The following is a 56,197-nucleotide window of genomic DNA, read 5'->3' on the forward strand; positions in this document are numbered from 1 at the left end:
GAAGAAGAGCGCATTGAACTGCTGACCCTGGCCGCCGGTTCGCCATTGGCCGCAGTGAAATTGCAGGCACAGGGCGTGCGCGAACAGCGGGCTCTGGTGGTTGAGGGTGTGAAAAAGTTGCTCAAGCAACAGCAATCGCCGACGCAACTGGCCGAGGAGTGGAAAACCATTCCCATGCTGCTGCTGTTCGACTGGTTCTGCGATTGGTCGAGCCTGATTCTGCGTTATCAATTGACTCAGGATGAAGCAGGGCTGGGCCTGGCAGACATGCGCAAGGTGATTCAGTACCTGGCGCAGAAATCCGCACAGGACAAAGTCTTGAATATCCAGGACTGGATTCTCGCCCAACGGCAGAAAGTAATGAGCAAGGCCAACCTCAATTCGGCGTTGTTGCTGGAGGCGCTGTTGGTGCAATGGGTATCCTTGCCTACCCAGAAGTGACCGTCTGACACTAGACTCTGATCATCAGACAGTGGAGGTCAACATGAACGAACCCATCAGTCCGGGGCCGCGAAATGGCATTTTGTCCTTGACCATCAAAGACAGGGCCGTGCTCTACGCGGCCTATATGCCGTTCATCAAAAACGGCGGCCTGTTTATCCCGACCAACAAAAGCTACAAGTTGGGTGATGAGGATTTTTTCATGCTGCTGCACCTGATGGACGAACCGGAAAAGATTCCGGTTGCCGGCAAGGTTACCTGGATCACCCCCAAAGGCGCCCAAGGCAACCGCGCCGCCGGGGTTGGCGTGCAATTCAACGAAGGCGACAACACCGCGCGCAGTCGCATCGAAACCCATCTGGCCGGAGCCCTGAAGTCCGACCGTCCCACTCATACGATGTAAGTTGCAGCCCTTTTATGCTCGTAGATTCCCATTGCCACCTTGATCGCCTCGACCTCACCGCCCACGACGGCTCCCTGGATGCTGCACTCGATGCAGCCCGTGAGCGCGGGGTAGGGCACTTTCTGTGTATTGGCGTCAGCGCCGATAATGCCGCCGACGTCAAAGCCCTGGCTGAACACTACGACGACGTTGATTGTTCGGTCGGCGTGCATCCGCTGGATGTACAGCCAGGTGCCGCTCCGGCGCTGGACTGGCTGTTGCGCGAACTCAATCATCCTCGGGTGGTGGCAATCGGTGAAACCGGCCTGGATTACCACTACGAGCCGGAAGCGGCGCAATTGCAGCAGGAATCGTTCTGTCTGCACTTGCAAGCGGCGCAACAGACCGGAAAGCCGGTAATCATCCACACCCGTGGCGCCCGGGCCGACACCCTTGAGCTGCTACGCGAAGCGGCACTGCCTCAAGCGGGCGTGCTGCATTGCTTCACCGAAGACTGGGAGATGGCCAAGGCTGCTCTGGACATGGGGTATTACATTTCCTTGTCCGGTATTGTCACTTTTCGCAATGCCGATGCCCTGCGGGATGTGGCCAGCAAGGTGCCGGCTGACCGGTTACTGGTAGAAACCGACTCGCCGTACCTGGCGCCGATCCCGTATCGCGGTAAACCGAACCTGCCGCAATACGTACGTGAGGTAGCGGAATTTCTGGCAATGTTGCGAGGTGAGTCCTACGAGCGATTTGCCGAGCAGACCACCGAGAATTTCAAGCGCTTGTTCCCGTTGGCGCACGTTGGGGCATCGGTGTAACGTTAGAAAAGATTGCAGTCTTCGGCAGCTCCCAAGGGCTTTGGCCGCTGAATCGCAGGCAAAAAAAACCCGGGTTCTGGGGGGTGAATCCGGGTTAAGACCATTAGGAGTAAAACAAAGGCACGCAATCCTTTGGTACCTTCATCGGCGCGACACTTGGGGGAGATGCCTCGCCGACAGTTGAAGTATTGATCAGTATTGCGCCGAGTCCAGTTTAGCTGGTCGGGTTTTTAAACAAATTTGGAATACGCGCGCTTCGGTTGAGTTCTCATTGACTGGCGAGGTAGCCTGAATTCATCAAGAAACACATATATGGTCGGATGATCCGTGCATTTTTGCGTAAGTTAGGCATAATACGCGGCTTCGAATTTTGACCCCTACAGACCTTTTCTTATGCATAAAGAACCTCGTAAGGTCCGTGAGTTTCGTCGCCGCGAGCAAGAAATTCTCGATACCGCGCTCAAGCTGTTCCTCGAACAAGGTGAAGACAGTGTCACCGTCGAGATGATTGCTGATGCCGTCGGTATCGGCAAAGGCACGATCTACAAGCACTTCAAATCCAAGGCGGAGATCTATCTGCGCCTGATGCTTGATTACGAGCGCGATTTGAACGAGCTGTTGCATTCCGCCGATGTCGATAAGGACAAGGAAGCCCTGTCCCGGGCCTACTTCGAATTCCGCATGCGCGATCCGCAACGCTATCGGTTGTTCGATCGCCTGGAAGAAAAGGTGGTCAAGGGCAACCAGGTGCCGGAGATGGTCGAGGAACTGCACAAGATCCGCGCCTCGAACTTCGAACGCCTGACCCTGTTGATCAAGGGCCGGATCAGCGAAGGCAAGCTCGAAGACGTACCGCCTTACTTCCATTACTGCGCGGCCTGGGCGCTGGTACACGGCGCCGTGGCGCTGTATCACTCGCCGTTCTGGAGCAACGTGCTGGAAGATCAGGAAGGTTTCTTCCAGTTCCTGATGGACATCGGCGTGCGCATGGGCAACAAGCGCAAGCGCGACACCGACACGCCGAGCAGCTGAACCATTCAGTTGTCTTATTGCGCCATGATTTAGCTACATGGCGCAGTACCGCAGGAATATACTCAGGCATAGGGCTTGCTAAAACTTGATTTGTGAGTCAAGTTTTGCGCGTTCGAATCTTCTTTCGCCGGAGTGATCCATGATCGTTGACCGTCAAGGCAGGCGTTTTCGCAATTTGCGGATCAGTCTGACCTCAGCCTGCAACTACGCTTGTACCTACTGCGTGCCCAATGGCAAGCGGCTGGTGGCTGCGCAGGATGAGTTGTCGGCGGAGGCCATGGCACGCGGCGTGGCCTATCTGATCGAGGCCGCGGGCATCGAGCGCTTGCGTATTACCGGTGGTGAGCCACTGGTCAGTCCCAAACTCGAAGCCTTCATGACTGCCGTCGGGCAGATGGGTCTGGCGGATATCAGCCTGACCACCAATGGCCAGTTGCTGGCGAAGAAGCTGCCCCTGCTGATGGATGCCGGCATTCGGCGCATCAACGTTTCCCTCGATACCCTGGATGCCAGCGCTTTCCGCAGCATTGCGCGCGGCGGTGATCTGGCGACCGTCCTCCACGGCATGGACCAGGCCGCCGCGGCTGGCATGAAGATCAAGGTCAATATGGTGCCGCTGCGCGGGCAGAACCTCGATCAAGTGATGCCGTTGCTCGACTACTGCCTGGAGCGCGGCTACGAGTTGCGTTTCATCGAGTTGATGCGCATGGGCCATCTGGCCAGCGACTCCAACGCCTTCCTGCAGCAGTTTGTCAGCCTTCAGCAGTTGCTGAGCCTGATCGGCGAGCGCTACGAGTACCTTCAGGCCGATGCGCCGGTCGATGCCACGGCGGTGCGTTACCAGATTCCAGGGCTGGGCCACTTCGGCGTGATCGCCAACGAAAGCGTTCCGTTTTGCCGCACCTGTTCGCGTCTACGCTTGTCGTCCACTGGTTGGCTGCATGGCTGCCTGTCGTCGAGCAATCGCCACTATGTTGGCGATCTGCTGGACAAACCTCGTCACCAGGCGCTGCCGGCCTTGCAGCGACTGCTGGTCAAAGCCTTGGGGGACAAGCAGGAAGTAGCGTTCTCCGGTGGCGCGACCATCATGAAGATTATTGGCGGCTGATCCGACGTTATCGCGGGCAAGCCACGCTCCCACAGGTACTGTGAAAACCTGTGGGAGCGTGGCTTGCCCGCGATTGCAATCTATCAGGCGACGCTATCTTGAGCTGGCGCGGAAGCTGCATCCCATGGCCATTCGCCGGTTTTCCGTCACCGGCCTCTGGAGGGTAGGATGCGTAGCCTGGTTTTGCTGCTGGCCGTTTTGGCGCTTGGTGGCTGCATGAATGTCAGCGATATGGCCGAAGGGACTCGCTACCATATGAGCGACGCGGGCCTGCTGGACCACAGCGACAGCCGTCGCGTGAATAACTTCCGCATTCAGCCGGACTCGTTCATTTACATTGCCCAGGGTGCCTTCGCGCCGCCGGGCAGTGCCTACCCGCGACCTAACGTGGTGGCCGAAGAGGCCTTCAACGGCTTTATCGAATATTTCCCGATGGTCCGCCGCGCCCGCGCGCCGGAAGGTCTCGACGCTGCCATGGGCGAAGCCCGTGCCGCCGGCGCCCATTACCTGCTTTACACCCGTTTCGCCAAGGCCGACGACCGCATCGGCAACTCGGACGAATGGCTCGACCAGGAACACGTGGATCGCCTCGGAATCGATAACGGCGTGATTCAGATCATGTTGATCGAGACCAGCACCCAGTATTTGATCGATACTGCACGTATCAAGAGTCGTGGCGGTTTACTGACGTTCCATGACAACAAACCAGAAGACTTGCTGGGCCCGCCGCTGGAGCAATACGCTCGTAGCCTGCTGGGGCTCAGCGACCAGTAATTAAAAGGAGAACGCCATGAGTGGCCCGCAAAAAGCCAACGATCTGTTGGGGCAAATCCCCAAAACCAAAGGCTTGCCGCCGGTCCACTTGTGGAACCCCGATTTCTGCGGCGATATCGACATGCGCATCGCCCGCGACGGCACCTGGTATTACCTGGGCACGCCGATCGGGCGCAAGCCGATGGTCAAGCTGTTCTCCACCATCATTCGCCGCGACGGCGATGAGTACTTCCTGATTACCCCGGTCGAAAAGGTTGGCATCAAGGTCGACGACGCACCGTTCGTGGCGATTGCCGTGGAGGTCGAAGGCGAGGGTGAAGCCCAGCTCTTGCGCTTTACCACCAACGTCGATGAAACGGCCGATGCCGGCGCCGAGCACCCTATGCGTGTAGTCATTGATCCGATCACTCAGGAACCCGCGCCGTATGTGCATGTGCGCACCAACCTTGAAGCGCTGATTCACCGCAATGTGTTCTACCAGCTGGTGGAACTGGCGGTGACCCGTGAGATCGAGGGGCAGCGCTGGCTGGGCGTGTGGAGCGGTGGCGAGTTTTTCCCTATCGGGCTTGAGCCTTAATACTGTGTTTCTGTGCTGTAAAAAAACGGCCCGTTGTTTCAACGGGCCGTTTTTTTGGGGCTTACAAACCTTTGCTCTTGAGTCGCGCAGCATGTTCCAGGTAGAGCCCGACCGGACTCACGTTCCAACTGTTGATCCCAGCCATCTGATTGACCGCGTCGAAATGGTCCATGGGGTAATCCGATCGAATCACTTTGCCCAGATGCGAGCTGTATTGACCGACCAGTCCATCGTTGGCGTGCATCTCTTTATAAAATAACTTGGACAGCACTTTACAGTTCAAATGGGTCGGGTCGAGGAGTTGCAGACTTTGGAAGTTCTGCACGATCCCGCTCCAGGAGTAGTAATACACGCCGTTTTCAACTTCGTTGCCTTCACCGCCCCAAACCTTTGGCACTCCTTGCGGGTACTTGCGATTAAAGGCAGCCAAGCCTGCGCTGGTCAGCGATTCGAAAGCCGCTTGAGGATCCACGGCGTTTTCCGGGTGGCCGCTGATCAAAGAAATGAAAGTGCCGACCGCGCTTAACAGGGCCAATACAAACGCTTCGGGCAACTCTCCGGGCGTCAGTGCCTTATGCAATTGGTCGGCAATCTCGGAACCATGATTGGGGCAACTGACCGAGGTGACCGACGCGACCTTTTCCGGGTGCAAGGCTGCTACATAGCGTGCGGCCAGAGGGCCTTGGCTATGGCCGATCAGATTGACCTTGGCAGCTCCGGTCTCCAGCAAAATGCGGTTGACGTGTTCGAGCAGTTTTTCACCGCGTTCCTCATTGCCGTTGACGGCTGGAATATTGACGGCAAACACCTGGGCGCCAGCGCGTTCCAGGGCTTCCTCGATTTCAAAGAAGTAGGGATAACCGGCGATTTTATCGAAGCCGAAAAGACCGTGAACCAACACAATGGGGTATTTCGTAGACGCATCCATGTCCATGTTCATACCTGTCGATAGCGGATTTGAAGGGGAACAGATCACTGACAGCCCGATCTGCTGCGGCTAACCGTAGTTTACAAAGTGGATGGGATCAAAGCGCTTCGGGCAGGATTCGGACGAACAGCCATGTTCGTCTTGGCAGGTCACCTGAAAATCCAATTGACACTCAATCATATGATGATTAGCGTGGACACCCATCGCAAACGGCTTTGCATCGTTTGTTTTTTTATCACCGGTCGATGAGGTGTCCATGTCCAGCAGTTTTCATGCGTCGACGGTCGACTGGCTGGGGTGCTGGATTGCTGCCGGCCAGGTTAAACCCGGCGAAACCATCAAGGTCGAAGCTGATCTGGGCGAGCAACTCGGTGTCAGCCGCACGGTCATCCGCGAAGCCATCAAAACCCTGGTCGCCAAAGGCATGCTCGAAGTTGGGCCGAAGGTCGGCACACGCGTATTGCCGGTGCGGCGCTGGAATCTCTTCGATCCGCAAGTCGTCGGCTGGCTGTCGCGCAGCGGCTTACCGGAAAACTTCGTCGACGACTTGCTCGATCTGCGCCGCACCATCGAACCCATGGCGGTGCGCTGGGCTTGCGAGCGGGCGACGGTGGACCAAGTGCAAGCCGTACGCCAGGCCTATAACGCGCTGGAACGGGCAGTGGACAGCGGCATCGATTACAACCGCGCCGACCAGTTCTTTCACGAGTGCATTCTCGCCGCCAGCCACAATCAGTTCATCGAACAAATGGTCCCGGCCCTCGGCGCGTTGCTGGCAGTGTCTTTCGAAGTGTCTGCCGCCGACCCGGACGAACTGCGCCGAACCTTGCCAATCCACAAAGACATGGCCGACGCCATCGCCGCCCGGGATGCCGCGCGGGGTGTGTGGGCCTGCATGACCCTGATCGATAACGCGGACCTGGCGATCAAACGCTTCTACCCACAAGTCATGGCCGATAAAAAAGCCAGCTAAAGATAAAGACCTGTGGGAGCGTGGCTTGCCCGCGAAGAATGCACCGCGGTTTTTCAGGTATTACGCGTCATCGTTCTTCGCGGGCAAGCCGCGCTCCCACAGGTTTGCGGGGTAAGCCTCCTCCCATACAGGCTCGCTCCCACATAAAAGATAAAGCAGTGAAAAAGGAGGTTTCATGACGTGGACTGCGGTTACCGGACACCGTGCGCAACTCGGCGAAGGCCCGTTTTGGGATGCTCCGACCCAGGCGCTGTATTGGGTAGATATCGCCGGTAAACAAGTGCTCCGACTGATCGGCGCCAATGTGCAAATCTGGCAGATGCCGGAACATGTGTCCGCATTCATCCCCTGCGAAAGCGGCGATGCCCTGGTGACATTGAGCAGTGGGGTTTATCGGCTGGATCTGGATTCTCCAGGCCTGGAACCTCGGCTGACCTTGTTCTGCGTCGCCGATCCGCAACCCGGCAATCGCCCCAACGAAGCCCGTTGCGATGCCCAGGGCCGGCTCTGGCTGGGCACCATGCAAAACAACATCGGTGAGCAGGGCGAAGATTTGCCCGTCGCGCACCGCTCGGGTGGCCTGTTTCGCATCGACCGTGATGCTCGGGTCACGCCGCTGCTTCGAGGATTAGGCATTCCCAACACGTTGCTGTGGAGCGATGACGGGACAACCCTGTATTTCGCCGACAGCCTCGACAGCACGCTTTACCGGCATTTCATCCATGCCGACGGCAACCTGGACACCGCCTATGTCTGGTTCGGCCCCCACGAACGTGGTGGCCCCGACGGCTCGGCGATGGATGCCGAAGGCTATATATGGAACGCCCGCTGGGATGGCAGTTGTCTGCTTAGACTGAACCCAGACGGTTATGTGGATCGGGTAATCGAACTGCCGGTCAGCCGTCCCACCAGTTGCGTGTTCGGTGGTGAAGACCTCAAAACCCTGTACATCACCAGCGCCGCAAGCCCGCTCAATCATCCGTTGGACGGCGCGCTGTTATCGATTCGAATGGATGTGCCCGGAAAACCCTGTCAGCGATTTGCTGGATAAATCCCAAAATATGGGATGCAAAATTATATATTGAGATTATTTGGTGGTCGGGTTTATAGTCGGCCCCATCAGTTACACGCACTCACACTTAAAAAAACAAAACAGGTGAAGTGATGCAGCGATATTCCACCGCACTCCCTTGCGGAGTCAGTGCTTCAGGCCGCCTCCGCGCCCGGGCGTTTTCGCGCCTGGCTGCCTATTCCCAACAGCTTTTTGACCGGACATCGACAGATGCCCGGTTTTCGTCGTGCCTTCGAACAGGAGTGTTGATCCATGGCTGAACCTCTTTCCTTGCCACCGGTGCCCGAACCGCCCAAGGGTGAGCGTCTGAAAAACAAGGTCGTGCTGCTGACCGGCGCCGCTCAGGGGATCGGCGAAGCGATCGTCGCGACCTTCGCCTCTCAGCAGGCCAAGCTGATCATCAGTGATATCCAGGCCGAGAAAGTCGAAAAAGTCGCATCCCACTGGCGTGACCAAGGCGCGGATGTCGTGGCGATCAAGGCCGATGTGTCGCGCCAGCACGACCTGCACGCCATGGCTGAATTGGCTATCGAACTTCACGGCCGGATCGATGTGCTGGTCAACTGCGCCGGGGTCAACGTGTTTCGCGACCCGCTGCAAATGACCGAGGAAGACTGGCGTCGCTGCTTCGCCATCGACCTGGACGGCGCCTGGTATGGCTGTAAAGCCGTGCTGCCGCAAATGATCGAGCAGGGCATCGGCAGCATCATCAACATCGCCTCGACCCACTCCACTCACATCATTCCCGGCTGCTTCCCGTACCCGGTGGCCAAGCATGGCTTGCTCGGGCTGACCCGCGCCTTGGGCATCGAATACGCACCCAAGGGTATTCGGGTCAACGCTATCGCACCGGGCTACATCGAAACCCAACTGAACGTCGATTACTGGAACGGTTTTGCCGACCCCCATGCCGAACGTCAGCGCGCCTTCGACCTGCATCCACCGCGGCGCATCGGCCAGCCGATTGAAGTGGCGATGACCGCTGTGTTCCTGGCCAGTGATGAGGCGCCATTCATCAACGCTTCGTGCATCACCATCGATGGTGGTCGTTCGGTCATGTACCACGACTGAATAACGCGGATTTCAGACGCGAAATTACGTCTGAAATCCAATCATCATACGATATGACTATTGGCTGCATGCTTCGACTGCTGTATTGGCTTTCAAATAACGCTCAAAAAAAATAACAAGGAGTCAGCTTATGAAACGTCGTCGTGGGATCCGTTCCCTGTGCTGTGCCGCTTTGGCGGTCACGGCGGTCAGCCTGAGCAGTACGTTGCTGGCGGCCGAGGAAGTGAAGATCGGTTTTCTGGTCAAGCAAGCGGAAGAGCCCTGGTTCCAGACGGAATGGGCCTTCGCCGAAAAGGCCGGAAAGGACAAGGGCTTCACCGTCATCAAGATCGCCGTGCCTGACGGTGAGAAAACCCTCTCGGCCATCGACAGCCTGGCGGCCAACGGCGCCAAGGGCTTCGTGATTTGCCCGCCGGACGTGTCCCTCGGCCCGGCAATCATGGCCAAGGCCAAGCTCAACGGTTTGAAAGTGATCGCTGTCGATGACCGTTTCGTCGATGCCGGCGGCAAGTTCATGGAGGACGTGCCGTACCTCGGCATGGCGGCCTTCGAAGTCGGCCAGAAGCAAGGCGCCGCCATGGCCACCGAAGCGAAAAAACGCGGCTGGGACTGGAAAGACACCTACGCGGTGATCAACACCTACAACGAACTCGATACCGGTAAGAAACGCACTGATGGTTCTGTCAAAGCGCTGGAAGACGCCGGGATGCCGAAAGACCACATCCTCTTCTCGGCCCTGAAAACCCTCGACGTGCCGGGCAGCATGGACGCCACCAACTCGGCCTTGGTGAAGCTTCCGGGTGCGGCGAAAAACCTGATCATCGGCGGCATGAACGACAACACCGTGCTGGGCGGCGTGCGCGCCACCGAAAGCGCCGGTTTTGCCGCGGCCAACGTGATCGGCATCGGCATCAACGGCACCGATGCCATCGGCGAACTGAAGAAACCCAACAGCGGCTTCTTCGGCTCGATGCTGCCGAGTCCGCACATCGAGGGCTACAACACCGCGAGCATGATGTACGAGTGGGTCACCACCGGCAAAGAGCCGCCGAAATACACCGCGATGGATGACGTTACGCTGATCACGCGCGACAACTTCAAGCAGGAACTGGAAAAAATCGGCCTGTGGAACTGAGGCGCGGTTGATTTCATCGGCGGCCCTGGCGACGGGGCTGCCTGACCGGTGTGATGAGGTGGGTTTATGCACGCGCAAGTACAAACACATGAACAGAGTAGCGGCGGCAGCCTGCGCTTCAACGGGATCGGCAAAACCTTTCCCGGGGTGAAGGCGCTGGACGGCATCAGCTTCGTCGCCCATCCGGGGCAGGTTCACGCCTTGATGGGCGAGAACGGCGCCGGTAAATCCACGCTGCTGAAAATCCTTGGCGGTGCTTACACGCCGAGCAGTGGCGATCTGCAGATCGGCGAGCAGTCGATGGCTTTCAAGTCCACCGCCGACAGCATTGGCAGCGGGGTCGCGGTGATCCATCAGGAGCTGCACCTGGTACCGGAAATGACCGTCGCCGAGAACCTGTTTCTCGGGCATCTGCCGGCGAGTTTCGGTCTGATCAATCGCGGCGTTTTGCGGCAACAGGCATTGGCCTGCCTTAAAGGCCTGGCCGATGAAATCGACCCGCAAGAGAAAGTCGGGCGCTTGTCCCTCGGCCAGCGGCAACTGGTGGAAATTGCCAAGGCGTTGTCCCGTGGCGCGCATGTGATTGCGTTCGACGAACCCACCAGCAGCCTGTCGGCACGGGAAATCGATCGCTTGATGGCGATCATCGGTCGCCTGCGCGACGAAGGCAAAGTAGTGCTTTACGTCTCCCATCGCATGGAAGAAGTGTTCCGTATCTGCAACGCGGTGACAGTGTTCAAGGACGGTCGCTTCGTGCGCACTTTCGAGGACATGAGCGCGCTGACCCATGATCAGTTAGTGACGTGCATGGTCGGTCGCGACATTCAGGATATCTACGATTACCGCAGCCGTCCGCGTGGCGCGGTGGCGCTCAAGGTCGACGGGTTACTGGGGCCGGGCTTGCGCGAGCCGGTGAGTTTCGAGGCGCACAAGGGTGAAATCCTCGGGCTGTTCGGCCTGGTCGGGGCCGGGCGCACCGAGTTGTTCCGAATGCTCAGTGGGCTGACGCGTAACACCGCCGGACGCCTGGAGTTGCGCGGTCGTGAACTGAAACTGCGTTCGCCGCGCGATGCCATTGCGGCGGGGATTCTGCTGTGCCCCGAGGACCGCAAGAAGGAGGGCATCCTGCCGCTCGCAAGCGTCGCCGAGAACATCAACATCAGCGCTCGCGGCGCCCATTCCACCTTCGGCTGCCTGTTGCGCGGCTTGTGGGAAAAGGACAATGCCGACAAGCAGATCAAGGCGCTGAAGGTGAAGACGCCCAACGCGGCGCAGAAAATCATGTACCTGTCCGGCGGCAATCAGCAGAAGGCGATTCTCGGTCGCTGGCTGTCGATGCCGATGAAAGTCCTGCTGCTCGACGAGCCCACCCGGGGAATCGACATCGGTGCCAAAGCCGAGATCTACCAGATCATCCATAACCTGGCGGCCAGTGGCATCGCGGTGATTGTGGTGTCCAGCGACCTGATGGAAGTCATGGGTATTTCCGACCGCATCCTGGTGCTCTGCGAAGGCGCGATGCGCGGCGAACTGACCCGTGAACAAGCCAATGAATCCAACCTGCTGCAACTGGCGTTGCCACGCCAACGCGCTGCCGACGTGGCGAACTGAGAGGTGACTATGACCATCCAAAACAACGCTTTGCCAACCCCGCGCAAACCCTTGGATTTGCGACGCTTTCTCGATGACTGGGTGATGCTGCTGGCGGCCGTCGGGATCTTCGTGCTCTGCACCTTGCTGATCGACAACTTCCTGTCGCCACTGAACATGCGTGGCCTGGGCCTGGCGATTTCCACTACCGGGATTGCCGCCTGCACCATGTTGTATTGCCTGGCGTCCGGGCATTTCGACTTGTCGGTGGGCTCGGTGATCGCCTGTGCCGGCGTAGTCGCGGCGGTGGTGATGCGCGACACCGACAGCGTGTTCCTCGGCGTGAGTGCCGCGCTGGTGATGGGGCTGATTGTCGGGCTGATCAACGGGATCGTGATCGCCAAGCTGCGGGTCAATGCATTGATCACCACGCTGGCGACCATGCAGATCGTTCGCGGCCTGGCTTACATTTTCGCCAACGGTAAAGCGGTAGGCGTGTCCCAGGAGTCGTTCTTCGTCTTCGGTAACGGCCAGTTGTTCGGTGTGCCGGTGCCGATTCTGATCACCATCGTCTGCTTCCTGTTTTTCGGCTGGCTGCTGAATTACACCACCTACGGGCGCAACACCATGGCCATCGGCGGCAATCAGGAAGCGGCGCTGCTGGCCGGGGTCAACGTTGACCGGACCAAGATCATCATCTTCGCCGTGCACGGTGTGATCGGTGCGTTGGCCGGGGTGATCCTGGCGTCGCGCATGACGTCCGGTCAGCCGATGATTGGCCAAGGCTTTGAGCTGACGGTGATCTCGGCCTGCGTGCTCGGCGGGGTGTCGCTGAGTGGCGGGATCGGGATGATTCGGCATGTGATTGCCGGGGTGCTGATTCTGGCGATCATCGAGAATGCGATGAACCTGAAGAATATCGATACGTTTTATCAGTACGTGATTCGCGGTTCGATCTTGCTGCTGGCGGTGGTGATCGATCGACTGAAACAACGCTGATTTTCCCTTGTGGGAGCGGGTTGTCACCGATCGTTCCCACGCGGAGCATGGGAACGATCATTTGGAGGATCCTTCACCCACTTTCACAAAATATCCCTTGCTCGTCCCAACCCCTTTCAGCTATGACGGTACACCCGAGGTGTACATGATTAGACCGCTACGAATTGACAAGAAACAACAGGTACTCGACGAGCTCGTCCGGCGCATCGAAAACGGCCTCATGGAGGACGGCGTTCTATTGCCGGGCGAGCATCGGTTGGCTCAAGAATTCAAGGTCAGCCGTGGCACGCTGCGTGAAGCCCTGGCCGAACTGAAACGGCGCCAGTACATCGCTTCGCAAAGCGGGGTGGGGTCCATCGTCACGTTCGACGGTGTGGTGCTCGATCAGCGCAGCGGCTGGGCCCAGGCGCTGGCCGACAATGGGGCGCTGATCAATACCGAAGTGCTGCGGCTGGAGGCGGTGACCCGTCCTGACCTGCTACCACGTTTCGGCACCGATCAGTTCATCACCCTCGATCGTCGCCGCCGCGGCACCGATGGCACGCTGGTGTCCCTTGAACGCTCATTGATGCCCGCCACCGGAGGCCTTGAAAGCCTGCCGCGAGTCGGGCTGATCGATGACTCCCTGACCATCACGTTGGCCGCCTACGGCTACATTGGCGACCACGGGGATCAGTGGATCGGCGCTGAACCCTTGAATGCCGAAGACGCCGAATTGCTCGGGCGTCCGGTGGGAACAGTATTCCTCAAGGCCCTGCGCACCACTTACGACCGTCAGAACCGCTTCATGGAACAGGTCGAAAGCCTGCTCGATCCGGTGCATTTTCGTCTGCACCTGCAAATTGGAACTTCAAAATGACCGCGCTCGACCGTGCCCTCGGCGCGTTCTACGGACTGGCCCTGGGCGATGCGCTGGGCATGCCCACCCAATCCCTGAGCCGCGCCGAGATCAAGGCGCGCTTTGGCGAAATTACCGATCTGCAAGACGCTGGCCCGGATCAACCGATCGCCGCAAACATGCCCAAAGGCTCGATCACTGACGATACCGAACAGGCGATCCTGATCGGTCAGTTATTGATTGAAGGCGAGGGCCGGATCGAACCGGCGGTGCTGGCCCAACGCTTGATCGACTGGGAAGCCGCGATGCAAGCCAAGGGCTCGCAGGATTTGCTCGGCCCCTCAACCAAACGTGCGATCGAGATGATCCTCGCCGGCCACTCGCTGGAAGAGGCAGGTCGCCACGGCACCACCAATGGCGCGGCGATGCGCATAACGCCGGTGGGGATTGCGGCCGATGTTGCCGATCCCGAGCGTTTCATCCGCGCCGTGGTGCAGGCCTGTCAGGTGACCCACAACACCACGCTGGGAATTGCCAGTGCGGCGGCGGTGGCGGCGGTGGTTTCTGCCGGGATCAACGGCATGGACCTGAGCGAGGCATTGAACCTCGGCCAGCAGATCGCTCAGCAAGCCGAAAGCCATGGCCACTGGGTCGCTGGCGGACGTATCGCCTCGCGCATCAGTTGGGCGCGGAGCATCAGCGTCGACAGCGACAAGGCGCTGCTGGGGGACGTGCTGTACGACGTGATTGGCACTTCGGTGGCCTCGCAGGAATCGGTGGTGGTGTCGTTTGCGCTGGCTCAGCAAGTGGCTATCGGGGAGATGACGGCCTTCGAAGCGTTGTGCATGGCTGCCAGTCTGGGCGGTGACACCGACACCATCGCGGCGATTCTCGGTGCCATGCTTGGGGCCTGTCTGGGGCTTGAGAGTTGGCCGGTGGCGATGATCGAAAAGGTCAAAGCCGTTAATTCGTTGGAGTTGGAACCGTTGGTGCAAGGACTGCTGGCCTTGCGTTGAATGTACTGACGTCATCGCGGGCAAGCCCGCTCCCACAGGAATAGTACAAACCTTGAGATGCACGCCGTACCTGTGGGAGCGGGCTTGCCCGCGATAGGCGCGCCGCATATTTGAATTTTTCACCCGCAATGGAACGCACTGATATGGCAAGGACCGCCGGAACGTTATGTCGACTTCCGAAATTGCCCATAACCACAACAATGGCAACAGGAGTTTTTTTATGAGTTCATCGAACACCGGGCAAAGTGCCGGGCAATTGGAAACCCGTGGCATCGAGCCGGTGCCGGAAGGGGAGTGCAACGGTCACCCACTGCAACTGTTCTGGGTCTGGTTCGCGGCGAACATTTCCATCCTCGGCTTGCCGTTGGGCGCCACGCTGGTGGCCTTCCGCGGCCTGGCGATCTGGCAGGCGATCATCGTCGCCATCCTCGGCGCCGCCGGTTCGTTCGCGGTGGTCGGGATCATCTCCATTGCCGGTCGTCGTGGTCGCGCACCGAGCTTGACGCTGTCGCGAGCAATCTTTGGGGGGCGCGGCAATATCGGTCCGACACTGGTCTCGCTGATGTCGCGACTGGGTTGGGAAACCGTCAACACCACCACCGCCGCATTCGTCTTGCTGTCGCTGTGCTCGATTCTGTTCGGCTCGCCGGTGCAAGCCAAAAGCGCGCCGCTGCTGACCCTGGTGTTCATCGCGGTTTTTGTGCTGCTGACGTTGTCGGTGTCCGGCCTCGGTCACGCCACGTTGCTGGTGATCCAGCGATGGGCGACCTACGTGTTCGGTGCGTTGAACATCCTGGTCGGCGGTTTCCTCTGCGCGACTATCGACTGGAGCGCCGTGTTCAATGCGACGCCCGCGCCACTGAGCGCAATGATCATCGGCATCGGCACCATGGCCGCCGGCACCGGGATCGGTTGGGCCAACGCCGGTGCCGACATGTCGCGCTACCAGCACCGCAGTGTCAAAGCCGTGCGTCTGGTGGCGTCGGCGGCGTTCGGTGCGGGGATTCCGCTGGTACTGCTGATCACCCTCGGTGGTTTGCTGTCGGTGGGCAATAATGATCTGGCCTCGGCCACTGACCCGATCGTCGCGATCCGCGACATGCTGCCGACCTGGATGGCCGTGCCATACCTGATCACCGCGTTCGGCGGCCTGCTGCTGTCGAACAACCTGTCGGTGTACTCCGCCGGTTTGACCACGCTGACCCTCGGCCTTAAGGTCAAGCGCGTGTACGCGGTGGTGCTCGATATCATTGCGATCTTCGCCGGGTCGATCTACTTCATGCTGATCGCAGAGAGCTTCTACGGCCCGTTCATCACCTTCATTTCCTTGCTGGCCGTGCCAATCACGGCGTGGGTCGGGATCTTCGTGGTCGACTTGATCCATCGTCATTACTACAGCCCCAAAGACCTGCTGGACGTCAGCCCGAGCAGCGCCTACTGGTATCGCGGTGGCGTCGAGTGGCGCGCCTTCGGTGCATGGGCGCTGGCGATTGTGCTGGGTTTCAGTTTCACCACCATTGGCACAACCGAACAAGATGTCTGGTTCCGGGGCTTTTTGTCCGACTCCTGGCTGGGGCCATAACGGCCTGGGCTGGATCGTGACGTTCCTGGTGGCCGGCGGGATTTACTGGGTGCTCGGCGGTGCCAAGGACCGCCGTGCCGCGTTGCTCGAGCCTGCGCATGTCTAGATTGCTGCACACCGGCCAGGTCATGATCGACCTGGTCATGGCCGTGGATAAGTTGCCTCAATCGGGTGGTGACGTGCTGGCGCAATCCGCCCGTTTCGAGGCTGGCGGTGGCTTCAATGTGATGGCCGCGGCACGGCGAAACGGCTTGCCGGTGATCTACCTCGGGCGCCATGGAAAGGGCCGTTTCGGCGACCTGGCCCGAGAGGCGATGACGGCTGAAGGCATTCGGATCGGCATCGATCAGAGCACTGAGCGCGACACCGGGCTGTGCGTCGCGCTGACCGAAGCCTCGGCCGAGCGCACGTTCATTTCCTGCATCGGTGCCGAAGGCGAATTGACTGCCGAAGACCTGGCGAGTGTGCCGGCCGAGGCGGGGGACTTTGTCTATGTCAGCGGCTATAGCCTGTTGCATGGCGGCAAGGCTCAGGCGCTGGTGGATTGGGTGCTGGATTTACCGGACGGGGTCAAGGTGGTGTTTGATCCGGGGCCATTGGTGGATTCGCCGGATGCGCCGCTGATGAAAGCCTTGTTGCCGCGCATCGATCTGTGGACCAGCAACCGTGTCGAGGCGCTACGGTTTACCGGGGCGACGGATATCGGCGAGGCATTGCATCGATTGGCGGATCATCTGCCGACCGAGGTGTTGACGGTGGTACGCGATGGGCCGCAAGGGTGCTGGATCAGCCAGCGCGGCGATCACCAGCCTGTGCCGGGATTCAAGGTCGAGGCGGTGGACAGCAACGGCGCGGGGGATGCTCACGCCGGCGTTTTTATCGCCGGGTTGGCGCACGGATTATCGGCAGTCGAAGCGGCGCGGCGGGCGAATGCGGCTGCGGCGTTGGCGGTTACTCGTTGGGGGCCGGCGACTTCGCCGGGGACGGCTGAGGTGGATGCGTTGATTCACGAGACTTTCGGCGCTTGAGCCACCGCTTTCGCGAGCAAGCCCGCTCCCACATGGGTTTGTGTCGTTAACAAATCCCCTGTGGGAGCGGGCTTGCCCGCGATGAGGCCCTCAAATTCACCCTCAATCCAGATCTTTAACCCGCCTTGCGCAACGCCTCGATCAACGCTTGCTTGCGCATGCTCGAGCGCCCTGGAATCTTCTTCGCCCGGGCTTCTTTCATCAGGCTGTCCACCGTCTGCGTATCGCGCGAAGCCTTGCTGTTGCGCGGCTTGCCTTCACGGGTGGCCACTGCGCGACGGGCTGATTCCTTGCGATCTGCAGACTTGGCGCTGGCCGGCTTCTTGCGCCCGGAACCGCCGGCGCGTTCACCTCCACCCGACTGCTTGTTCACCGTGGCCCAGGCGCGAGCTTCGGCTTCATCTTTCGACACGCCTTTGTGCTCGTAGCTTTCTTCGATGTGTTCGGCCTTGCGTTTCTGCTCGGCGGTGTATTTGTCTTTGCTTCCACGAGGCATGGGATTTCTCCTGGTTGTAGGAGCCTGCGACCTTTGCTTTTCAAACCTTCACAGGCAAAAGATCGCAACCTGTTGCAGCGCCTACTCGGTTAGACATCCAGCTTGCGCGCCGCCTCAACTCCAGCGGCGCTGAGTTTGATCGGCAGGTTCAGCGAGTGCTCGCCGGCTTCGTTGCAGATCACATGACCGTGCTGGATCAGCCCGCGTTCCTGCAGAGTGGCGAGGGTGCTGGCCACGACTCTCTCCCCCCGGTAATTGTCCAGAACCTCCTTGCCCAAACCATTTGGGTGGGCGTGCAGCAGGCGGGTCAGGACTTCTTTTTCCAGGTTTTTATCGACGTTCATGGTTACCTCTTTGTCAGGATGGGTAGGTATTGCATGTTCCCTCGCATCGGCGAACTTATTGACTGACGCTACGGCCTTCGGAGCCCGAGCCACCGGTGGTGGTTTTTGAGCCGACGCCGGTTCCGGCGTTGTCAGGCGTCTGGGTCATGCCGCCCTGACGGCTCGCGTCGTCGTGATAAATCCGTGGGTCTGTGGCCGTCGGAGAAGGCGACCGGCCGCTGTCGATGCCTTGGGTGGCCGCAGATTTTGGCCTTTCGACTGGATCGGTCGAGTCGGTTCCGGAAGAGGTGGTCGCGGCAAACGCGACAGAGGTGAGCAATGTGGTGAGGGCTAGGGCGGTCAGTCGGGACGTGATCATGGTGTGGTCTCCGTTGATTAGAGTCCTTACCCAATATTGGTCCTTCCCGACTTGAATTGGTGCCTGATGAACGACGAGTGGTCTAGGCCTGCTGTAACGATTTGATCCTGCTGACATGACGCCCGATCAACCGACCTACGGTGATCAGCCAGTTCAGCAGGGCGACCGTCAGTAACGTGAGCAACAGTGTCACCATCCCGTGTTCGACGATGATTTTCCCGGCCAGCAACGGAAAGCCAAACACGCCGATGAAGTAGGACAGGCTGAACAACAGCAAGGACTGCGAGGTAGTGCCGGACGGCGCTTCGTTCGCCGCCAGGCCATTGATCACCGAATACGTCAGCCCATAACCCACCCCGAGCATCATCGCCGCCAGTACGTAGCTGAACCCGTCGTCGACGACAAAACCGAACATCAGGATCGAAACCATCATCAGGCCCGACAACAGACAGGAGGCACGCAATGGATCGCGTTTGACCACGAACCCGGCAATCAACATTCGGCTGCTGATCGCCGCGCCCATGAAGCCGAAAAAGAATAGTGAATAATCAAGTGAACGGGACGCCGCGTAACTGGTTTGAAAACTCGACAGACCACCGAACACACAGCCGCCGAGGCCGACCATGATGATCGGAAACACGGCTCTGGAGGACAACACCCGAGCCGTTGCGTGCCAGGATATTCGGGCGACTGCCGCTGATGCCGAGGGCGTTTTCTTGAGCTGGGCATCCAGCCGCCAGAACAGCAAGGCACCGATCAGGCTGGCCAGCGCCGCGAGATAAAACGCTGCCGTCACCGGATACCCGAGAGCACTGGCAGCACGGCCCAACAATGGACCGCTGCCGATCCCGGTCATCATGCTTCCCGACAGCAGCGCAAAGTATTTGGCCCGTTGCGCAGGCGTCACCAGACTCGCGACGATGATCGGTCCGAGCGTGTAGAAAACGCCCCAGCCCAACCCTAGCATCAGTCCAAAAAACAGCAGCAGATTGCCATAGCCAGGCGTCAAGGCAAATCCCAGGCTGGCGACCACCAGTAAGAGGCTGAACAGTGCAATGGAGCGCGCCGCGCCGAGCAGGTCGGACAAGTGACCGGAGACAATCACTGCCGCAAAGGTACTGAGCATCGCCGCCGAAATCACGCTGCCGGCATCGTGTTCGTTGCCACCACGAGAGCCGATCAGCAGCGACAGTAGAAAAGTCGAGCCATAGGACAACGACAACCAAATAGCTGGCGAGGCAGAACAGGCTGAACAACCTGCTTGAGACGGGTGGGGCGGCGGTAGACATGAGTCGTTCCTTGACCTGATAGACGTGAATGTCATCTATCTATCACGCAAGGTACCGATGATAGGTCTGTGGTTACCGATTTCAGGGTTAGTGGAGGCCGGAGTAATGCTTTCAGCAGACGCCGATTTCTTCCTTGAACAGCTCCATGAAACCCTTCAGGCGTTCGTGGCGAAGCTGTGCCAGACGTTGGCCGGTGGTCGTTTGGAAACCGTCCGCAAGATGCAGCAGCTTGGTCTGGAAATGATCGAGGCAAAAGCGCTTGTCGTCGTAGTTCCGTTCTTTGGCCTCTGGGTCCAAAGGGTCGTACAACGCACTGCCCATGCGCCCGGCAATGTAGAAAGTTCGCGCCACGCCGAGCATGCCAAGGGAGTCGAGGCGGTCGGCATCCTGGATGATTTTCGCTTCGAGGGTGATGGGCATGATGTTGGCGCTGAAGCTATGGGCTTCGATGGCGTGGACGACCGCTGTGATTTTTGCGCCAGGCCAATCCATGGCTATCAGTACTGTTGAAGCTTTCTGTGCCGCCAGCCGTGAGGCCTGTGAGCGCAGCGGCGAGTTTTTCTCCACCGCCACGCAATCGTGCAACAGCACGGCGGCCAGCAGCACCTCAAGATCACCGCCTTCTTCGGCATGAAGCGTGCGCACGTTGTGCCACACCCGCTGTAAGTGCGACAGATCATGGGCGCCGTCCTCGCCAGGTTCCAGTGCATGAGGCAGCAGTTCAGAAGCCAGATTGTGCAGCGGAGCGAAAGCAATGGCGGTCATAAAAGTCCTTTTGTGTGGAAACGCTTTTGTGGCGAGGGAGCTTGCTCCCGCTGGGCTGCGCAGCAGTCCCAATCCCGGATGACACGGTATTTCAGTTAGATCAGCGTCGCCAGTTTTGCGATTGCTTTGCAGCCGAACGGGAGCAAGCTCCCTCGCCACATTGCTATCAAATGTGACGAGCGCCGCGCGCGGACTTAGTATGGCGTTTTCCAACTTTTCACAAGGCACGTTCATGACGATCGAAATCCGCCCGGCAACCCCCAGCGATGCTCCGCAAATCCTCGCGTTCATCACTGAACTGGCGGACTTTGAACGGGCCCGCCACGAAGTCATCGCCAGCGTCGCCGACATCGAGCGCAGCCTGTTCAGCGAAGGCGCCACCGCCCATGGCCTGATCTGCCTGCGCGATGGCCTGCCGATCGGCTTTGCGGTGTTCTTTTTCAGCTATTCCACCTGGCTGGGCAGCAACTGCCTGTACCTCGAAGACCTCTACATCACGCCTGAACAACGGGGCGGCGGCGCCGGTAAAACCTTGCTGCGCCATTTGGCGAAAATCGCCTGCGCCAATGACTGCGGCCGTTTCGAATGGAGCGTGCTGGACTGGAACAAACCGGCGATCGAATTCTACAAATCCCTCGGCGCACAACCGCAGGAAGAGTGGGTGCGGTATCGGATGGATGGGGTGGTGTTAAGGGATTTTGCCGCGGGTAATTGATCCCCTAAAAAGATCGCAGCCTTCGGCAGCTCCTACGGATTCGATGTACGACGCAATATTGCGGTCGAACACCATCCGGGTAGGCGCTGGCGAAGGCTGCGATCTTTTTTGGGGTTGTCTCAATATATGGGATCGATATTTATATATTGAGATTTGTCCGCGTCCAGGTTTATAGTCCAGCTCACTCACTGCCAAAAAACAAAACAGGTGAAGCGATGCTGGCGCAATTGATCGCGCTCGATTGGGGGACAACCTCATTACGTGCTTACAAACTCGGCTTCGGTGGCCAGGTGCTGGAACAGCGCTCGCTGTCGTCCGGGATCATGCAGCTGCCCAAGACGCCGCGAATGATCGCCGGCCAGGAATGCGCCGACGGTTTTGAATTGGCCTTCGATGAGGCGTGCGGTGACTGGCTCGACGCGCAGCCCGATTTGCCGGTGATTGCTTGCGGCATGGTCGGCAGTGCTCAGGGCTGGCGCGAAGCGGCCTACTGCGACACGCCGGCGAACGTCGCCAATCTCGGAACTTCCCTACAAACCGTTCGCAGTCTTCGCGGTGTCGATGTGCACATCGTGCCGGGCGTGATTCAGCGTTCGCGTTTGCCGAACGTGATGCGCGGCGAGGAAACCCAAGTCCTCGGCGTGTTGCAGAATCTGCCGAGCGGGGCGGGCAACGATCTGTTGATCGGCCTGCCGGGCAGTCATTCGAAATGGGTGGAAGTGGCCGACGGCTGCATCGAGCACTTCGATACTTTCATGACTGGCGAAGTCTTCGCCGTCCTCAGTGAACACAGCATTCTGGGGCGTACTCAGCAGCGCGGCGCGTCCTTTGATGGTGAAGCGTTTGATCGTGGCGTGCGGGTGGCCCTGTCGTCGGACGCTGAGATCGGGCCGCTGTCGACATTATTCAGTGCCCGCAGTCTGGGGCTGACCGGCGAACTCAGCGCCGTCGCTCAGCCGGACTATCTGTCCGGCCTGTTGATCGGCCATGAACTGTCGGCCCTGGCCAACGTTCAGCGGCGTCGGCGCAACAGCGTGCACCTGCCCTCGATCATCCTCATCGGCAACGCCCAACTCTGCGCCCGCTACAGCCGGGCGCTCGACGCCTGCGGTTTTGCCCGGGTGACCCTGGCCGAGCAGGCCACCGAACGCGGGTTGTGGCAGTTGGCGGTTGCCGCCGGACTGATCGCGACACCCCCATCCCGTTAAACCTGACTGGAGGTCTGACATGCTCAAGCAAGCACTGGCACAAAACGGTCTGATCGCGATCCTGCGTGGCCTGCGTCCGCAAGAGGCGGCAGCCGTCGGTGAAGTCCTGTACGCGGTGGGATTTCGCGTCATCGAAGTGCCGCTTAATTCCCCCGAACCGTATGAAAGTATCCGCATCCTGCGCAGTACCTTGCCCGCCGATTGCCTGATCGGCGCGGGCACGGTGTTGACGCCGGAACAGGTCGAGCAAGTGAAAGCGGCGGGCGGCCAAGTGATTGTCATGCCCCACAGCGATGCCAAGGTGTTGCGCGCGGCGAAAGCAGCGGGGCTGTTCCTGTCGCCGGGCGTGGCGACGCCGACCGAAGCCTTTGCGGCGCTGGCCGAAGGGGCGGATGTGCTGAAGATGTTCCCGGCCGAACAGATGGGCCCCGCCGTTGTGAAAGCCTGGCTGGCGGTGTTGCCGGCAGGGACGGTGCTGGTGCCGGTGGGCGGGATTACGCCGGACAACATGCAGGTGTTTGTCGAGGCCGGCGTCAAAGGTTTCGGCCTCGGTTCCGGGTTGTTCAAACCGGGCATGACACCTGAGGAAGTGGCAGTAAACGCCAAGGCGTATGTCGCTGCCTGGAATGCTTTGCGTTAAGACTTTTGGCGCTGTGAGCGCTGCATCTACAAGAGAGACAATAGAGATGAAAATCACCAAACTCACTACCTTCATCGTTCCGCCGCGCTGGTGCTTCCTCAAAATCGAAACCGACGAGGGCGTGACCGGTTGGGGTGAGCCCGTGGTCGAAGGCCGCGCGCACACCGTCGCCGCTGCGGTTGAGGAATTGTCCGATTACCTGATTGGCAAAGACCCACGCAACATCGAAGACATCTGGACCGTGCTCTACCGTGGTGGCTTCTACCGGGGTGGCGCGATCCACATGAGCGCCCTGGCCGGCATCGATCAGGCGTTGTGGGACATCAAGGGCAAGGCGCTGGGTGTGTCGGTCAGCGATCTGTTGGGTGGTCAGGTGCGCGACAAGATTCGCGTTTATTCGTGGATCGGTGGTGATCGCCCGGCGGACACCGCTCGCGCCGCGAAAGAAGCGGTCAGCCGTGGTTTCACGGCGGTGAAAATGAACGGCACCGAAGAACTGCAATTCCTCGATTCCTTCGAGAAGGTCGACCTGGCCCTGGCCAACGTCGCCGCCGTGCGCGATGCGGTCGGCCCGAATGTCGGCATCGGCGTGGACTTCCATGGTCGGGTGCACAAGCCCATGGCCAAGGTGCTGATGAAGGAACTCGACCCGTACAAACTGATGTTCATCGAAGAGCCGGTGCTCAGCGAAAACTACGAAGCGCTGAAGGAGCTGGCGCCGCTGACCAGCACGCCGATTGCCCTTGGCGAGCGGTTGTTTTCGCGCTGGGACTTCAAGCGGGTGCTCAGCGAAGGCTACGTCGACATCATCCAGCCCGATGCCTCTCACGCGGGCGGCATCACCGAAACCCGTAAGATCGCCAACATGGCCGAAGCCTACGACGTGGCATTGGCGCTGCATTGCCCGTTGGGCCCGATTGCCCTCGCCGCGTGCCTGCAACTGGACGCTGTTTGCTACAACGCGTTCATCCAGGAACAGAGCCTGGGCATTCATTACAACGAGAGCAATGACCTGCTCGATTATGTGAAAGATCCGCGGGTGTTCGACTACGACAAGGGCTTCGTGAAAATCCCCAACGGCCCGGGCCTGGGCATCGAGATCAACGAGGAATACGTCATCGAACGCGCTGCCGTCGGCCACCGCTGGCGCAACCCGATCTGGCGCCATGCCGATGGCAGCTTTGCCGAGTGGTGAGTCCCTCCTGACTCAACACAAATCCCTGTGGGAGCGGGCTTGCCCGCGATAGCGTCCTGTCAGTCACATCAATGCTGAATGTGCCGCCGCCATCGCGGGCAAGTCGGATCGCCGCACCGCCGCTCCCACAGGGGGCAGCGCAAGTCTTCAAATTGACCTCAATAAACATAAGAAGAGGCACCCCCATGCAACCGCAAACCCTCACCGGGGCAGGCGTCGTTGGTGACGCCGAGCCGCAAGCGGTTTTTCATCATGGTCCTGTTGTTCATCACCGTGGTGATCAACTACCTGGACCGCAGCAACCTGTCCATTGCCGCTCCGGCGCTGACCAGCGACCTGGGCATCGATCCGATCCATGTCGGGTTGATCTTTTCCGCCTTCGGCTGGACCTACGCTGCCATGCAAATCCCCGGCGGCTGGCTGGTGGACCGGGTGCCGCCGCGCATTCTGTATAGCGTCGCATTGCTGCTATGGTCGATTGCCACGGTGATGCTCGGCTTCGCCGCCAGCTTCATCGCGCTGTTCGTGCTACGCATGGCCGTTGGTGCCCTGGAAGCACCGGCGTATCCGATCAACAGCCGCGTGGTGACGACCTGGTTCCCCGAGCGCGAACGCGCCACGGCCATTGGTTTCTACACCTCCGGGCAGTTCGTTGGCCTGGCGTTTCTCACGCCGGTACTCGCGTGGTTGCAACACCAATATGGCTGGCACATGGTGTTTGTCAGCACCGGCGCGGTGGGCATCATTTGGGCGGTGATCTGGTACGCGGTGTATCGCGAACCACGGGATTTCAAGGGCGCCAACGACGCTGAAATCGAGCTGATCCGCGAGGGCGGCGGGCTGGTGGATATCCAGGCTGAACAAGCCAAAGTGAAAGCCAAATTCAGCTGGACTGATCTCGGCATCGTTCTGACCAAACGCAAGTTGTGGGGCATCTACCTCGGCCAGTTCTGCCTCAATTCGACGTTGTGGTTTTTTCTGACGTGGTTCCCGACCTATCTGGTGAAATATCGCGGTATGGACTTCATCAAGTCTGGCTTGCTGGCGTCGCTACCGTTTCTGGCGGCCTTCGTCGGCGTGCTGTGTTCGGGGTTCTTCTCGGACTTTCTGATCCGTCGCGGCTACACCGTGGGTTTCGCCCGCAAGTTGCCGATCATCGGTGGCCTGCTGATTTCTACCTCGATCATCGGCGCCAACTTCGTCGAGTCGACGCCGCTGGTGATTGCCTTCCTCGCGTTGGCCTTCTTCGGCAATGGCCTGGCCTCGATCACCTGGTCGCTGGTGTCGACGCTGGCCCCGGCACGCTTGCTTGGATTGACCGGTGGGGTGTTCAATTTCATCGGCAACCTGGCGGCGATTACCACGCCCATTGTCATCGGTTTTCTCGCTTCCGGTGATTCGTTTGCCCCGGCGATTACCTATATCTCGGTTCTGGCGTTGTTGGGTGCGCTTTCCTACGTATTGCTGGTGGGCAAGGTCGAGCGTATCAAGTTGTAGTCGCGGCCATCGGGCGACCATAATGCCGCCCGTTCACTCGCTCAACGGTAAAGGCTGGATATGCAGGAAGACGCCCCAAAAATCACCAAGGACGCCGCGCCGACTGGCACCCAGACACTGCTTCGTGGTTTGGGTGTGGTTCAGGCCGTGGCCAGTGGCGCCCGCGATCTCAAGGAAATCGCCCGGCTGATCGGCACCACACGCAGCACCACTCATCGTCTGGCCAGTTGCCTGGTGGACGAGCGTTATTTGCGGGTGGTGCCGCAAGTCGGTTATCTGCTGGGGCCGAAACTGATCGAACTGGGTTTCCAGGCACGTGAAGAGCTGCCGCTGGTGACGCTGGCCGGGCCGTATCTGGATGAGTTGTCGGCGTTGACCGGCGACACCATTCACCTGGCGATTCGTGAAGGCGACGAGGTGCTGTACCTGCTCAAGAATCCGGGGCGCAATGGCCCGGAAATGCGTTCGCGGGTCGGCCATCGCATGCCGTTGGCGCGTACCGGGATTGGTAAGGCGCTGATGCTTGATGACTCGCAGGAAGAATGGCAACGGCTGTATGAAATCAGCTTGCCGGTGGGTGGGAAAAATCAGTTCTGGCCGCAGCACCCGGAGCAATCCTGGGAGCAGTTTCAGCAGCGCATGATCGAGTACGTGGCCGGCGGTTACGCGTTCGATCTGGAAGACAACGAACCGTCGATCCGCTGCGTGGCGGCACCGATTCGCGATGCCAGCAAGCGCATTGTCGCCGGCATCAGCATCGCCAGCACCGTGCCGTACATGCCGCTGGAAAAAATGGCCGAGCTGATTCCCCTGATCAAAGGGGTCACAGCCCGACTGTCGGCGGAGTTGGGCCTGAAGGTTTAGAGTTTCAGCGTCGCCATGTCGATCACGAAGCGGTATTTCACGTCCCCGGCAATCATGCGGGTGTAAGCCTCGTTGATCTGGCGGATGTCGAGCATTTCGATGTCGCAGGTGATGCCGTGCTCGGCGCAGAAATCCAGCACTTCCTGGGTTTCTGCGATGCCGCCGATCAGCGAGCCGGCCAGCACGCGACGACCCAATACCAGTTTGGCAGCGTGAACCGGTGGATCGATCGGTTCAATCAAGCCCACCAGAATGTGTACGCCGTCGAAACGCAGGGTATCGAGGTAGGGATTGAGGTCGTGCTGCACCGGAATGGTGTCCAGCAGGAAGTCGAAATGTCCTGCGGCGGCTTTCATCTGTTCTGCGTCGGTAGACACGATCACATGGTCCGCGCCTTGACGACGACCTTCTTCAGCTTTACTCGCCGAGCGGGTGAACAAGGTCACCTCTGCGCCCATCGCCTTGGCGAACTTGATGCCCATGTGGCCGAGGCCACCCATGCCGAGAATCCCGACCTTGTCGCCAGCCTTGACGCCGTAGTGTTTGAGCGGCGAGTAGGTGGTGATGCCGGCGCACAGAATCGGCGCGGCGCTGGCCGGGTCGAGTTTCTCCGGGATACGCACGACAAAGTGTTCGCTGACCACGATGCTGTCGGAGTAACCGCCCATGGTGTTGCTGCCATCGACCCGGTCCGGGGTGGCATACGTCATGGTCGGACCTTCAAGGCAGTATTGCTCCAGATCCGCCTTGCAGGCTTCGCAGTGGCGGCACGAGTCGACCATGCAGCCGACGCCGACCAGATCGCCGACTTTGTGTTGGGTAACATTCGCACCGACCGCGGTGACTTTTCCGACAATCTCATGGCCGGGCATCAGCGGGTAAACCGCAATGCCCCACTCGTTGCGGGCCTGATGGATGTCGGAATGGCAGACGCCGCAGTAGAGAATGTCGATCGCAACGTCGTCGGCCCGTGGGCTTCGGCGTTCGAATTTCATCGGGGCGAGGGGAGTAGTGGCTGACTGAGCGGCGTATCCGATGGCGGTGTACATGGTGAACCTCGCAAAAGCAGTGACAGGTGAGGCGAGCAATTCTGGGCGCCGCACGGGTTACCGGCCATGGCGATTCCTCCGGGTGTCATGCCTAATCCTCCGGCATGCAGCGTTGATTGGTCGCATTGGCGTTCAGACCTGCGATGATGCTTTCATCCCTCTTTCGCGACTTTTTTTGAAGAGCTCTTCATGTTGTTGACCCGTCATCTCGATGCCAATGCCACGCTGGTTTCGCTGATCCAGCCGCTAACCATTCGCGATGGTTTCGCTACGACTGCGTTGCCGGGCGTGCAGGTTATGCGAGCCAGTTGTGATGTGGCCCGTGGCCCGCAAATCTACGAGCCAAGCCTGGTGATCATCGCTCAAGGCAGCAAGTTGGCGTACCTGGGCCCGCGTACTCTGGAGTACGGTGCCGGGCATTACCTGATTCAGGCGTTGCCGGTGCCGTTCGAATGCGAGACGTTTTCGGCTCCGGATGGCCCGATGCTGGGCGTTTCCATCGCCATTGACCGGGTGTTGCTCAGTGAGTTGGTGCTGGCCATGGGGCTGGCGCCGGGGCGCACTGTTCCTGCACAGACGCCCGAGTCCATGACCTCGGCGGTGCTCGACGATGCCATGCGCGGCTGCGTGGAGCGGTTGTTGCGCTGCCTGCACGATCCGCTGGAATGCCAGATCATGGGCCCGGCGCGCTTGCGTGAATTGTTGTTCGTGGCGTTGCGCGGGCCGCAAGCCGATGTGTTGCGAGCGTTGGTGGAACAACAGGGTCAGTTCGCGCGGATCGCGGCGTCGCTGAGTCATCTGCATGCGCATTACACCGAGCCGCTGAACGTCGAGACCCTGGCCAGTTGCGCGAACATGAGTGCGTCGACGTTTCATGAGCATTTCAAACGCAGCACCTTGTTGTCGCCGGTGCAGTATTTGAAGCGTTTGCGCTTGCTCAGGGCCCAGCAGTGCTGCTGGGCGAAGGCTTGGGCGTGGCCCAGGTGGCGCATCGGGTGGGGTATCAGAGCACGTCGCAGTTCAGTCGTGAGTACAAGCGTTACTTTGAGCGTAATCCGGGGGGATGAGCGCGCTGCCTGATCCACAGGTTCTTGTGGTGACGCTTGAATTGCGGGCAACAAAAAGGCCCCCGTTCAGGGAGCCTTGTTGTTCAGACGGTCGACTTACATGTTCGGGTAAGTCGGGCCGCCGGAGCCTTCCGGCGCCACCCAGGTGATGTTTTGTGCAGGGTCCTTGATGTCGCAGGTCTTGCAGTGAACGCAGTTCTGGGCGTTGATCTGGAAGCGTTTTTCGCCGTCTTCCTTGGTCACCACTTCGTACACGCCGGCCGGGCAGTAACGCTGGGCAGGTTCATCGTACATCGGCAGGTTCTTGGCGATCGGGATGCTCGGATCGGTCAGCTTCAAGTGGCAAGGCTGTTCTTCTTCGTGGTTGGTCCCCGAGATGAACACCGAGCTGAGTTTGTCGAAGCTGATCTTGCCGTCCGGTTTCGGGTAGTCGATCTTCTTGCAGTCGGCCGCCAGTTTCAGGCAAGCGTAATCAGGCTTGGTGTCGTGCAGGGTGAACGGCAGTTTGCCGCCGAAGATGTTCTGGTCGATCCAGTTGAAGCCAGCGCCGAGGATCGGGCCGAACTTGTGCATCGCCGGGCCGAAGTTACGGCTGGCGAACAGTTCGTCATAGAGCCAGCTCTTCTTGAAGGCATCGACGTAAGTGGTCAGCTCCTGTGTGCCGTCCAGATCGGCGAACAGCGCATCGGCCACGGCGTCAGCGGCGAGCATGCCGGACTTCATCGCCGTGTGGCTGCCTTTGATCTTGGCGAAGTTCAGGGTGCCGAGGTCGCAACCGATCAGCGCGCCACCCTTGAAGACCATTTTCGGCAGCGAGTTCAGGCCACCTTTGGAGATAGCACGCGCGCCGTAGCTGATGCGCTTGCCGCCTTCCAGGTATTGCTTGAGCACCGGGTGATGCTTGAGGCGCTGGAACTCATCGAACGGCGACAGGAAGGTGTTGCTGTAGGAAAGATCGACGATCAGACCGACCACCACCTGGTTGTTTTCCAGGTGATAGAGGAACGAGCCCCCGGTGTTCTCGGTGCCCATGATGTCCAGCGGCCAGCCGGCGGTATGGACTACCAGGCCAGGTTGGTGCTTGGCCGGGTCGATTTCCCAGATTTCTTTCAGACCGATGCCGTAATGCTGGGCGTCGGCTTCGCTGTCGAGGTTGAAACGCTTGATCAGCTGCTTGCCAATATGGCCACGGCAACCTTCGGCGAACAGCGTGTACTTGGCACGCAGTTCCATGCCCGGTGTGTACAGGCCTTCTTTCGGATTGCCTTCGCGGTCAACGCCCAGATCGCCGGTGATGATCCCGCGAACCACGCCGTTCTCGTCGAACAGCGCTTCCTGGGCGGCGAAGCCCGGGTAGATTTCCACGCCCAGGTTTTCGGCCTGCTGGGCCAGCCAGCGGCACAGATTGCCCAGGGAGATGATGTAGTTGCCTTCGTTGTGCATGGTCTTGGGCACAAAGAAGTCTGGAATCTTCTGCGCGCTGTCGGCGTTTTTCAGAACGAAGATGTCATCACGTGTGACTGGCGTATTCAGCGGCGCGCCGAGTTCTTTCCAGTCCGGGAACAATTCGTTCAGGGCGCGTGGTTCGAACACGGCACCGGACAGGATGTGAGCGCCGACTTCGGAGCCTTTTTCGACCACGCAGACGCTGATTTCCTTACCGGCTTCGGCGGCCTTCTGCTTCAAACGGCAGGCGGCGGACAGGCCAGCGGGGCCGGCACCGACGATGACCACGTCGAATTCCATGTATTCGCGTTCCACAGGCTATCTCCTACTCAAGGCTCAACAGTTTTTTTTTCTAATTGGAGGTTGGGTGTCGCATTCATGAATTCCCCATAGTGCGGCACAGAGGACAATCGATGAACCACCTTTCTCTTTGGGTGGCGCATTATATCTACACCACTCTTAGCGTCCAATACAAACGTTTGTTTGAATCGGCTCAAAGCCAGATAAATCAAAGTCACGCGGCTTATGACTGGCCATTTTGCCGTATTGACCGGAATAGGTGTTCCGGTCAAGATACGGGCGGTTTTGCGCTCGCCGTAGGCTGACTGTTGGTTTCAAGAGCACCTCTAAAGACAAGGCGATGGCAGGGCAAGGTGATGCGCCACGCAGGTTTGGCGTGCAGTTTACACGTCGCGATAATGAATGACTCGTTGGTCACCACTGACGAACGGTCATAAACGTCGTGAGCGATGGTCACTTGACACGAATGCCGGCGTTTTTAGAGGTGCCCTTGTGCCCCATATGCATCAACCGCCAGGTTCGCCTAGGCGACTTTCTTTTCACCGGAGAGTAACGAGGAATCCATGAAGGTTCTTGTAGCTGTCAAACGCGTTGTGGATTACAACGTCAAGGTTCGTGTCAAGGCGGACAATTCCGGCGTCGACCTCGCTAACGTCAAGATGTCGATGAACCCGTTCTGCGAAATCGCAGTGGAAGAAGCCGTACGTCTGAAAGAGAAAGGCGTTGCGACTGAAATCGTCGTCGTCTCCATCGGCCCGTCCACCGCTCAAGAGCAACTGCGCACTGCGCTGGCTCTGGGTGCCGACCGCGCCATCCTCGTCGAATCCGCTGAAGATCTGACTTCCCTTGCTGTTGCCAAGTTGTTGAAAGCTGTTGTCGACAAGGAACAGCCACAGCTGGTGATCCTCGGCAAACAAGCCATCGACAGCGACAACAACCAGACTGGCCAGATGCTCGCTGCATTGAGCGGCTACGGTCAGGGCACCTTCGCTTCGAAAGTCGAAGTGTCCGGCGACAGCGTTGCCGTGACCCGCGAAATCGACGGCGGCGCGCAGACAGTTTCCCTGAAACTGCCAGCCATCGTCACCACTGACCTGCGTTTGAACGAGCCGCGCTATGCGTCCCTGCCAAACATCATGAAAGCCAAGAAGAAGCCTCTCGAAGTGCTGACTCCGGACGCTTTGGGCGTTTCCACCGCCTCCACCAACAAGACCCTGAAAGTCGAAGCGCCGGCTGCACGCAGCGCGGGTATCAAGGTCAAGTCGGTGGCTGAACTGGTCGAGAAACTGAAAAACGAAGCGAAGGTAATCTAATCATGACTATCTTGGTAATCGCTGAACACGACAACAAAGTGCTGGCTCCGGCCACGCTGAACACTGTGGCTGCTGCCGCCAAGATCGGTGGCGACATCCACGTTCTGGTTGCAGGCCAAGGCGCTGGCGCCGTGGCTGAAGCCGCTGCGAAAATCGCTGGTGTGGCCAAAGTACTGGTGGCCGACAACGCCGCCTACGCTCATCAACTGCCGGAAAACGTTGCTCCGCTGGTTGCAGAGTTGGGCAAGGGCTACAGCCACATCCTGGCTGCCGCTACTTCGAACGGCAAAAACATCCTGCCGCGCGTGGCCGCGACCCTGGACGTTGACCAGATCTCCGAGATCATCTCGGTCGAAAGCGCTGATACCTTCAAGCGCCCGATCTACGCCGGTAACGCCATTGCTACCGTACAGTCCAACGCTGCGGTCAAAGTGATCACCGTGCGTGCCACCGGTTTTGACCCGGTTGCCGCTGAAGGTGGTTCGGCTGCCGTTGAAGCCGTTGCGGCTGCTCACGATGCTGGCACTTCGAGCTTCGTCGGTGAAGAACTGGCCAAGTCCGATCGTCCGGAACTGACCGCTGCCAAAATCGTCGTTTCCGGCGGTCGCGGCATGCAGAACGGCGACAACTTCAAACACCTGTACGCCCTGGCCGACAAGCTGGGCGCTGCCGTCGGTGCTTCCCGCGCCGCGGTCGACGCAGGTTTCGTACCCAACGACATGCAGGTCGGTCAGACCGGCAAGATCGTTGCTCCACAGCTGTACATCGCCGTCGGTATTTCCGGCGCGATCCAGCACCTGGCCGGCATGAAAGACTCCAAAGTGATCGTTGCGATCAACAAGGACGAAGAAGCGCCGATCTTCCAGGTGGCCGATTACGGCCTTGTGGCGGACTTGTTCGAAGCCATCCCCGAGTTCGAGAAGCTGGTCTAATCTGGCGGCTTGACTTATAAAGAGCCCGACCTTTTGGTCGGGCTTTTTTTTTGTTCCGGATTTGGGTGGGGAGAGTGTTGCCATGAGTCTGCGCCGCTGGTTTGGCTGCTCTTTTTTGTCGGGTTTGTGGTTAAGCCTGACGCTGTTGCCGGGGCTGTCCATAGCCGCAGGCAAATGCGAGCGCCTAGTGGTGACCGGCAGCCCCGACGCGCCGCCGTACCTGTGGCAGGACCCGCGAAACCCCAAGTACCTGATAGGCGCCAGCGCCGACCTGTTGCAGCAAGTGGCGGGGGAGTTGGGCATCAAGGTCGAGCTGCTTTACGCCGGCAAACGCTCCCAGGCCCTGGATGAAGTGCGCAGTGGGCGCATGGACATGCTGGCCGATGCGCCATTGACGGTCAGTGAGCTGGAAAATCTGGATTACATCCATCCACCGCTGCTGGAAAACGATTATCTGGTCTGGACCCGCAACGACTCGCTGCTGGTCTACAACGAAGCGCAGGACCTTCACGGCCATCCCGGCGCCTTGTCGGAAAAGGCTCGAGTGACCCCCTCGTTCGGCACTTTCGCCGAGCAGCAATTGACCTTGGTGCGCACGCCAAATCTGACCCAGGCCTTTCAGAAATTGCTGCTGAACGAGGTGGAGTTTGTCCTCGCCGGACGCTACTCGGGCATGGCCCTGGTGCAAACGCTGGGGATGGCCGATGACTTGATGGCCCACCCACAACCCATCGACAAACCCGGCCTGTATCTCGCGGTTTCCCATAACTCCGCCTGCAACGATCCTTGGTTGCGCGGACAGCTGGCCAAAAAGATGACAGAATTGCCCGCGTCCGGACTGACGGAAGCTGCGCTGCTGCGCAATATCGAGCGTTGGAAAACACAACTCTCACAACCGCAGCCACAACCTGTCAGTACCCCAAAACAGTAGGGATTCTTAGTGAGTATTCGACCTCTTTTCGCTGCCCTGGCCGTTCTGGCTCTGGCGGGTTGTGCAGCCGATCCGGCGCCGAATGAACAAATCCGCCTGACCGAACAGGCCCTCGAACAAGCCAAGGCCGTGGGTGCCACCGCCGACGAAGTGCCGGAGCTGAAACTGGCTGAAGACAAGTTCAAGCGTGCCAAGGGCAACATGGCCGATCAGTCCTTCAAGAATGCGCGCATGCGGGCCGAGCAGGCCGAGCTGGACGCGCGTTTGGCCGAAGCACGGGTTCTGACCCTCAAGAGCGAGGAGCAGTTGAACGTGCTCAATACCCGCATCACTCGCCTGCGCAAGCAACTGGGAGATGCCCAATGAGCCTGAAAACCAAAGCACTCGGCGGTTTGATCCTGGCCGGCTGCGCAAGCCTTTATGGCTGCGCTGGTCAACACAGCGAAACCGCAATCCAGCAGGCCGGCACCGACTTTCAGAAGGTCAAGGAAGACTCCAACGTGCTGCGCATTGCGCCCAAGGACGTAATCCGTGCCGGCGAGTCGCTGGCCCGCGCCGATCGTCTGTCCAGCTACTGGGGCAGCGGTTCGGACGTTGTGCATTACGCCTACCTGAGCCGGCGCTACAGCGAAATCGCCCGGGAGCACACCAATCAAGTGCTCAACGAGGAACGCGCGGCGAAGCTCGAACTCGAGCGTCAGCGCCTGCAATTGGCCCTGCGTGAGTCCAAGTTGCTCAGCGTGCAGCAACAGGGCAAGTGGCTCGAAGAGCAGATCGTGGCGTTGGCGACTACCCAAACCGACCGTGGTCTGGTGATGACCCTGGGCGATGTGCTGTTCGATACGGGTGAAGCAGAGCTGAAAAGCTCGGCAAACCGCGTGGTGCTGAAGATCGTCCAGTTCTTGCAGCTCAACCCCAAGCGCGTGGTGCGGATCGAGGGCTATACCGACAGCACTGGCGGTAAGCAGGAAAACCTCAAGCTGTCCCGCGACCGTGCACAATCAGTGGCTGACGTGCTGATGGACCTGGGCATCGAAGACAAACGCATCCAGGTCGAAGGTTACGGCGATGAATATCCGGTGGACGTGAACGCTTCCGAGCGCGGTCGTGCACAGAACCGTCGGGTGGAAATTGTGTTCTCCGACGAAAAAGGCCAGCTCGGCGCCGCCCGCTAAGGGCTGCGTTACTGGAAAACCCGGCCTGTCAGCAGTGCCGGGTTTTTTTGTGCCTGCCAATCAGCGCAACACTCTCCATAAAAACAGTACAGTTTTTGCTGACACTGCACTGTACGGTCGTCTATTGTGGCAACTGTCCCAGTACACTTCTAAACTGTTCCGGTATTGTTTCACACAAGAATAAAATGCCCGTGAAATCGAGTGCTGCGTCATGACCAATCTCTTGCTCTATCAACGAATTGCTCAGCAACTGGCCGAAGACATCCGCCGCGGTGTCTATCAACCGGGGGAGCGCGTGCCTTCGGTGCGCAAGATGAGCTCGCAGCTCAACGTCAGCCATGCAACGGTGTTGCAGGCCTACGCCAACCTTGAGGATCAGGGGCTGATCCGTGCCCGCCCCCAGTCCGGTTACTACGTGCACCAGACACCAGCGCTCACGGCGCCAACCCCGGACATTGCCCGGGTTGAGCGACCTGGCCTCGTCACCCGCAGCAGCATCATTCAGCAAGTCCTGGTCGAATCCCGCCGCGAAGGCGTCTTCCCGTTGGGCGCCGCCGTACCCAGTGTTGACTATTTACCGGTGCGGGCGCTGCATCAGCAACTGGCCAAAGTCACCCGTTTCCATAGCCCTCGGGCATTCAGCTACATGTTCAGCCCCGGTTTCGAGCCGTTGCGTCGGCAAGTGGCGATCCGCATGCGCGATGCCGGCGTGGTGGTCGATCCGTCGGAAGTGGTGATCACTCACGGCTGCGTCGATGCATTGCAGATGTCTCTACGCGTGTTGACCCGGCCGGGTGATCTGATCGCGGCCGAATCGCCGACCTATTACGGTTTGCTGCAACTGGCCGACCTGCTGGGGCTGAAAGTCATCGAAATCCCTAGCGATCCGGCCACCGGCATGAGCCTCGAAGCCCTGCAACTGGCGGCCAACCAGTGGTCGATCAAGGCGCTGGTGCTGACCACGCGCCTGAGCAATCCCTTGGGCGGCACCATGCCCGAAGAGCGGCAGAAACAATTGCTGCGCCTGGCCTCGGATTTCGATATTCAGGTCGTCGAAGACGATATTTATGGCGAGCTGATGTTCGAGCAGGGTCGCACCAAATCACTTAAGGCCTATGACCGGCTTGATCGGGTGATCTATTGCTCCAGTTTCTCCAAAACCCTGTCGCCTGGTGTGCGCATCGGCTGGATGATTGCCGGCAAGTATCAGCAGGAAATCCAGCGCTTGCAGACTTTCAGTACCCATTCAGCCTGCAGCGTCACGCAAATGGGCATCGCGGCCTATCTGGAGAACGGCGGTTACGACCGGCATTTGCGCTACATCCGTCAGGAGTACCGCAAGAACCTCAGCGCTTTCCAGTTGGCGGTGCAGCAGTACTTTCCGGAAGGCACGCAGATGACCCGGCCCACTGGCGGCTTCATTCTGTGGGTCAGCCTGCCGGGGCGGGTCAACACGCAGGAGCTGCATGTGCGTGCGTTGCAGCAGGGCATCAGCATTGCGCCGGGGCTGATTTTCAGTAATACCGAGCAGTTCAATCACTGCATTCGCCTGAACTGTGGCATCCCCTGGAACCGCGAGGCCGAGCGTGCATTGATGACGTTGGGGTTGCTGGCGACGCAACTTTGTCAGGAGACGACGAGCGGTTTTTGACTTGCCAGGCGGTTCTGCATTGGCCGCTTGTCTTGTCCTCTCCAACAGGCGAGCATATAGCCTTCTGCCGTTCACGCCGTTGGGTCCATGAAGCCGATTTTTCCTGCCGCCTGGTTGTTGATCTGCCTGTTAATGACCTGTCACCCGGAAGGCGTCATGGCGGCTTCTGTGCAGGAAAAACCGACAGCCAGCACACCCGCGAAAAAAGCGGCGCCGGTCAAAAAGACCGCACCGGCCAAAAAGAAGGTTGCAGCGGTCAAAAAACGCTCCCCCATTGCTTCCAAGTCGAAACCGGCGAGTGAAGTCGTGAAAACCAAACTCCCTTCGGCAAATCTCGACTTGAGCTTGCCCAAGGACATGGTCGAAGAACTGAAGCCGGTCGGCACGGTACAGTTGCCCCGACACGATGCGCTGTTGCCGCAAATGTTCGGTGACAAGAGCAGCCCGTTTCAGCTCAACGGTCGCCTGCTCAGCAACGAAATGCAGCTGCAACTGCGCAATGAAGAGCGTCGGGAAGTTGAAGGCGCTGCGCTGGAATTCGAGTTCAAGCAGTAAATCCCTCCCATTCGTGACCCGCGGACCAGACGCTTTGTCGGAGACTGGTCAGTCACGTTCGTTTGAGCGAAAAAACCCGGGCTCAGGTAATTTTAAACAGTCGTTTTAGCCGTTACTCTGTGCCACGTCCCTTTACCCGTCGCGAGGAGCTTGTCGTCATGAAATGCCGTGAAGGCTGTGGCGCCTGTTGCATTGCCCCTTCCATCAGTTCGCCGATTCCCGGCATGCCCAATGGCAAAGCCGCTGGAGAACGTTGCGTACAGCTGTCCGCCGATAACCTGTGCAGTATTTTCGGCGAGCCGGAACGTCCTGCGGTGTGTTCGGCATTTGAAGCCGATGTCGAGGTCTGCGGAAGCAGCAGCGACGAAGCGATCAAGTTGCTGGGCTGGTGGGAGCAAATGACGGCCGCGTGATGTGTTCAACGAACGGAACTTCAACAATAAGGAATAAGACTATGGGTTCGCTGCATCGTATGGCTGTGTTGTGTGGTTTGACGGTTTTGCTGGCCTCCACGGCCCAGGCCGAAGAATGGAAAACCGCCAAGGAAGAAGAGGGCATCAAGGTGTCCTTGAGCGAAGTGGCCGGTTCCCAATACAAGGCTTACCGTGGCGTGACCGTCATGAAGACCACCATGGCCAAACTGCGTGCATTGCAGGAAGACGTGCCGGGTGCCTGTGCATGGATTCACGAGTGCAAGACTCAGAAGTTGCTCAAGCACGAAGGCAGCCAGAGCTGGACCTACACTCAGTTCAATACCCCTTGGCCGGTCACTCCTCGCGACTCCGTGTTGCATGTCACCACCATTGAAAGCGCCGATGGCAGCCTGACCCGAGAATTGGAAGGACAGCCGAAGTACCTTGCGGAAGAAAAAGGTTTTGTACGGGTCGCCCAGGTCAAAGGTTTCTGGAAGCTCGTGCCTAAAGGCGATCAAGTCGAAGTGACTTATCAGGCCCATACCGAACCCGGCGGCAGCGTGCCTTCGTGGTTGGCCAACAAGTTTGTGGTCGATGCACCGTTCAATACCCTCAAAGCCCTGAAAGAACGGGCCGAGAAGTAACCGCTTACTCTTTGATATGGCCTGTTCGGCAACGCCCCGATTTGATCGGGGGCGTTTGCGTTTTTTACCAAGGGCGGGGGCTTTATTTTGTTTCTGGATATGCGTTGAACGAAATTTTCACAAAGCCTCCAAGACAATTCATTCGCGCACCAACCTGTCCGCCTCCGCAACTTTGCGCCACGTCTCTTGTGCCAGAGCGCTACAGGCGACAGTCGGGCCTGCGGGTCAGTAATCAATGGTAATGCCGCGGGTGATCGTGCAACATTTGCGCACCGCGCAAGCCCGCTCCCACAGGTTAACTGACCGGCATCAGGCAAGGCGCCGCTGTATTTTTGAAACTTCAACTTCCAATGGGTCCTAAAACGACATGGCAAACTCGGACGCCCTGAGTCAGCAGCGAGCTTCTAGTCGCCTGCTGCAACCGACCGTCAAATCGCATCTGGCCTACACACTGTTGTGTGCCCTGGTCATGATGGTCATGTTCAGCCTGCTGCGCGTGGCGCTGCTGGTCTATAACAGCTCGATGATCCTCGACACACCGGCTTCGACATTTCTGGAAGCGTTCGCCAACGGCCTGCGTTTCGACTTGCGTCTGGTGGTTTACCTCTGCATTCCGCTGCTGCTGGCATTGTTCAGCGCCCGGGCCATGGCCGCCCGCGGGTTCTTCCGGTTGTGGTTGACCGTTGCCTCGAGCATCGCGCTGTTCCTCGGCCTGATGGAGATGGACTTTTACCGCGAGTTTCACCAGCGCCTCAACGGTCTGGTCTTCCAATACGTGAAAGAAGACCCGAAAACCGTGATGAGCATGCTCTGGTACGGTTTTCCGGTGGTTCGCTACCTGTTGGCCTGGGCCGTGGGCACGTTGATCCTGACCCTCGCGTTCAAGGGCGCCGACCGCGCCACGCGTCCTCGCGGGCCGTTCAGCGGTGGCAGCATTGGTACGCGGCAGGTCGCTCCGTGGTATGCACGTGGCATGGTATTCGTAGTCTGCCTGCTGGTCTGCGTGGTCGCGGCTCGTGGCACTCTGCGTCAGGGCCCGCCAATGCGTTGGGGTGACGTTTACACCACCGACTCGAACTTCGCCAACCAGTTGGGCCTCAACGGCACGCTGTCGTTGATCGCGGCGGCCAAGAGCCGGATGTCCGAACATCGTGACAATGTCTGGAAGGCAACACTGCCACAGCCCCTGGCCCAGCAGACCGTGCGCGATATGTTACTGACCTCGAGCGACAAGCTGGTCGATCCCGAGACCGCCGCGGTGCGTCGCAATTTCAGCCCCGACACCAACAAGACACTGCCGATCAAGAACGTCGTGGTGATCCTGATGGAAAGCTTCGCCGGTCACTCGGTGGGTGCTCTGGGTCGTCCGGGTGAAATCACCCCGTACTTCGACAAACTGTCGAAAGAAGGCCTGTTGTTCGACCGATTCTTCTCCAACGGCACCCATACCCACCAGGGCATGTTCGCCACCATGGCCTGCTTCCCGAACTTGCCGGGTTTCGAGTACCTGATGCAGACGCCTGAAGGCAGCCACAAACTGTCCGGCCTGCCGCAGTTGCTCAGCGCCCGTGACTACGATGACGTGTACGTCTACAACGGCGACTTCGCCTGGGACAATCAGTCCGGCTTCTTCAGCAACCAGGGCATGACCAACTTCATCGGGCGTAATGACTTCGTCAACCCGGTGTTCTCCGATCCGACCTGGGGCGTGTCCGACCAGGACATGTTCAACCGTGGTCTGGAAGAATTGAAGGCCCGCGATGGCAAGGACAAAAAGCCGTTCTATGCCTTGCTGCAAACGCTGTCCAACCACACGCCGTACGCTTTGCCCACGCCATTGCCGGTGAAGCCTGTGACCGATCGTGGCAACCTTAACGAACACTTGACCGCCATGCGCTACTCCGACTGGGCGCTGGGTCAATTCTTCGAACAGGCCCGCAAAGAGCCGTACTTCAAGGAAACCCTGTTCGTGGTGGTCGGCGACCACGGTTTTGGCAATGAACAGCAAATTACTGAAATGGACCTGGGCCGCTTCAACGTACCGATGCTGATGATCGGGCCGGGCGTCCAGGAAAAATTCGGCCAGGTCGACCACACCGTCGGCACCCAGATTGACATCGTGCCGACCATCATGGGCCGTATCGGTGGTGACGTGGTTCAACAATGCTGGGGTCGCGATTTGCTGAACCTGCCGGAAGGCGACAAGGGTTTTGGCGTGATCAAGCCGTCGGGCAGCGATCAGACGGTTGCATTGCTTACCGGGGATCGTGTGCTGGTACTGCCCAAAGAGATGCCGCCGAAGTTGTATCAATACGAACTGGGCGCTAACCCGAAAGGTGAAGTGATCCCGGCATCGGCGGACGAAGCGGCGCTCAAGCAAAAGCTCGAGTCGTTCATTCAGACGGCCACCAAAAGCCTGATCGATAACACCGCCGGTGTAGTTGACGGCAAGCCGGACTAAGTTTTCGCGCAATAGAAAAGAGGCCCTTCGCAGGGCCTCTTTTTTTGCCGGCAAAACCTTTATATCTTGCCAAGTAGCAGCAGGATCAACAGCACCACCAACACCACGCCGATGATACCGGACGGGCCGTAACCCCAACTTCTGGAGTGCGGGAAGACCGGCAAGCCACCTATCAACAACAGGATAAGAATAACGATAAGAATTGTGCCCATGTCTGTTTCCTTGTTGGAAGCGTTGTGGATTGACCTAGGGTTTTAGCTATCAGCTGGGCTTGTATTAATCCTAGCTGCTTACAAAATCCGACTCATGGGTATGAAGAAAAATTCCAGGTTTTTTTAATGTATTTGGAAAGCACGTTTATTTCTTTTACTGCGTCTCAAAGTTGAAACAACCGAACCGCGCCATGATTCATCGTTGGCCATTCAGCAATCTGATGGAGCGTGGGTCGTGCATTATCCTTCGCTACACTCGGTGCATCTTCCCCGGAACAACAAGGCTGTTTGCTATGCAAAATCGCATGATGATCACTGGCGCGGGCTCAGGCCTGGGTCGCGAAATCGCGCTGCGCTGGGCGCGTGAAGGCTGGCAGCTGGCCTTGTCGGATGTCAGTGAGCCTGGCCTGCAAGAAACCCTCAAGCTGGTTCGCGAAGCCGGCGGTGACGGTTTCATCCAGCGTTGCGATGTGCGCGACTACAGCCAGCTGACGGCGTTCGCCCAAGCCTGTGAAGAGAAGCTCGGCGGCATCGATGTCATCGTCAACAACGCCGGTGTGGCCTCGGGCGGGTTCTTCAGCGAACTGTCGCTGGAAGACTGGGACTGGCAGATCGCGATCAACCTGATGGGCGTGGTCAAGGGCTGCAAGGCCTTCCTGCCGCTGCTGGAGAAAAGTAAAGGCAAGATCATCAACATCGCCTCGATGGCGGCACTGATGCAAGGTCCGGCCATGAGTAACTACAACGTGGCCAAGGCGGGTGTGGTGGCTTTGTCCGAAAGCCTGTTGATCGAACTGGCCCATGAGGAAGTCAGCGTGCATGTAGTCTGCCCGTCATTCTTTCAGACCAACTTGCTGGACTCCTTCCGCGGCCCGACCCCGGCCATGAAGGCCCAGGTCGGTAAGTTGCTGGAAAGTTCGCCGATCAGCGCTGCTGACATTGCCGATTACATCTATCAGCAGGTCGCCGCCGGCGAGTTCTTGATTCTGCCTCACGAGCAGGGCCGCATGGCGTGGGCGATCAAACAAAAAGATCCGCAAGTGCTCTACAACGAAATGACCGTGATGGCCGACAAAATGCGCGCCAAGGCCAAACAAAACGCAGGCTGAACTTGCCCGTGCGCAACACCATCGTTAGGGTGGCCGCAACCGGCCATCCTCACGAGACGTCTGCATGCTCAATTACCTGTGGTTTTTCCTCGCCGCGCTGTTCGAAATCGCCGGCTGCTTCGCCTTCTGGATGTGGCTGCGCCAGGGTAGAAGCGCTTGGTGGGTCATTCCGGCGTTGCTCAGCCTGATTTTGTTCGCTGTGTTGCTGACCCGGGTCGAAGCGAGCTACGCCGGCCGCGCCTATGCCGCCTACGGTGGCATCTACATCATTGCGTCGATCGGCTGGCTGGCGGTGGTCGAGCGGATTCGTCCACTGGGCTCGGACTGGATTGGCGTGGCGCTGTGTGTGATCGGGGCGAGTGTCATTCTGTTTGGCCCACGCTTTTCCGTTTCCTGAAGGATCGGTCCTTCATTCAGCCGGTTTGTCGGAAGCGTCCGTCAGGGCGATGCATCCTGCGCCGTAGGGCGAGACTGTTTTGCTGCTGTTGCATTGAACACCCGCTACGCGACGGGCATCTTCAAGGGCCGGTAACCCTGAAGGATGAATGCCATGCTTGTACTCAGTCGCGTTGTGGGCGAGTTGATATCCATTGGTGACAACATTTCCGTGCGGGTTCTCGCCGTCAACGGAAGCAGCGTGCGCTTCGGCGTTGAAGCGCCGCAGCAGGTCAACGTACATCGCGCCGAAGTCTATGAGCGCATCCAGATCAAACAGGCCAAAGCCAAAGCTCGTTAAGGGTCTCAGTCAAACAGATGCTTGGGCACGTCGTGCTTGAGCATCAACTGGCATTGTTCGCTTTCCGGATCGAAGACGATCAACGCCTGGCCCTTGGTCAATGCCTGGCGAACACGCAAGACACGGGTTTCCAGCGGTGTGTCATCGCCGTTGTCCGTGCCGTCGCGGGTCACGAAATCCTCGATCAGGCGGGTCAGGGTATCGACTTCAAGTTGGTCGTGGGGGATCAGCATAAGGCACCTCGGCTAAACAATGGCGCGATGCTACGGCGAATGAACGGGGGCGGCTAGCCTTGACCTGATGTGTTGGCTGATCTGTCCTCATCGCGGGCAAGCCCGCTCCCACAGTTGACCGCATTTCCCTGTGGGAGCGGGCTTGCCCGCGATGGCAATCTTTCATGCGAAGAAAATGCCTGGGTCAGCTATCTGTGCGCTGCCCAATCAAACTATCCACCGACGGCACCCGCGTATCGCTTTCCATCTGCGTCTCGTGTTCGATCTGATGACTGAACCGGTCCAGCGATCCCGTGGCCGGTTGTGCATCGCTGGCGAATACCGGCGGGCTGAGGATGTAGGCACCAAGCAGGCGGCTGAGGGCGGCGAGGCTGTCGATGTGCGTACGTTCATAGCCATGAGTGGCGTCGCAACCGAAGGCCAGCAGGGCGGTGCGAATGTCGTGGCCAGCCGTGACGGCCGAATGCGCATCGCTGAAGTAGTAGCGGAACAAGTCGCGGCGCGCCGGCAGCTCGTTGTCGCTGGCCAGGCGCAGCAGGTGACGCGACAGGTGATAGTCATAAGGCCCGCCGGAATCTTGCATTGCCACACTCACCGCGTGTTCGCTGGAGTGCTGGCCGGGCGCGACTGGCGCGATGTCGATGCCGACGAATTCGCTGACATCCCAAGGCAGGGCGGCGGCTGCACCGCTGCCGGTTTCTTCGGTGATGGTGAACAGCGGATGGCAGTCGATCATCAGTTCTTCACCGCTGTCGACAATCGCTTTCAGCGCCGCCAGCAGTGCGGCAACGCCGGCCTTGTCATCGAGGTGACGGGCGCTGATGTGGCCGCTTTCGGTGAACTCCGGCAACGGGTCGAAGGCGACGAAATCGCCGACGCTGACTCCCAGCGAATCGCAATCGGCGCGGGTGGCGCAGTAGGCGTCCAGGCGCAATTCGATGTGATCCCAGCTGATCGGCATTTCATCCACGGCGGTGTTGAACGCGTGCCCGGAAGCCATCAACGGCAACACGCTGCCGCGAATCACGCCATTGTCGGTGAACAGACTGACGCGGCTGCCTTCGGCAAAACGGCTGGACCAGCAACCGACCGGCGCCAAGGTCAGACGGCCGTTGTCCTTGATCGCGCGAACCGCCGCGCCAATGGTGTCCAGGTGGGCGGATACCGCGCGGTCCGGGCTGTTCTTCTTGCCCTTGAGGGTGGCGCGGATGGTGCCGCGACGAGTCATTTCAAAGGGAATGCCCAACTCTTCGAGGCGTTCGGCGACGTAACGCACGATGGTGTCGGTGAACCCGGTGGGGCTGGGAATGGCGAGCATTTCCAGCAGGACTTTTTGCAGGTAACTGAGGTCCGGTTCGGGAATTTTGCTGGTCATGGAAACTCCTGATGAAGTGAGAGCTGATCGTTCCCACGCTCTGCGTGGGAATGCAGCCGGGGACGCTCTGCGTCCCAAGCGGACGCGGAGCGTCCGAGGAGTCATTCCCACGCAGAGCGTGGGAACGATCATGAGGGGCCGGGCACTACATCCCTAAGAGGCCGCCGGCTGACTATGCGGAAACAACAAATCCACAAACCGCTCGGCCGTCGGCTGCGGTTCATGGTTGGCCAGCCCGGCGCGTTCATTGGCTTCGATAAACACATACTCCGGCTGGTCGGCGGCCGGCACCATCAGGTCGAGCCCGACCATCGGAATATCCAGCGCCCGCGCCGCGCGCACCGCCGCATCCACCAAGGTCGGATGCAGAATCGCCGTGACGTCTTCAAGAATACCGCCGGTATGAAGATTCGCCGTGCGCCGCACGAACAGATGCTCACCGGCCGGCAGAATGCTGCTGTAGTCGTAACCCGCAGCCTGCAAGGTGCGCTGGGTCTCATGGTCCCGCGGGATTTTGCTTTCCCCGCTGGTCGCCGCCTGACGGCGACGGCTCTGGGCCTCGATCAGCGCACCGATGGAATGCTGACCATCGCCCACCACTTCCGCCGGCCGGCGAATGGCGGCGGCGACCACTTCAAAACCGATCACCAGAATCCGCAAGTCGAGGCCTTCATGGAAGCTTTCCAGCAGTACTCGACTGTCGAAGGTGCGGGCGTTTTCGATGGCTTGCTGGACCTCTTCGATGGTGCGTAAATCCACCGCCACCCCTTGGCCCTGTTCACCGTCCAGCGGTTTGACCACCACCCGTTCGTGCTCGTCGAGAAACGCCAGATTGTCGTCCGCGCTCCCCGCCAGTTGTTGGACGGGCATTCTAAGGCCGGCGTTTTTCAGCACCTTGTGGGTCAGGCTTTTGTCCTGGCACAACGTCATGCTGATGGCGCTCGTCAAGTCGCTCAGGGATTCGCGGCAACGTACCCGCCGACTGCCGTGAATCAAGGTAAACAGGCCGGCTTGCGCGTCATCCACTTGCACATCAATGCCGCGCCGATGAGCCTCCTCGACGATGATTCGCGCATACGGATTGAACTCGGCTTCCGGGCCGGGGCCGAGAAACAATGGCTGGTTGATGCCGTTTTTGCGCTTGATGGCGAAGGTCGACAAGTTGCGAAAACCGAGCTTGGCGTAAAGACTTTTCGCCTGACGGTTGTTGTGCAGCACCGATAGGTCCAGATAACTCAGGCCACGGCTCATGAAGTGTTCGATCAAGTGCCGCACCAGCACTTCACCGACGCCTGGGCGGGAACATTGCGGATCGACCGCCAGGCACCACAGGCTGCTGCCGTTTTCCGGGTCGTTGAAGGCCTTGTGATGATTCAGGCCCATGACGCTGCCGATGATCGCGCCGCTGTCCTCGTCTTCGGCCAGCCAGTAAACCGGGCCGCCCTGGTGATGAGGTGTCAGCAGACTCGCATCAATCGGCAACATGCCGCGCGCCTGATACAGCTGATTGACGGCCTGCCAGTCCGCTTCGCTTTGCGCTCGACGGATGCGAAAACCGCGAAACACCCGGGTGGACTGGCGGTAATCGCTGAACCACAGGCGCAAGGTGTCGGACGGGTCGAGAAACAGTTGCGCCGGCTCCAGCCCCAGCACTTGCTGGGGCGCGGCAACGTACAAGGCGATGTCCCGCTCACCGGGCTGCTCATTGAGCAACTCTTGGGCAAGGCTCGTTGCATCGGGAAAGGTATGGCCGATCAGCAGCCGGCCCCAACCGCAATGCACCGCGATTGGCGCGGCGCTCAATTCACTGCCGTCTTCGGCCAGGCGCGCCTGCAAGCGTTCGTAGGAGGGCGCCTGACCGCGCAACAAGCGTTGGCTGTAAGCCGTGGCGTGAGGTTTCATCGATCAGATTCCTTGTTCACTGAGCCACAGGTTCAGCGCTGCCAATTGCCACAGCTTGGAGCCGCGCAACGGGGTCAGTTGACCTTGCGGATCGGTCAGCAGGCGGTCGAGCATGGCGGGGTTGAACAGGCCACGATCCTGACTCGGATCGAGCAACAGTTCACGCACCCAGTTCAGCGTATCGCCCTGCAAATGCTTGAGGCCGGGGACCGGGAAGTAGCCTTTTTTGCGGTCGATCACTTCACTCGGAATGACCAGCCGCGCCGCTTCTTTCAAGACTTGCTTGCCGCCATCCGGCAGTTTGAACTTGCCGGGCACCCGCGCCGACAATTCCACCAGGCGATAGTCGAGAAACGGCGTACGCGCTTCCAGACCCCAAGCCATGGTCATGTTGTCGACTCGTTTGACCGGGTCGTCCACCAGCATCACGGTGCTGTCCAGACGCAAGGCTTTGTCCACGGCTGCGTCGGCACCCGGCTGAGCGAAATGCTCTTTCACGAAGTCGCCGGCCGCGTCGTTGGCCGTCAGCCATTTCGGCTGCACCGTGGCCGCGTAGTCGGCGTAGCTGCGGTCGAAAAACGCATCGCGATACGCCGCGTACGGATCGCTCGCACCGTCCACCTGCGGATACCAGTGATACCCGGCGAACAACTCGTCCGCGCCCTGACCGCTTTGCACCACCTTGCAATGCTTGGCCACTTCGCGCGATAGCAGATAGAACGCGATACAGTCATGGCTGACCATCGGCTCGCTCATGGCGCGGAATGCCGCGGGCAGTTGCTCGATGATCTCTTTTTCGTCGATGCGCAGTTGGTGATGTTGTGTGCCGTAGTGCTTGGCGATCAGGTCCGAATACTGGAACTCGTCACCGCGCTCGCCGCCGGCATCCTGGAAACCGATGGAGAAGGTCGACAGGTTTTCAACGCCGACTTCACGCAACAGACCGACCAGCATGCTCGAATCGACACCGCCGGAAAGCAGCACGCCAACATCCACCGCCGCCCGTTGACGGATCGCCACCGCATCACGGGTGCTGTCGAGCACGCGATCGCGCCAGTCTTCGAGGGTCAGGTTCAACTCGTCGGCGTGTGGGCCGTAGGGCAGGGTCCACCAGGTTCTCTGCTCGGTGGTGCCGTCCGCTTCGATGCGCATCCAGCTCGCCGGGGGCAGTTTTTCGATGCCCGCCAGCAAGGTGCGCGGGGCCGGGACCACCGCGTGGAAATTCAGGTAATAATTGAGCGCGACTGGATCCAGAATCGGGTTGATGTCGCCGCCCTTGAGCAATGCCGGCAGGGCCGAGGCAAAGCGCAGACGTTGACCGGTGCGCGACAGGTACAACGGCTTCACGCCGAGACGGTCGCGGGCAATGAACAGTCGCTTGGCGTCGCGCTCCCAAATGGCGAAGGCGAACATGCCGTTGAGTTTGGGCAACAGGGCTTCGCCCCAGGCGTGATAGCCCTTGAGCAGCACTTCGGTGTCGCCGCCGGAATAGAAGGCGTAACCAAGGCTTTCCAGCTCGGTGCGCAGTTCCGGGAAGTTGTAGATCGCGCCGTTGAAGGCCAGGGACAAGCCCAGCTGGTTGTCGATCATCGGCTGCGCCGAGCCGTCCGACAGGTCCATGATTTTCAGGCGCCGATGGCCCAGGGCAATCGGCCCCTGGCTGTGGAAACCCCACGCATCAGGGCCGCGAGGGGCCAGGTGATGGGTGATTCGTTCTATGGCTGCGAGGTCCGCAGGTTGATGGTCGAAACGTAATTCTCCAGCTAATCCGCACATAAGTCCTTACCGGTTTTTCCGTTGGGGAGGGTCAATCGATACCCGCCAAAAACGGCGGGTACTCAGAAACTGACCCAGGTGAATCCCTGGAGTTTTAGACCGATAAGTTATAAGGCTGCGGGTCAGGCTTTTCCGCGGATCAATTGGCGCAAGGCAAAACGGTTGGGATGGCAGGCCTCGGCCACCGCTTTCGGCAAGGGCAGGGGCTCGTTCTCAAGCCATGCCGCCAACAGCTCGCCAGACAACGGCGCGGTGATCAAACCGCGAGAGCCGTGACCGCTGTTGACGTAAAACCCATCCAGCCACGGGCAAGGCACATCAGGCACTTGCCGGGCATCTTTGCTCAATGCGGCATAGGCCTCGGCGAAGGCGACCTGTTCGGCCAGCGGTCCGACGATCGGCAGGTAATCCGGGCTGGTGCAACGGAACGCCGCGCGCCCTTCAAGCTGTTGCGGGTCCAGATCTGGAACATGCAGACGGGCGACCAGGTCAGTGGAGATTTCCTCGAGCAACGCCAGGTTGCCGAGGTGTTCGGCGACGGTCGGGGTCAGCTCATCGCTTTTGAAATCGAAGCTGGCGCCGAGTGTGTGTTCGCCCAGGCGTGCGGGCGCTACATAGCCTTCGGCGCAAACGACGGTCGCCAGGCTCTGGCTTTCAGGGGTTTGCGCCAGTCGGGTGATTTGGCCGCGAATACGTTTGAGGGGCAGGTCGGCGCTGTAGGGGAAGCGCTTGATCTCGGCGGCACCGGCCAGAATCACCACGGGCGCGCTGGCCAGCAGCGTATCTCCGTCCCAGGCCTGCCATTGGTCATCGACCTTGCGCAGTTCCAGCACCTCGCGATGGGGTAGCCACTGGATGTTCGTTGAGGACGCCTGCCACTGGCACAACGCGGGGGGATGAACCCAGCCGCCTTCAGGGTAGAACAAGCCGCCATGCTCCAATTCAATGCCGGCTCGGGCCTGGGCTTGCGGTTGATCGAGCAGGTGTACCAGGCTCGGTGAAAAGGCCGCGGCCAATTGCGCCTGACGCTCGGCTTCCTTGGCATTGAAGGCCAGTTGCAAGACTCCGCAATCGTCCCAGTCGACGCCACGTTGCAGCTGTTCCAGCAGCCGTCGGGTGTAGCCAAAACCGCTGACGATCAATTGCGACAACGCCGTGCCATGGGCCGAAAGTTTGAGGTAGAGCACGCCCTGAGGATTGCCCGAGGCTTCCTGCGCGAGTGCTTCGTGGCGGTCGAGCAGGCTCACTTGCCAACCCCGAGCAGCCAGGCTGGCGGCACTGGCGCAACCGGCCAGCCCGGCACCGATCACCAGGGCGTGACGCTCGCCGGTCAGCGGTTGTGGGCGAGCGAACCAGGGTTTTGCCGTGGCTGGCTTAGCGGTCTCTTCAGGCCAGCCGAGGAACGTGCCCCGCAGGATCTCCCATTTATGGCCGATGCCCGGCGTGCGCTTCATCTTGAAGCCTGCCGCGTTCAGCAACCGGCGCACCCAGCCGGTGCTGGTGAAGGTGCTGATGGTCGAGCCGGGTGCCGCCAGACGAGCCAGTTCGGCAAACAATTCGGCGGTCCACATGTCAGGGTTTCTCGCCGGGGCGAAACCGTCGAGAAACCAGGCGTCGATCTGCGCATCCAGTTGCGGTAATTGCTCCAGTGCATCGCCGATCAGCAGGGTCAGGGTGACGCGGCCGTTGTCCAGCACCAAGCGCTGAAAGCCTTGATGGATCGCTACGTATTGCGCCAGCAGTTGATCGGCAAACGGCTTGAGTTCCGGCCATAACGCCAGGGCCCGTTGCAGATCGGGCGCGCTCAGCGGGTATTTTTCGACACTGACAAAATGCAGCCGCGCACCGGCCACCGCGTGCTGTTCGAACAACTGCCAGGCACAGAGAAAATTCAGCCCGGTACCGAAACCGGTCTCGCCAATCACCAGTCGACCATCCACCGGCAAGGCGGCGAAACGGTCGCGCAAATCGTTTTGCTCCAGAAACACATAACGGGTTTCTTCAAGGCCCGACAGGTCGGAAAAATACACATCATCAAACACCCGCGAGCGCGGGCGACCTTGGTCGTCCCAGTCGAGCTGGGCGTGGGGCAATACAGGTTTCATGGCAGGCTCGGTAACGGCAAGGTGGCCATTCTAGCCGATCGCCGCAGCGGTGCTTGATCCATGGCAAGGCGCTTCAATTTTTGCAGCACCGCACACCTCAAACTCCGCTAGTCTTGCTCAATCCTGGAAGGAGCTGCTCTATGTTCGAATCCGCCGAAATCGGTCATGCCATCGACAAAGAAACCTATGACGCCGAAGTACCGGCCCTGCGTGAAGCCTTGCTCGAAGCGCAGTTTGAACTTCGGCAGCAACACCGCTTTCCGGTCATCATTTTGATCAACGGCATCGAAGGGGCCGGCAAGGGCGAGACGGTCAAGTTGCTCAATGAATGGATGGACCCGCGTCTGATCGAGGTGCGTACGTTCGACCAGCAGACTGACGAAGAGCTGGCGCGACCACCGGCCTGGCGCTACTGGCGGATGCTCCCCGCCAAGGGGCGCATGGGGATTTTCTTCGGCAACTGGTACAGCCAGATGCTGCAAGGGCGGGTTCATGGTTTGTTCAAGGATCCGCGACTCGATCAAAGTATCAACGGCGCCGAGCGGCTGGAGAAAATGCTGTGCGACGAAGGCGCGCTGATCTTCAAGTTCTGGTTTCACCTCTCCAAAAAACAAATGAAAGCACGGCTCAAGGCGTTGGCCGATGACCCGCTGCACAGCTGGCGTATCAGCCCGCTGGACTGGCAACAATCCGCGACCTACGACAAATTCGTGAAGTACGGCGAACGGGTGCTGCGCCGGACCAGCCGCGACTATGCGCCGTGGCATGTGATAGCCGGCGTGGACGCGCACTATCGCAGCCTGACGGTCGGCAAAATCTTGCTCGAGGGCCTGCAGAGCGCGCTGAAGAGACCCAGGATTCACCCGCACAAAGTCAGCGCAGCGCCTTTGTTTCCCAGCGTCGATCAAATGAATCTGCTCGACAGCCTGGACCTGACCCTGCAGCTGGACAAGGACGATTACGAAGAGCAACTGATTACCGAGCAGGCACGGTTTTCCGGTCTGATGCGCGACAAGCGCATGCGGCGTCACGCGTTGATTGCGGTGTTCGAAGGCAACGACGCGGCCGGCAAGGGCGGGGCAATTCGTCGGGTGGCCGCGGCGCTCGACCCACGCCAGTACGACATCGTGCCGATCGCCGCACCTACCGAGGAAGAACGGGCGCAGCCGTATCTCTGGCGGTTCTGGCGGCATATTCCGGCGCGGGGGAAATTCACTGTGTTCGACCGCTCCTGGTATGGCCGGGTGCTGGTGGAGCGCATCGAAGGCTTTTGCAGCAAGGCGGACTGGATGCGCGCCTATGGCGAGATCAACGACTTCGAAGAGCAGATCGCCGATGCTGGAGTGATCGTGGTCAAGTTCTGGCTGGCCATCGACAAACAGACTCAGATGGAGCGTTTCCAGGAGCGCGAAGCAATCCCCTTCAAACGCTTCAAAATCACTGAAGACGACTGGCGCAATCGCGGCAGATGGGAGGACTATCGCGTCGCCGTCGGCGACATGGTCGATCGCACCAGCACCGAGATATCGCCATGGACTCTGGTGGAAGCCAACGACAAGCGCTGGGCGCGGGTCAAGGTCCTGCGCACCATTAACCAGGCGCTGGAAGAGGCCTTCGAAAAGTCCGACAAGCGCGAGAAGAAACTGCAAAAACGCAAGCGCTGAACCGATGGCTACGCATACGCGGGGTGAATGATTGTCGCGGTCAGTCATAGGGTGGACTTATGCTCGGTCCAACTCCTGACTGACAACAACAATGAGGTGTATGCCATGCGTGAAGTGGTGATCGTCGACAGCGTACGGACCGGCCTGGCCAAATCCTTTCGCGGCAAGTTCAATATGACCCGTCCGGACGGCATGGCGGCCCACTGCGTTAACGCGCTGCTCACGCGCAATGATGTCGACCCGGCCAGCGTCGAGGATTGCATCGTCGGCGCCGGCTCCAACGAAGGCGCCCAGGGTTTCAACATCGGTCGCAACGTCGCGGTGCTGTCGCACCTGGGCATCGGCACGGGAGGCATGACCCTTAACCGCTTCTGTTCGTCGGGCTTGCAGGCCATCGCCATTGCCGCCAATCAGATTGCTTCGGGCTGCAGCGACATCATTGTCGCTGGTGGCGTCGAGTCGATCAGCCTGACCATGAAAAGCGTCAACACCGACAACCTGATCAACCCGCTGCTGAAAGAGCAGGTGCCGGGCATCTATTTCCCCATGGGCCAGACCGCCGAGATCGTCGCGCGTCGTTACGGTGTCAGTCGCCAGGAGCAGGATGTGTACGCCCTGCAAAGCCAGCAGCGTACCGCCCTGGCGCAGGCCGCCGGGTTGTTCAACGATGAAATCGTGCCAATGGCGGTGAAGTATCGCGTTGAAGACAAGGCCACCGGCCAGGTGCAGATCCTCGACGGCATCGTCGACCATGACGACTGCAACCGCCCGGACACCACCCTGCAAAGCCTGGCCGGGTTGAAACCGGTGTTTGCCGAAGACGGCTCAGTGACCGCCGGCAACTCCTCGCAACTGTCTGACGGCGCTTCGATGACCCTGGTGATGAGCCTGGAAAAAGCCCTGGCGCTGGGGCTCAAGCCCAAAGCCTTCTTCCGCGGTTTCGCCGTGGCAGGGTGCCAGCCGGACGAGATGGGCATCGGCCCGGTGTTCTCGGTGCCGAAGTTGCTCAAGGCCAAGGGTTTGCAGGTTGCCGACATTGATCTGTGGGAGCTCAACGAAGCGTTCGCCTCGCAATGCCTGTACAGCCGCAACCGGCTGGAAATCGATAACGACAAGTACAACGTCAACGGCGGCTCGATTGCCATCGGCCATCCGTTCGGCATGACCGGTTCGCGCCAGGTCGGGCACATCGTGCGTGAGTTGCAGCGGCGTAACCTGCGTTACGGCATCGTCACCATGTGTGTGGGTGGCGGGATGGGGGCTACGGGGTTGTTTGAGGCCGTGCGGTAAGTACCGAGGTTTGTAGAGACTGTTGCATTGCTATCGCGGGAAAGCCCGCTCCCACAGTAATCAGCGGCGATCACAAATTCTGCGAACGCCACAAAACCTGTGGGAGCGGGCTTGCCCGCGATGCAGGCGCCGCGGTTTACCGGCTCATGCACAAGAACTGCATCCGCTCGATATACGCCTGAATCTCACGCACCGCTGCCTCCCGGTTTTCAAACGGCCCCTCCAGCGTGCGTTCCCGCGTGGTGAAATACAGCTCTCCATTCACACGACACAAGCGGTCACAACGAAAGTGGGTGGCGGGGGCGTTGTCTTGGGCGCGCATGCCGTACATGGGCGATCTCCTGCGGATGACGTTTTCAATGAGCTTATGCATGAACCACTTGCCACGCCTGGCCACCTGATCGACGGCATATCGTCAACTTTAGGGTGCGACCTGCACAGTTTCATTCGCGGCCCGGCGGCAACTGTCCCTGTGTCGCGCCCCGGTCTGGGCCTAGAATGACCGTTTTCGCCAATCGGCTTCGGGGTCAGCATGCATATTTCATCGGGTCGCTGGGTTTATGGTCTGTTCCTGGCCTTGCTGACCGCGTTGCTGTGGGGAATCCTGCCGATCAAGCTCAAGCAAGTGCTGCTGGTGATGGACCCGGTGACGGTGACCTGGTTTCGCCTGCTGGTGTCCGGCGGTTGCCTGTTCATTTATCTGGCGGCGACCAAACGCCTGCCGAGTCGCAAAGTTCTCGGCCCGCGCGGTGGCTGGCTGGTGTTGATGGCGGTCCTCGGACTGGTCGGCAATTACGTGCTGTACCTGATGGGCCTGAACCTGCTCAGCCCCGGTACCGCGCAACTGGTGGTGCAAATGGGCCCGATCATGTTGCTGATCGCCAGTCTGTTCGTGTTCAAGGAACGGTTCAGCGTAGGGCAGGGGGTTGGCCTGTTGGTGCTGCTGATCGGCTTTGCGCTGTTCTTCAATCAGCGCTTGAGTGAGTTGCTCACCTCCCTGACCGATTACACCGCCGGTGTGCTGATGGTGCTGTTGGCGTCCACGGTCTGGACCTTCTATGCCTTGGGTCAGAAGCAGTTGCTCACGGTGTGGAATTCGTTGCAGGTGATGATGGTGATTTACCTGTTCTGCGCGTTGTTGCTCACGCCATGGGTGCATCCGCTGGAGGCGCTGCAACTGAGCCCGCTGCAAGGCTGGCTGCTGCTGGCGTGCTGTTTGAACACCTTGATCGCTTACGGTGCCTTCGCCGAAGCCCTGGCCCATTGGGAAGCCTCGCGAGTCAGTGCGACGCTGGCGATCACGCCGCTGGTGACCTTCGCCGCCGTGGCCATGGCTGCGTGGTTATGGCCGGAGTATGTGCATGCCGAGCAGATCAATGGCCTGGGTTATGGCGGGGCGGTATTGGTGGTGTTGGGTTCGGCGCTGGTGGCGTTGGGGCCATCGTTGATGGCGGGGCTCAGGGCCCGGCGGGTGCGGATGGCAGTCACACGGTAGACCGCGTTATCGTTCATCGCGGGCAAGCCACGCTCCCACAGGTTTTGTGTCGATCACAATACCCGTGAGCGACCCGAATCCTGTGGGAGCGTGGCTTGCCCGCGATGACTGACTATCAACCGCCGCAAGTTTCAACCTTTGGCGCCGGCCTCCAGCATATTCTCCGGCCTCACCCACGCATCGAACTCTTCATTCGTCAGGTAGCCCAGCTGCAACGCCGCCTCGCGCAAGGTCAGCCCCTCGCCATAAGCCTTCTTGGCAATCTCTGCCGATTTGTCGTAACCGATGTGCGGGTTCAGCGCCGTCACCAGCATCAAACCTTGTTCCAGATGCTCGGCCATTTTCTCTGCATCCGGTTCCAGCCCGGCGATGCAATGCTGCTGGAAGTTACTGCAGCCATCGCCCAGCAAGCGGATCGATTGCAGCAGGTTGTGGATGATCACCGGTTTGAACACATTCAATTGCAGGTGGCCCTGACTGGCGGCAAAACCGATGGCAACGTCGTTGCCCAATACCTGGCAGGCCAGCATCGACAGGGCTTCGCACTGAGTCGGGTTGACCTTGCCGGGCATGATCGAACTGCCCGGCTCATTGGCCGGCAGTTTCACTTCGGCAAACCCCGCTCGCGGTCCGGAGCCCAGCAGGCGCAGGTCGTTGGCGATTTTCATCAGGGTTACGGCGAGGGTTTTCAGTGCGCCGGAGAGGGTGACCAACGGCTCGTGACCAGCCAGGGCGGCAAATTTATTGGGGGCCGTAACGAACGGCAGGCCGGAGAGGGCGGCCAGTTCAGCAGCGATCGCTTCGCCAAAACCGTGGGGCGAGTTCAATCCGGTGCCGACCGCGGTGCCACCCTGAGCCAGCTCACAGACGGCCGGCAATGCACTGCGGATCGCCCGCTCGGCGTAATCCAGTTGCGCGATGAACGCCGAGAGTTCCTGGCCGAAGGTAATCGGCGTGGCGTCCATCATGTGGGTACGACCGGTCTTGACCAGTTTCATGTGCCGCGCGGACAGCTCCGCCAACCCGCCGGACAACTCAGCGATCGCCGGCAACAATTGCTGTTGCACCGCCTGAACCGTCGCGATGTGCATGGCCGTGGGGAAGCAGTCGTTGGAGCTCTGGGAGCGGTTGACGTGATCGTTGGGGTGCACCGGGGTCTTGCCGCCACGCGGGTTGCCGGCCAGTTCGTTGGCGCGACCGGCGATCACTTCGTTGACGTTCATGTTGCTCTGGGTGCCGCTGCCGGTCTGCCAGACCACCAGCGGGAACTGCTCGTCGTGGTCACCGTCAAGTACTTCGTCGGCGGCTTGTTCGATCAGCCGGGCGATGTCGGCGGACAGGTCGCCATTGCGATCGTTGACGCGTGCCGCGGCTTTCTTGATCAGGGCCAGGGCGTGCAGCACCGCCAGCGGCATGCGCTCGTTGCCGATGGCGAAGTTGATCAGCGAGCGTTGCGTCTGAGCGCCCCAGTAAGCGTCATCCGGGACTTCCACCTGGCCCAGGCTGTCGGTTTCGATACGGCTCATCATGCACACTCCTGTAGGTCTGATAGCGCAGTTTAGGCTGTGATCGTCGGCCGTGGTTCCATCAGTCTGGAATTTGACCGTTCAACCCCTCTA

The 56,197-nt window shown here is 59.6% G+C and carries 52 protein-coding genes and 4 pseudogenes (1 of these 56 running past the window's edge); 40 read left to right on the top strand and 16 right to left on the bottom strand.

Going from position 1 to position 56,197, the window contains the following annotated elements; genetic code table 11:
- The 7 genes from PSH65_RS08150 to PSH65_RS08180 form a co-directional block, all read left to right on the top strand.
- Window positions 1-441 carry the 3' end of a DNA polymerase III subunit delta' gene (locus tag PSH65_RS08150; protein ID WP_305425730.1) on the top strand. It extends 546 nt beyond the left edge of the window, so 441 of the gene's 987 nt are visible here — the last part of the coding sequence; its start codon lies off the left edge, out of view; its stop codon occupies window positions 439-441.
- Between the two features lie 43 nt (window positions 442-484).
- Window positions 485-844 (top strand): PilZ domain-containing protein, encoded by a 360-nt coding sequence (locus PSH65_RS08155; protein ID WP_305425732.1) that lies wholly within the window; start codon window positions 485-487, stop codon window positions 842-844.
- A gap of 14 nt (window positions 845-858) precedes the next feature.
- On the top strand, window positions 859-1,650 hold the full coding sequence (locus PSH65_RS08160) for a TatD family hydrolase (protein ID WP_305425733.1): 792 nt from the start codon (window positions 859-861) through the stop codon (window positions 1,648-1,650).
- Between the two features lie 393 nt (window positions 1,651-2,043).
- The gene (locus tag PSH65_RS08165; protein WP_007942012.1) at window positions 2,044-2,682 is read left to right on the top strand and encodes a TetR/AcrR family transcriptional regulator; all 639 of its coding nucleotides are present in this window, start codon (window positions 2,044-2,046) and stop codon (window positions 2,680-2,682) included.
- Window positions 2,683-2,821: 139 nt separating this feature from the next.
- Window positions 2,822-3,790, top strand: a complete 969-nt coding sequence (locus PSH65_RS08170; protein WP_305425735.1) for a GTP 3',8-cyclase MoaA — start codon at window positions 2,822-2,824, stop codon at window positions 3,788-3,790.
- Window positions 3,791-3,958: 168 nt separating this feature from the next.
- On the top strand, window positions 3,959-4,564 hold the full coding sequence (locus PSH65_RS08175; protein WP_305425736.1) for a DUF4823 domain-containing protein: 606 nt from the start codon (window positions 3,959-3,961) through the stop codon (window positions 4,562-4,564).
- Window positions 4,565-4,580: 16 nt separating this feature from the next.
- Window positions 4,581-5,141 carry a DUF1285 domain-containing protein gene (locus PSH65_RS08180; RefSeq protein ID WP_305425738.1) on the top strand — a complete coding sequence of 187 codons (561 nt, stop codon included), beginning with the start codon at window positions 4,581-4,583 and terminating at the stop codon, window positions 5,139-5,141.
- A 61-nt stretch (window positions 5,142-5,202) separates the two neighbouring features.
- Here PSH65_RS08180 and PSH65_RS08185 read toward each other — a convergent pair whose 3' ends face one another.
- Window positions 5,203-6,075, bottom strand: coding sequence for a triacylglycerol lipase (locus tag PSH65_RS08185; RefSeq protein WP_305425739.1), 873 nt, complete (start codon window positions 6,073-6,075; stop codon window positions 5,203-5,205).
- A 250-nt stretch (window positions 6,076-6,325) separates the two neighbouring features.
- Between PSH65_RS08185 and PSH65_RS08190 the strand changes: the two genes are divergently transcribed.
- The 10 genes and pseudogenes from PSH65_RS08190 (at window position 6,326) to PSH65_RS08235 (ending at window position 17,373) form a co-directional block, all read left to right on the top strand.
- On the top strand, window positions 6,326-7,042 hold the full coding sequence (locus PSH65_RS08190; RefSeq protein ID WP_305425740.1) for a FadR/GntR family transcriptional regulator: 717 nt from the start codon (window positions 6,326-6,328) through the stop codon (window positions 7,040-7,042).
- Window positions 7,043-7,217: 175 nt separating this feature from the next.
- The gene (locus PSH65_RS08195) at window positions 7,218-8,093 is read left to right on the top strand and encodes an SMP-30/gluconolactonase/LRE family protein (protein ID WP_305425741.1); all 876 of its coding nucleotides are present in this window, start codon (window positions 7,218-7,220) and stop codon (window positions 8,091-8,093) included.
- A gap of 273 nt (window positions 8,094-8,366) precedes the next feature.
- Window positions 8,367-9,185 carry an SDR family oxidoreductase gene (locus PSH65_RS08200; protein ID WP_305425743.1) on the top strand — a complete coding sequence of 273 codons (819 nt, stop codon included), beginning with the start codon at window positions 8,367-8,369 and terminating at the stop codon, window positions 9,183-9,185.
- Between the two features lie 130 nt (window positions 9,186-9,315).
- Window positions 9,316-10,320 (top strand): substrate-binding domain-containing protein, encoded by a 1,005-nt coding sequence (locus PSH65_RS08205; protein WP_123494570.1) that lies wholly within the window; start codon window positions 9,316-9,318, stop codon window positions 10,318-10,320.
- 66 nt (window positions 10,321-10,386) lie between these two features.
- A complete protein-coding gene (gene araG, locus PSH65_RS08210) occupies window positions 10,387-11,931 on the top strand; it encodes an L-arabinose ABC transporter ATP-binding protein AraG (RefSeq protein WP_305425747.1) in 1,545 nt (514 codons plus the stop codon).
- Between the two features lie 9 nt (window positions 11,932-11,940).
- Window positions 11,941-12,909, top strand: coding sequence for an L-arabinose ABC transporter permease AraH (araH, locus tag PSH65_RS08215; protein WP_305425749.1), 969 nt, complete (start codon window positions 11,941-11,943; stop codon window positions 12,907-12,909).
- Window positions 12,910-13,054: 145 nt separating this feature from the next.
- Window positions 13,055-13,768 carry a GntR family transcriptional regulator gene (locus PSH65_RS08220; RefSeq protein WP_305425751.1) on the top strand — a complete coding sequence of 238 codons (714 nt, stop codon included), beginning with the start codon at window positions 13,055-13,057 and terminating at the stop codon, window positions 13,766-13,768.
- Entirely contained in the window at window positions 13,765-14,763 is a 999-nt protein-coding gene (locus PSH65_RS08225; RefSeq protein ID WP_305425752.1) for an ADP-ribosylglycohydrolase family protein, read from the top strand. Before PSH65_RS08220 ends, PSH65_RS08225 begins: the two co-directional genes overlap by 4 nt.
- A 220-nt stretch (window positions 14,764-14,983) precedes the next feature.
- Window positions 14,984-16,451 (top strand): annotated as a pseudogene (locus PSH65_RS08230) (cytosine permease).
- A complete protein-coding gene (locus tag PSH65_RS08235; RefSeq protein ID WP_305425753.1) occupies window positions 16,444-17,373 on the top strand; it encodes a PfkB family carbohydrate kinase in 930 nt (309 codons plus the stop codon). The pseudogene PSH65_RS08230 and the gene PSH65_RS08235 overlap by 8 nt, the downstream one beginning before the upstream one ends.
- Before the next feature lie 115 nt (window positions 17,374-17,488).
- Here PSH65_RS08235 and PSH65_RS08240 read toward each other — a convergent pair whose 3' ends face one another.
- The 5 genes and pseudogenes from PSH65_RS08240 to PSH65_RS08260 form a co-directional block, all read right to left on the bottom strand.
- Window positions 17,489-17,869, bottom strand: coding sequence for a Rho termination factor N-terminal domain-containing protein (locus PSH65_RS08240; RefSeq protein WP_305425754.1), 381 nt, complete (start codon window positions 17,867-17,869; stop codon window positions 17,489-17,491).
- Between the two features lie 89 nt (window positions 17,870-17,958).
- Window positions 17,959-18,213 carry a hypothetical protein gene (locus tag PSH65_RS08245; RefSeq protein ID WP_305425755.1) on the bottom strand — a complete coding sequence of 85 codons (255 nt, stop codon included), beginning with the start codon at window positions 18,211-18,213 and terminating at the stop codon, window positions 17,959-17,961.
- Between the two features lie 55 nt (window positions 18,214-18,268).
- Window positions 18,269-18,571 (bottom strand): hypothetical protein, encoded by a 303-nt coding sequence (locus PSH65_RS08250; RefSeq protein WP_305425756.1) that lies wholly within the window; start codon window positions 18,569-18,571, stop codon window positions 18,269-18,271.
- 82 nt (window positions 18,572-18,653) lie between these two features.
- Window positions 18,654-19,860 (bottom strand): annotated as a pseudogene (locus PSH65_RS08255) (MFS transporter).
- A gap of 111 nt (window positions 19,861-19,971) precedes the next feature.
- Window positions 19,972-20,625, bottom strand: coding sequence for an HD domain-containing protein (locus PSH65_RS08260; protein WP_305426957.1), 654 nt, complete (start codon window positions 20,623-20,625; stop codon window positions 19,972-19,974).
- 232 nt (window positions 20,626-20,857) lie between these two features.
- On the opposite strand from PSH65_RS08260, the gene PSH65_RS08265 reads away from it, so the two are divergent.
- The 6 genes and pseudogenes from PSH65_RS08265 (at window position 20,858) to PSH65_RS08290 (ending at window position 26,744) form a co-directional block, all read left to right on the top strand.
- Window positions 20,858-21,340: a GNAT family N-acetyltransferase gene (locus PSH65_RS08265; protein ID WP_305425757.1), complete on the top strand. Its 483-nt coding sequence runs from the start codon at window positions 20,858-20,860 to the stop codon at window positions 21,338-21,340.
- A gap of 215 nt (window positions 21,341-21,555) precedes the next feature.
- Window positions 21,556-22,548 (top strand): 2-dehydro-3-deoxygalactonokinase, encoded by a 993-nt coding sequence (locus tag PSH65_RS08270; protein WP_305425758.1) that lies wholly within the window; start codon window positions 21,556-21,558, stop codon window positions 22,546-22,548.
- Window positions 22,549-22,567: 19 nt separating this feature from the next.
- Entirely contained in the window at window positions 22,568-23,188 is a 621-nt protein-coding gene (locus PSH65_RS08275; RefSeq protein ID WP_305425759.1) for a 2-dehydro-3-deoxy-6-phosphogalactonate aldolase, read from the top strand.
- Window positions 23,189-23,234: 46 nt separating this feature from the next.
- Complete coding sequence (dgoD, locus tag PSH65_RS08280) at window positions 23,235-24,383, top strand: galactonate dehydratase (RefSeq protein WP_030131992.1); 1,149 nt, start codon at window positions 23,235-23,237, stop codon at window positions 24,381-24,383.
- 185 nt (window positions 24,384-24,568) lie between these two features.
- A pseudogene (locus PSH65_RS08285) lies at window positions 24,569-25,880 on the top strand (MFS transporter).
- A 60-nt stretch (window positions 25,881-25,940) separates the two neighbouring features.
- Entirely contained in the window at window positions 25,941-26,744 is an 804-nt protein-coding gene (locus tag PSH65_RS08290) for an IclR family transcriptional regulator (RefSeq protein WP_305425761.1), read from the top strand.
- On the opposite strand, the gene PSH65_RS08295 is transcribed toward PSH65_RS08290, so the two are convergent.
- Window positions 26,741-27,793, bottom strand: coding sequence for an NAD(P)-dependent alcohol dehydrogenase (locus PSH65_RS08295; protein ID WP_305425763.1), 1,053 nt, complete (start codon window positions 27,791-27,793; stop codon window positions 26,741-26,743). The genes PSH65_RS08290 and PSH65_RS08295 overlap by 4 nt on opposite strands.
- A gap of 189 nt (window positions 27,794-27,982) precedes the next feature.
- Here PSH65_RS08295 and PSH65_RS08300 point away from each other — a divergent pair.
- Window positions 27,983-28,873 (top strand): annotated as a pseudogene (locus PSH65_RS08300) (AraC family transcriptional regulator N-terminal domain-containing protein).
- 83 nt (window positions 28,874-28,956) lie between these two features.
- On the opposite strand, the gene PSH65_RS08305 reads toward PSH65_RS08300, so the two are convergent.
- Window positions 28,957-30,621 (bottom strand): electron transfer flavoprotein-ubiquinone oxidoreductase, encoded by a 1,665-nt coding sequence (locus PSH65_RS08305; RefSeq protein ID WP_305425764.1) that lies wholly within the window; start codon window positions 30,619-30,621, stop codon window positions 28,957-28,959.
- Between the two features lie 548 nt (window positions 30,622-31,169).
- Between PSH65_RS08305 and PSH65_RS08310 the strand changes: the two genes are divergently transcribed.
- The 10 genes from PSH65_RS08310 to PSH65_RS08355 all read left to right on the top strand — a co-directional run bounded on the left by PSH65_RS08310 (window position 31,170) and on the right by PSH65_RS08355 (window position 40,681).
- Entirely contained in the window at window positions 31,170-31,919 is a 750-nt protein-coding gene (locus tag PSH65_RS08310; protein WP_003226982.1) for an electron transfer flavoprotein subunit beta/FixA family protein, read from the top strand.
- Window positions 31,920-31,921: 2 nt separating this feature from the next.
- Window positions 31,922-32,851 carry an electron transfer flavoprotein subunit alpha/FixB family protein gene (locus tag PSH65_RS08315; RefSeq protein ID WP_305425765.1) on the top strand — a complete coding sequence of 310 codons (930 nt, stop codon included), beginning with the start codon at window positions 31,922-31,924 and terminating at the stop codon, window positions 32,849-32,851.
- 82 nt (window positions 32,852-32,933) lie between these two features.
- Window positions 32,934-33,782: an ABC transporter substrate-binding protein gene (locus PSH65_RS08320; RefSeq protein ID WP_305425766.1), complete on the top strand. Its 849-nt coding sequence runs from the start codon at window positions 32,934-32,936 to the stop codon at window positions 33,780-33,782.
- 9 nt (window positions 33,783-33,791) lie between these two features.
- Window positions 33,792-34,148, top strand: coding sequence for a DUF4398 domain-containing protein (locus PSH65_RS08325; protein WP_008073146.1), 357 nt, complete (start codon window positions 33,792-33,794; stop codon window positions 34,146-34,148).
- Window positions 34,145-34,957, top strand: a complete 813-nt coding sequence (locus PSH65_RS08330) for an OmpA family protein (protein WP_305425767.1) — start codon at window positions 34,145-34,147, stop codon at window positions 34,955-34,957. Before PSH65_RS08325 ends, PSH65_RS08330 begins: the two co-directional genes overlap by 4 nt.
- Before the next feature lie 211 nt (window positions 34,958-35,168).
- Window positions 35,169-36,608, top strand: a complete 1,440-nt coding sequence (locus PSH65_RS08335) for a PLP-dependent aminotransferase family protein (RefSeq protein WP_305425768.1) — start codon at window positions 35,169-35,171, stop codon at window positions 36,606-36,608.
- Between the two features lie 87 nt (window positions 36,609-36,695).
- Window positions 36,696-37,163 (top strand): translation initiation factor 2, encoded by a 468-nt coding sequence (locus PSH65_RS08340; protein ID WP_305425769.1) that lies wholly within the window; start codon window positions 36,696-36,698, stop codon window positions 37,161-37,163.
- Between the two features lie 158 nt (window positions 37,164-37,321).
- Window positions 37,322-37,576, top strand: a complete 255-nt coding sequence (locus PSH65_RS08345) for a YkgJ family cysteine cluster protein (RefSeq protein WP_305425771.1) — start codon at window positions 37,322-37,324, stop codon at window positions 37,574-37,576.
- A 41-nt stretch (window positions 37,577-37,617) separates the two neighbouring features.
- A complete protein-coding gene (locus PSH65_RS08350; RefSeq protein WP_305425772.1) occupies window positions 37,618-38,220 on the top strand; it encodes an START domain-containing protein in 603 nt (200 codons plus the stop codon).
- Between the two features lie 367 nt (window positions 38,221-38,587).
- On the top strand, window positions 38,588-40,681 hold the full coding sequence (locus PSH65_RS08355) for an LTA synthase family protein (RefSeq protein ID WP_305425774.1): 2,094 nt from the start codon (window positions 38,588-38,590) through the stop codon (window positions 40,679-40,681).
- Window positions 40,682-40,740: 59 nt separating this feature from the next.
- Here the strand turns inward: PSH65_RS08355 and PSH65_RS08360 are convergent, their stop codons facing one another.
- Window positions 40,741-40,893: a DUF3309 family protein gene (locus PSH65_RS08360; protein ID WP_008012020.1), complete on the bottom strand. Its 153-nt coding sequence runs from the start codon at window positions 40,891-40,893 to the stop codon at window positions 40,741-40,743.
- A gap of 293 nt (window positions 40,894-41,186) precedes the next feature.
- Here PSH65_RS08360 and PSH65_RS08365 point away from each other — a divergent pair, with 293 nt between their 5' ends.
- The 3 genes from PSH65_RS08365 to csrA all read left to right on the top strand — a co-directional run bounded on the left by PSH65_RS08365 (window position 41,187) and on the right by csrA (window position 42,738).
- Window positions 41,187-42,002 carry an SDR family oxidoreductase gene (locus PSH65_RS08365; protein ID WP_305425775.1) on the top strand — a complete coding sequence of 272 codons (816 nt, stop codon included), beginning with the start codon at window positions 41,187-41,189 and terminating at the stop codon, window positions 42,000-42,002.
- Window positions 42,003-42,066: 64 nt separating this feature from the next.
- On the top strand, window positions 42,067-42,399 hold the full coding sequence (locus PSH65_RS08370) for a YnfA family protein (protein WP_305425776.1): 333 nt from the start codon (window positions 42,067-42,069) through the stop codon (window positions 42,397-42,399).
- 153 nt (window positions 42,400-42,552) lie between these two features.
- A complete protein-coding gene (gene csrA / locus PSH65_RS08375) occupies window positions 42,553-42,738 on the top strand; it encodes a carbon storage regulator CsrA (protein WP_064616631.1) in 186 nt (61 codons plus the stop codon).
- 5 nt (window positions 42,739-42,743) lie between these two features.
- Here the strand turns inward: csrA and PSH65_RS08380 are convergent, their stop codons facing one another.
- The 5 genes from PSH65_RS08380 to mnmC form a co-directional block, all read right to left on the bottom strand.
- Window positions 42,744-42,971, bottom strand: a complete 228-nt coding sequence (locus PSH65_RS08380) for a YheU family protein (RefSeq protein ID WP_003199186.1) — start codon at window positions 42,969-42,971, stop codon at window positions 42,744-42,746.
- A gap of 184 nt (window positions 42,972-43,155) precedes the next feature.
- Window positions 43,156-44,346 (bottom strand): osmoprotectant NAGGN system M42 family peptidase, encoded by a 1,191-nt coding sequence (locus PSH65_RS08385; protein ID WP_305425778.1) that lies wholly within the window; start codon window positions 44,344-44,346, stop codon window positions 43,156-43,158.
- 153 nt (window positions 44,347-44,499) lie between these two features.
- Entirely contained in the window at window positions 44,500-46,248 is a 1,749-nt protein-coding gene (gene ngg, locus PSH65_RS08390) for an N-acetylglutaminylglutamine synthetase (protein WP_305425780.1), read from the bottom strand.
- Window positions 46,249-46,251: 3 nt separating this feature from the next.
- The gene (locus PSH65_RS08395; protein WP_305425781.1) at window positions 46,252-48,024 is read right to left on the bottom strand and encodes an N-acetylglutaminylglutamine amidotransferase; all 1,773 of its coding nucleotides are present in this window, start codon (window positions 48,022-48,024) and stop codon (window positions 46,252-46,254) included.
- Window positions 48,025-48,146: 122 nt separating this feature from the next.
- On the bottom strand, window positions 48,147-50,129 hold the full coding sequence (mnmC, locus tag PSH65_RS08400; RefSeq protein WP_305425782.1) for a bifunctional tRNA (5-methylaminomethyl-2-thiouridine)(34)-methyltransferase MnmD/FAD-dependent 5-carboxymethylaminomethyl-2-thiouridine(34) oxidoreductase MnmC: 1,983 nt from the start codon (window positions 50,127-50,129) through the stop codon (window positions 48,147-48,149).
- 140 nt (window positions 50,130-50,269) lie between these two features.
- Between mnmC and pap the strand changes: the two genes are divergently transcribed.
- The gene (pap, locus tag PSH65_RS08405; RefSeq protein WP_305425783.1) at window positions 50,270-51,793 is read left to right on the top strand and encodes a polyphosphate:AMP phosphotransferase; all 1,524 of its coding nucleotides are present in this window, start codon (window positions 50,270-50,272) and stop codon (window positions 51,791-51,793) included.
- 105 nt (window positions 51,794-51,898) lie between these two features.
- Window positions 51,899-53,083 (top strand): thiolase family protein, encoded by a 1,185-nt coding sequence (locus PSH65_RS08410; protein ID WP_305425784.1) that lies wholly within the window; start codon window positions 51,899-51,901, stop codon window positions 53,081-53,083.
- Window positions 53,084-53,219: 136 nt separating this feature from the next.
- On the opposite strand, the gene PSH65_RS08415 is transcribed toward PSH65_RS08410, so the two are convergent.
- Window positions 53,220-53,414 carry a DUF6316 family protein gene (locus tag PSH65_RS08415; protein WP_218397630.1) on the bottom strand — a complete coding sequence of 65 codons (195 nt, stop codon included), beginning with the start codon at window positions 53,412-53,414 and terminating at the stop codon, window positions 53,220-53,222.
- A 201-nt stretch (window positions 53,415-53,615) separates the two neighbouring features.
- On the opposite strand from PSH65_RS08415, the gene PSH65_RS08420 reads away from it, so the two are divergent.
- Window positions 53,616-54,578: a DMT family transporter gene (locus PSH65_RS08420; protein WP_305425785.1), complete on the top strand. Its 963-nt coding sequence runs from the start codon at window positions 53,616-53,618 to the stop codon at window positions 54,576-54,578.
- 131 nt (window positions 54,579-54,709) lie between these two features.
- On the opposite strand, the gene PSH65_RS08425 is transcribed toward PSH65_RS08420, so the two are convergent.
- Window positions 54,710-56,104 (bottom strand): class II fumarate hydratase, encoded by a 1,395-nt coding sequence (locus tag PSH65_RS08425; protein WP_305425786.1) that lies wholly within the window; start codon window positions 56,102-56,104, stop codon window positions 54,710-54,712.
- Window positions 56,105-56,197 lie beyond the last annotated feature (93 nt).

Origin of the sequence: Pseudomonas sp. FP603 (assembly GCF_030687415.1) — a bacterium.
GTDB lineage: Bacteria > Pseudomonadota > Gammaproteobacteria > Pseudomonadales > Pseudomonadaceae > Aquipseudomonas > Aquipseudomonas wuhanensis.

What these genes read in the sequence shown, in the direction of transcription:
- PSH65_RS08155 (WP_305425732.1), top strand. Translation starts at nt 485, where the DNA reads ATGAACGAACCCATCAGTCCGGGGCCGCGAAATGGCATTTTGTCCTTG.
- PSH65_RS08160 (WP_305425733.1), top strand. Translation starts at nt 859, where the DNA reads ATGCTCGTAGATTCCCATTGCCACCTTGATCGCCTCGACCTCACCGCC.
- PSH65_RS08165 (WP_007942012.1), top strand. Translation starts at nt 2,044, where the DNA reads ATGCATAAAGAACCTCGTAAGGTCCGTGAGTTTCGTCGCCGCGAGCAA.
- PSH65_RS08170 (WP_305425735.1), top strand. Translation starts at nt 2,822, where the DNA reads ATGATCGTTGACCGTCAAGGCAGGCGTTTTCGCAATTTGCGGATCAGT.
- PSH65_RS08175 (WP_305425736.1), top strand. Translation starts at nt 3,959, where the DNA reads ATGCGTAGCCTGGTTTTGCTGCTGGCCGTTTTGGCGCTTGGTGGCTGC.
- PSH65_RS08180 (WP_305425738.1), top strand. Translation starts at nt 4,581, where the DNA reads ATGAGTGGCCCGCAAAAAGCCAACGATCTGTTGGGGCAAATCCCCAAA.
- PSH65_RS08185 (WP_305425739.1), bottom strand. Translation starts at nt 6,075, where the DNA reads ATGGACATGGATGCGTCTACGAAATACCCCATTGTGTTGGTTCACGGT.
- PSH65_RS08190 (WP_305425740.1), top strand. Translation starts at nt 6,326, where the DNA reads ATGTCCAGCAGTTTTCATGCGTCGACGGTCGACTGGCTGGGGTGCTGG.
- PSH65_RS08195 (WP_305425741.1), top strand. Translation starts at nt 7,218, where the DNA reads ATGACGTGGACTGCGGTTACCGGACACCGTGCGCAACTCGGCGAAGGC.
- PSH65_RS08200 (WP_305425743.1), top strand. Translation starts at nt 8,367, where the DNA reads ATGGCTGAACCTCTTTCCTTGCCACCGGTGCCCGAACCGCCCAAGGGT.
- PSH65_RS08205 (WP_123494570.1), top strand. Translation starts at nt 9,316, where the DNA reads ATGAAACGTCGTCGTGGGATCCGTTCCCTGTGCTGTGCCGCTTTGGCG.
- araG (WP_305425747.1), top strand. Translation starts at nt 10,387, where the DNA reads ATGCACGCGCAAGTACAAACACATGAACAGAGTAGCGGCGGCAGCCTG.
- araH (WP_305425749.1), top strand. Translation starts at nt 11,941, where the DNA reads ATGACCATCCAAAACAACGCTTTGCCAACCCCGCGCAAACCCTTGGAT.
- PSH65_RS08220 (WP_305425751.1), top strand. Translation starts at nt 13,055, where the DNA reads ATGATTAGACCGCTACGAATTGACAAGAAACAACAGGTACTCGACGAG.
- PSH65_RS08225 (WP_305425752.1), top strand. Translation starts at nt 13,765, where the DNA reads ATGACCGCGCTCGACCGTGCCCTCGGCGCGTTCTACGGACTGGCCCTG.
- PSH65_RS08235 (WP_305425753.1), top strand. Translation starts at nt 16,444, where the DNA reads ATGTCTAGATTGCTGCACACCGGCCAGGTCATGATCGACCTGGTCATG.
- PSH65_RS08240 (WP_305425754.1), bottom strand. Translation starts at nt 17,869, where the DNA reads ATGCCTCGTGGAAGCAAAGACAAATACACCGCCGAGCAGAAACGCAAG.
- PSH65_RS08245 (WP_305425755.1), bottom strand. Translation starts at nt 18,213, where the DNA reads ATGAACGTCGATAAAAACCTGGAAAAAGAAGTCCTGACCCGCCTGCTG.
- PSH65_RS08250 (WP_305425756.1), bottom strand. Translation starts at nt 18,571, where the DNA reads ATGATCACGTCCCGACTGACCGCCCTAGCCCTCACCACATTGCTCACC.
- PSH65_RS08260 (WP_305426957.1), bottom strand. Translation starts at nt 20,625, where the DNA reads ATGACCGCCATTGCTTTCGCTCCGCTGCACAATCTGGCTTCTGAACTG.
- PSH65_RS08265 (WP_305425757.1), top strand. Translation starts at nt 20,858, where the DNA reads ATGACGATCGAAATCCGCCCGGCAACCCCCAGCGATGCTCCGCAAATC.
- PSH65_RS08270 (WP_305425758.1), top strand. Translation starts at nt 21,556, where the DNA reads ATGCTGGCGCAATTGATCGCGCTCGATTGGGGGACAACCTCATTACGT.
- PSH65_RS08275 (WP_305425759.1), top strand. Translation starts at nt 22,568, where the DNA reads ATGCTCAAGCAAGCACTGGCACAAAACGGTCTGATCGCGATCCTGCGT.
- dgoD (WP_030131992.1), top strand. Translation starts at nt 23,235, where the DNA reads ATGAAAATCACCAAACTCACTACCTTCATCGTTCCGCCGCGCTGGTGC.
- PSH65_RS08290 (WP_305425761.1), top strand. Translation starts at nt 25,941, where the DNA reads ATGCAGGAAGACGCCCCAAAAATCACCAAGGACGCCGCGCCGACTGGC.
- PSH65_RS08295 (WP_305425763.1), bottom strand. Translation starts at nt 27,793, where the DNA reads ATGTACACCGCCATCGGATACGCCGCTCAGTCAGCCACTACTCCCCTC.
- PSH65_RS08310 (WP_003226982.1), top strand. Translation starts at nt 31,170, where the DNA reads ATGAAGGTTCTTGTAGCTGTCAAACGCGTTGTGGATTACAACGTCAAG.
- PSH65_RS08315 (WP_305425765.1), top strand. Translation starts at nt 31,922, where the DNA reads ATGACTATCTTGGTAATCGCTGAACACGACAACAAAGTGCTGGCTCCG.
- PSH65_RS08320 (WP_305425766.1), top strand. Translation starts at nt 32,934, where the DNA reads ATGAGTCTGCGCCGCTGGTTTGGCTGCTCTTTTTTGTCGGGTTTGTGG.
- PSH65_RS08330 (WP_305425767.1), top strand. Translation starts at nt 34,145, where the DNA reads ATGAGCCTGAAAACCAAAGCACTCGGCGGTTTGATCCTGGCCGGCTGC.
- PSH65_RS08335 (WP_305425768.1), top strand. Translation starts at nt 35,169, where the DNA reads ATGACCAATCTCTTGCTCTATCAACGAATTGCTCAGCAACTGGCCGAA.
- PSH65_RS08340 (WP_305425769.1), top strand. Translation starts at nt 36,696, where the DNA reads ATGAAGCCGATTTTTCCTGCCGCCTGGTTGTTGATCTGCCTGTTAATG.
- PSH65_RS08345 (WP_305425771.1), top strand. Translation starts at nt 37,322, where the DNA reads ATGAAATGCCGTGAAGGCTGTGGCGCCTGTTGCATTGCCCCTTCCATC.
- PSH65_RS08350 (WP_305425772.1), top strand. Translation starts at nt 37,618, where the DNA reads ATGGGTTCGCTGCATCGTATGGCTGTGTTGTGTGGTTTGACGGTTTTG.
- PSH65_RS08355 (WP_305425774.1), top strand. Translation starts at nt 38,588, where the DNA reads ATGGCAAACTCGGACGCCCTGAGTCAGCAGCGAGCTTCTAGTCGCCTG.
- PSH65_RS08360 (WP_008012020.1), bottom strand. Translation starts at nt 40,893, where the DNA reads ATGGGCACAATTCTTATCGTTATTCTTATCCTGTTGTTGATAGGTGGC.
- PSH65_RS08365 (WP_305425775.1), top strand. Translation starts at nt 41,187, where the DNA reads ATGCAAAATCGCATGATGATCACTGGCGCGGGCTCAGGCCTGGGTCGC.
- PSH65_RS08370 (WP_305425776.1), top strand. Translation starts at nt 42,067, where the DNA reads ATGCTCAATTACCTGTGGTTTTTCCTCGCCGCGCTGTTCGAAATCGCC.
- csrA (WP_064616631.1), top strand. Translation starts at nt 42,553, where the DNA reads ATGCTTGTACTCAGTCGCGTTGTGGGCGAGTTGATATCCATTGGTGAC.
- PSH65_RS08380 (WP_003199186.1), bottom strand. Translation starts at nt 42,971, where the DNA reads ATGCTGATCCCCCACGACCAACTTGAAGTCGATACCCTGACCCGCCTG.
- PSH65_RS08385 (WP_305425778.1), bottom strand. Translation starts at nt 44,346, where the DNA reads ATGACCAGCAAAATTCCCGAACCGGACCTCAGTTACCTGCAAAAAGTC.
- ngg (WP_305425780.1), bottom strand. Translation starts at nt 46,248, where the DNA reads ATGAAACCTCACGCCACGGCTTACAGCCAACGCTTGTTGCGCGGTCAG.
- PSH65_RS08395 (WP_305425781.1), bottom strand. Translation starts at nt 48,024, where the DNA reads ATGTGCGGATTAGCTGGAGAATTACGTTTCGACCATCAACCTGCGGAC.
- mnmC (WP_305425782.1), bottom strand. Translation starts at nt 50,129, where the DNA reads ATGAAACCTGTATTGCCCCACGCCCAGCTCGACTGGGACGACCAAGGT.
- pap (WP_305425783.1), top strand. Translation starts at nt 50,270, where the DNA reads ATGTTCGAATCCGCCGAAATCGGTCATGCCATCGACAAAGAAACCTAT.
- PSH65_RS08410 (WP_305425784.1), top strand. Translation starts at nt 51,899, where the DNA reads ATGCGTGAAGTGGTGATCGTCGACAGCGTACGGACCGGCCTGGCCAAA.
- PSH65_RS08415 (WP_218397630.1), bottom strand. Translation starts at nt 53,414, where the DNA reads ATGTACGGCATGCGCGCCCAAGACAACGCCCCCGCCACCCACTTTCGT.
- PSH65_RS08420 (WP_305425785.1), top strand. Translation starts at nt 53,616, where the DNA reads ATGCATATTTCATCGGGTCGCTGGGTTTATGGTCTGTTCCTGGCCTTG.
- PSH65_RS08425 (WP_305425786.1), bottom strand. Translation starts at nt 56,104, where the DNA reads ATGAGCCGTATCGAAACCGACAGCCTGGGCCAGGTGGAAGTCCCGGAT.